At 66.0% G+C, this 57,406-nt stretch carries 49 protein-coding genes (2 of these 49 running past the window's edge); 21 read left to right on the forward strand and 28 right to left on the reverse strand.

The features are described from left to right. Positions 1–615, forward strand: partial view of a DMT family transporter gene (locus AC1DW9_RS03160; protein WP_476775597.1) — the 3' portion only. Its footprint begins 303 nt before the window's first position; only the last 615 of its 918 coding nucleotides appear in the window; the start codon falls outside the window, past its left edge; the stop codon is at positions 613–615. Next, on the forward strand, positions 615–1,757 hold the full coding sequence (locus tag AC1DW9_RS03165; RefSeq protein WP_441504444.1) for a CobW family GTP-binding protein: 1,143 nt from the start codon (positions 615–617) through the stop codon (positions 1,755–1,757). The genes AC1DW9_RS03160 and AC1DW9_RS03165 overlap by 1 nt, the downstream gene beginning before the upstream one ends. Here the strand turns inward: AC1DW9_RS03165 and AC1DW9_RS03170 are convergent. From AC1DW9_RS03170 to AC1DW9_RS03190, 5 genes are all read right to left on the reverse strand, one after another. Continuing rightward, the gene (locus AC1DW9_RS03170; RefSeq protein WP_476775596.1) at positions 1,726–3,342 is read right to left on the reverse strand and encodes an AMP-binding protein; all 1,617 of its coding nucleotides are present in this window, start codon (positions 3,340–3,342) and stop codon (positions 1,726–1,728) included. The genes AC1DW9_RS03165 and AC1DW9_RS03170 overlap by 32 nt on opposite strands. A gap of 96 nt (positions 3,343–3,438) precedes the next feature. Next, positions 3,439–4,209, reverse strand: a complete 771-nt coding sequence (locus AC1DW9_RS03175) for an ABC transporter permease (RefSeq protein WP_441488047.1) — start codon at positions 4,207–4,209, stop codon at positions 3,439–3,441. Continuing rightward, entirely contained in the window at positions 4,206–4,994 is a 789-nt protein-coding gene (locus AC1DW9_RS03180; protein ID WP_441504441.1) for an ABC transporter ATP-binding protein, read from the reverse strand. Before AC1DW9_RS03180 ends, AC1DW9_RS03175 begins: the two co-directional genes overlap by 4 nt. A gap of 25 nt (positions 4,995–5,019) precedes the next feature. After that, the gene (locus tag AC1DW9_RS03185) at positions 5,020–6,078 is read right to left on the reverse strand and encodes an ABC transporter substrate-binding protein (RefSeq protein WP_441504440.1); all 1,059 of its coding nucleotides are present in this window, start codon (positions 6,076–6,078) and stop codon (positions 5,020–5,022) included. A 193-nt stretch (positions 6,079–6,271) separates the two neighbouring features. Next, the gene (locus AC1DW9_RS03190) at positions 6,272–6,727 is read right to left on the reverse strand and encodes an Lrp/AsnC ligand binding domain-containing protein (RefSeq protein WP_441488044.1); all 456 of its coding nucleotides are present in this window, start codon (positions 6,725–6,727) and stop codon (positions 6,272–6,274) included. Positions 6,728–6,855: 128 nt separating this feature from the next. On the opposite strand from AC1DW9_RS03190, the gene putA reads away from it, so the two are divergent. Further along, positions 6,856–9,975: a bifunctional proline dehydrogenase/L-glutamate gamma-semialdehyde dehydrogenase PutA gene (gene putA, locus AC1DW9_RS03195; protein WP_441504439.1), complete on the forward strand. Its 3,120-nt coding sequence runs from the start codon at positions 6,856–6,858 to the stop codon at positions 9,973–9,975. Further along, positions 9,972–10,487 (forward strand): RNA pyrophosphohydrolase, encoded by a 516-nt coding sequence (locus AC1DW9_RS03200; RefSeq protein WP_476852988.1) that lies wholly within the window; start codon positions 9,972–9,974, stop codon positions 10,485–10,487. Before putA ends, AC1DW9_RS03200 begins: the two co-directional genes overlap by 4 nt. Positions 10,488–10,569: 82 nt before the next feature. On the opposite strand, the gene atpC is transcribed toward AC1DW9_RS03200, so the two are convergent. From atpC to AC1DW9_RS03230, 6 genes are all read right to left on the reverse strand, one after another. Continuing rightward, positions 10,570–10,983 (reverse strand): ATP synthase F1 subunit epsilon, encoded by a 414-nt coding sequence (atpC, locus tag AC1DW9_RS03205; RefSeq protein WP_441488041.1) that lies wholly within the window; start codon positions 10,981–10,983, stop codon positions 10,570–10,572. A 141-nt stretch (positions 10,984–11,124) separates the two neighbouring features. Continuing rightward, positions 11,125–12,594 (reverse strand): F0F1 ATP synthase subunit beta, encoded by a 1,470-nt coding sequence (atpD, locus tag AC1DW9_RS03210; protein ID WP_113517308.1) that lies wholly within the window; start codon positions 12,592–12,594, stop codon positions 11,125–11,127. Between the two features lie 73 nt (positions 12,595–12,667). Then, complete coding sequence (locus AC1DW9_RS03215) at positions 12,668–13,537, reverse strand: F0F1 ATP synthase subunit gamma (protein WP_441504437.1); 870 nt, start codon at positions 13,535–13,537, stop codon at positions 12,668–12,670. 43 nt (positions 13,538–13,580) lie between these two features. Next, positions 13,581–15,110: a F0F1 ATP synthase subunit alpha gene (atpA, locus tag AC1DW9_RS03220; RefSeq protein WP_476855024.1), complete on the reverse strand. Its 1,530-nt coding sequence runs from the start codon at positions 15,108–15,110 to the stop codon at positions 13,581–13,583. Then, positions 15,110–15,682 (reverse strand): F0F1 ATP synthase subunit delta, encoded by a 573-nt coding sequence (locus AC1DW9_RS03225; RefSeq protein ID WP_441488038.1) that lies wholly within the window; start codon positions 15,680–15,682, stop codon positions 15,110–15,112. Before AC1DW9_RS03225 ends, atpA begins: the two co-directional genes overlap by 1 nt. Before the next feature lie 211 nt (positions 15,683–15,893). Further along, positions 15,894–18,080: a primosomal protein N' gene (locus AC1DW9_RS03230; RefSeq protein WP_441504436.1), complete on the reverse strand. Its 2,187-nt coding sequence runs from the start codon at positions 18,078–18,080 to the stop codon at positions 15,894–15,896. 76 nt (positions 18,081–18,156) lie between these two features. Between AC1DW9_RS03230 and AC1DW9_RS03235 the strand changes: the two genes are divergently transcribed. Together AC1DW9_RS03235 and AC1DW9_RS03240 are read left to right on the forward strand one after the other, a co-directional pair. Beyond that, complete coding sequence (locus tag AC1DW9_RS03235; RefSeq protein WP_476775595.1) at positions 18,157–19,083, forward strand: tyrosine recombinase XerC; 927 nt, start codon at positions 18,157–18,159, stop codon at positions 19,081–19,083. An 81-nt stretch (positions 19,084–19,164) separates the two neighbouring features. After that, on the forward strand, positions 19,165–19,740 hold the full coding sequence (locus AC1DW9_RS03240) for a DUF4337 domain-containing protein (RefSeq protein WP_441504434.1): 576 nt from the start codon (positions 19,165–19,167) through the stop codon (positions 19,738–19,740). Between the two features lie 4 nt (positions 19,741–19,744). On the opposite strand, the gene AC1DW9_RS03245 is transcribed toward AC1DW9_RS03240, so the two are convergent. The 5 genes from AC1DW9_RS03245 to AC1DW9_RS03265 all read right to left on the reverse strand — a co-directional run bounded on the left by AC1DW9_RS03245 (position 19,745) and on the right by AC1DW9_RS03265 (position 25,296). Continuing rightward, complete coding sequence (locus tag AC1DW9_RS03245) at positions 19,745–21,139, reverse strand: amidase (RefSeq protein WP_441488034.1); 1,395 nt, start codon at positions 21,137–21,139, stop codon at positions 19,745–19,747. Positions 21,140–21,159: 20 nt separating this feature from the next. Continuing rightward, positions 21,160–22,020, reverse strand: coding sequence for an ABC transporter permease (locus AC1DW9_RS03250; RefSeq protein ID WP_441488033.1), 861 nt, complete (start codon positions 22,018–22,020; stop codon positions 21,160–21,162). Then, positions 22,017–22,964, reverse strand: coding sequence for an ABC transporter permease (locus AC1DW9_RS03255; protein ID WP_476775594.1), 948 nt, complete (start codon positions 22,962–22,964; stop codon positions 22,017–22,019). Before AC1DW9_RS03255 ends, AC1DW9_RS03250 begins: the two co-directional genes overlap by 4 nt. Before the next feature lie 3 nt (positions 22,965–22,967). Beyond that, positions 22,968–24,458 (reverse strand): ABC transporter substrate-binding protein, encoded by a 1,491-nt coding sequence (locus AC1DW9_RS03260; RefSeq protein WP_476775593.1) that lies wholly within the window; start codon positions 24,456–24,458, stop codon positions 22,968–22,970. A 97-nt stretch (positions 24,459–24,555) separates the two neighbouring features. Beyond that, positions 24,556–25,296, reverse strand: coding sequence for a GntR family transcriptional regulator (locus tag AC1DW9_RS03265; RefSeq protein ID WP_441488030.1), 741 nt, complete (start codon positions 25,294–25,296; stop codon positions 24,556–24,558). Between the two features lie 167 nt (positions 25,297–25,463). Between AC1DW9_RS03265 and uxaC the strand changes: the two genes are divergently transcribed. From uxaC to AC1DW9_RS03310, 9 genes are all read left to right on the forward strand, one after another. Continuing rightward, a complete protein-coding gene (gene uxaC, locus AC1DW9_RS03270; protein ID WP_476775592.1) occupies positions 25,464–26,867 on the forward strand; it encodes a glucuronate isomerase in 1,404 nt (467 codons plus the stop codon). Continuing rightward, positions 26,864–27,715, forward strand: a complete 852-nt coding sequence (gene kduI / locus AC1DW9_RS03275) for a 5-dehydro-4-deoxy-D-glucuronate isomerase (RefSeq protein WP_476775591.1) — start codon at positions 26,864–26,866, stop codon at positions 27,713–27,715. The genes uxaC and kduI overlap by 4 nt, the downstream gene beginning before the upstream one ends. Further along, complete coding sequence (gene kduD / locus AC1DW9_RS03280) at positions 27,715–28,479, forward strand: 2-dehydro-3-deoxy-D-gluconate 5-dehydrogenase KduD (protein ID WP_476775590.1); 765 nt, start codon at positions 27,715–27,717, stop codon at positions 28,477–28,479. Before kduI ends, kduD begins: the two co-directional genes overlap by 1 nt. Beyond that, positions 28,476–28,817 (forward strand): cupin domain-containing protein, encoded by a 342-nt coding sequence (locus AC1DW9_RS03285; RefSeq protein WP_476775589.1) that lies wholly within the window; start codon positions 28,476–28,478, stop codon positions 28,815–28,817. Before kduD ends, AC1DW9_RS03285 begins: the two co-directional genes overlap by 4 nt. A 94-nt stretch (positions 28,818–28,911) precedes the next feature. Further along, on the forward strand, positions 28,912–29,895 hold the full coding sequence (locus tag AC1DW9_RS03290) for a TRAP transporter substrate-binding protein (RefSeq protein WP_441488025.1): 984 nt from the start codon (positions 28,912–28,914) through the stop codon (positions 29,893–29,895). A gap of 173 nt (positions 29,896–30,068) precedes the next feature. Next, on the forward strand, positions 30,069–30,602 hold the full coding sequence (locus tag AC1DW9_RS03295) for a TRAP transporter small permease (protein ID WP_476775587.1): 534 nt from the start codon (positions 30,069–30,071) through the stop codon (positions 30,600–30,602). Positions 30,603–30,605: 3 nt separating this feature from the next. Continuing rightward, positions 30,606–31,886: a TRAP transporter large permease gene (locus tag AC1DW9_RS03300; protein ID WP_441488023.1), complete on the forward strand. Its 1,281-nt coding sequence runs from the start codon at positions 30,606–30,608 to the stop codon at positions 31,884–31,886. After that, positions 31,883–33,355 carry a mannitol dehydrogenase family protein gene (locus AC1DW9_RS03305; RefSeq protein ID WP_476775586.1) on the forward strand — a complete coding sequence of 491 codons (1,473 nt, stop codon included), beginning with the start codon at positions 31,883–31,885 and terminating at the stop codon, positions 33,353–33,355. Before AC1DW9_RS03300 ends, AC1DW9_RS03305 begins: the two co-directional genes overlap by 4 nt. 115 nt (positions 33,356–33,470) lie before the next feature. Continuing rightward, entirely contained in the window at positions 33,471–34,307 is an 837-nt protein-coding gene (locus AC1DW9_RS03310; protein ID WP_441488021.1) for a transporter substrate-binding domain-containing protein, read from the forward strand. A gap of 169 nt (positions 34,308–34,476) precedes the next feature. Here the strand turns inward: AC1DW9_RS03310 and AC1DW9_RS03315 are convergent, their stop codons facing one another. After that, on the reverse strand, positions 34,477–35,649 hold the full coding sequence (locus AC1DW9_RS03315; protein ID WP_476775585.1) for an amidohydrolase: 1,173 nt from the start codon (positions 35,647–35,649) through the stop codon (positions 34,477–34,479). Positions 35,650–35,857: 208 nt separating this feature from the next. On the opposite strand from AC1DW9_RS03315, the gene AC1DW9_RS03320 reads away from it, so the two are divergent. Next, positions 35,858–37,564 carry a lysine--tRNA ligase gene (locus AC1DW9_RS03320; RefSeq protein ID WP_476775584.1) on the forward strand — a complete coding sequence of 569 codons (1,707 nt, stop codon included), beginning with the start codon at positions 35,858–35,860 and terminating at the stop codon, positions 37,562–37,564. Further along, on the forward strand, positions 37,561–38,256 hold the full coding sequence (locus AC1DW9_RS03325; protein WP_441488018.1) for a nitroreductase: 696 nt from the start codon (positions 37,561–37,563) through the stop codon (positions 38,254–38,256). The genes AC1DW9_RS03320 and AC1DW9_RS03325 overlap by 4 nt, the downstream gene beginning before the upstream one ends. Positions 38,257–38,265: 9 nt before the next feature. Here the strand turns inward: AC1DW9_RS03325 and AC1DW9_RS03330 are convergent, their stop codons facing one another. The 6 genes from AC1DW9_RS03330 to AC1DW9_RS03355 all read right to left on the reverse strand — a co-directional run bounded on the left by AC1DW9_RS03330 (position 38,266) and on the right by AC1DW9_RS03355 (position 46,892). Next, the gene (locus AC1DW9_RS03330; RefSeq protein ID WP_441488017.1) at positions 38,266–39,321 is read right to left on the reverse strand and encodes a DUF808 domain-containing protein; all 1,056 of its coding nucleotides are present in this window, start codon (positions 39,319–39,321) and stop codon (positions 38,266–38,268) included. A gap of 90 nt (positions 39,322–39,411) precedes the next feature. Then, positions 39,412–40,566 (reverse strand): acyl-CoA dehydrogenase family protein, encoded by a 1,155-nt coding sequence (locus AC1DW9_RS03335; protein ID WP_441504420.1) that lies wholly within the window; start codon positions 40,564–40,566, stop codon positions 39,412–39,414. A 148-nt stretch (positions 40,567–40,714) separates the two neighbouring features. Further along, positions 40,715–41,914, reverse strand: coding sequence for an acyl-CoA dehydrogenase family protein (locus AC1DW9_RS03340; protein ID WP_476775583.1), 1,200 nt, complete (start codon positions 41,912–41,914; stop codon positions 40,715–40,717). A gap of 5 nt (positions 41,915–41,919) precedes the next feature. Then, positions 41,920–43,107 (reverse strand): acetyl-CoA C-acyltransferase, encoded by a 1,188-nt coding sequence (locus AC1DW9_RS03345; protein WP_476855025.1) that lies wholly within the window; start codon positions 43,105–43,107, stop codon positions 41,920–41,922. Positions 43,108–43,122: 15 nt separating this feature from the next. Beyond that, positions 43,123–44,808 (reverse strand): AMP-binding protein, encoded by a 1,686-nt coding sequence (locus AC1DW9_RS03350; RefSeq protein ID WP_476855026.1) that lies wholly within the window; start codon positions 44,806–44,808, stop codon positions 43,123–43,125. Beyond that, positions 44,805–46,892, reverse strand: a complete 2,088-nt coding sequence (locus AC1DW9_RS03355; RefSeq protein WP_476775580.1) for a 3-hydroxyacyl-CoA dehydrogenase NAD-binding domain-containing protein — start codon at positions 46,890–46,892, stop codon at positions 44,805–44,807. The genes AC1DW9_RS03350 and AC1DW9_RS03355 overlap by 4 nt, the downstream gene beginning before the upstream one ends. A gap of 297 nt (positions 46,893–47,189) precedes the next feature. On the opposite strand from AC1DW9_RS03355, the gene AC1DW9_RS03360 reads away from it, so the two are divergent. From AC1DW9_RS03360 to AC1DW9_RS03370, 3 genes are read left to right on the forward strand one after another with little or no spacing between them, the layout of a single operon-like run. Next, entirely contained in the window at positions 47,190–47,936 is a 747-nt protein-coding gene (locus tag AC1DW9_RS03360) for an enoyl-CoA hydratase-related protein (protein WP_476775579.1), read from the forward strand. Positions 47,937–47,940: 4 nt separating this feature from the next. After that, complete coding sequence (locus AC1DW9_RS03365; RefSeq protein ID WP_441504414.1) at positions 47,941–48,753, forward strand: IclR family transcriptional regulator; 813 nt, start codon at positions 47,941–47,943, stop codon at positions 48,751–48,753. Beyond that, entirely contained in the window at positions 48,750–49,952 is a 1,203-nt protein-coding gene (locus AC1DW9_RS03370) for a CaiB/BaiF CoA transferase family protein (RefSeq protein WP_441504413.1), read from the forward strand. The genes AC1DW9_RS03365 and AC1DW9_RS03370 overlap by 4 nt, the downstream gene beginning before the upstream one ends. Before the next feature lie 19 nt (positions 49,953–49,971). On the opposite strand, the gene AC1DW9_RS03375 is transcribed toward AC1DW9_RS03370, so the two are convergent. From AC1DW9_RS03375 to AC1DW9_RS03395, 5 genes are all read right to left on the reverse strand, one after another. Further along, positions 49,972–51,474 carry a tripartite tricarboxylate transporter permease gene (locus AC1DW9_RS03375; RefSeq protein ID WP_441488008.1) on the reverse strand — a complete coding sequence of 501 codons (1,503 nt, stop codon included), beginning with the start codon at positions 51,472–51,474 and terminating at the stop codon, positions 49,972–49,974. A 4-nt stretch (positions 51,475–51,478) separates the two neighbouring features. After that, positions 51,479–51,970, reverse strand: a complete 492-nt coding sequence (locus AC1DW9_RS03380) for a tripartite tricarboxylate transporter TctB family protein (RefSeq protein ID WP_476775578.1) — start codon at positions 51,968–51,970, stop codon at positions 51,479–51,481. Positions 51,971–52,115: 145 nt separating this feature from the next. After that, entirely contained in the window at positions 52,116–53,111 is a 996-nt protein-coding gene (locus AC1DW9_RS03385; protein ID WP_441504410.1) for a tripartite tricarboxylate transporter substrate binding protein, read from the reverse strand. A 128-nt stretch (positions 53,112–53,239) separates the two neighbouring features. Beyond that, positions 53,240–54,691 carry a trypsin-like peptidase domain-containing protein gene (locus tag AC1DW9_RS03390; RefSeq protein WP_476775577.1) on the reverse strand — a complete coding sequence of 484 codons (1,452 nt, stop codon included), beginning with the start codon at positions 54,689–54,691 and terminating at the stop codon, positions 53,240–53,242. 37 nt (positions 54,692–54,728) lie between these two features. After that, positions 54,729–55,760 (reverse strand): LLM class flavin-dependent oxidoreductase, encoded by a 1,032-nt coding sequence (locus AC1DW9_RS03395; protein WP_441504408.1) that lies wholly within the window; start codon positions 55,758–55,760, stop codon positions 54,729–54,731. Between the two features lie 301 nt (positions 55,761–56,061). Between AC1DW9_RS03395 and AC1DW9_RS03400 the strand changes: the two genes are divergently transcribed. Next, positions 56,062–57,406: the 5' portion of an alpha-2-macroglobulin family protein gene (locus AC1DW9_RS03400; RefSeq protein WP_476775643.1), read on the forward strand. Its footprint extends 3,902 nt past the window's final position; the window shows 1,345 of its 5,247 coding nt (coding positions 1–1,345); its start codon is at positions 56,062–56,064; its stop codon lies off the right edge, out of view.

The raw sequence follows: 57,406 nt of genomic DNA on the forward strand, positions 1-57,406 counted from the left end.
GTCGCCGCCGTCATTTTCTACACCTACCCGGTTATCATCGTCCTGGCCGAGCCGCTGCTGACGCCTGCGCGCTTCAGCCTCGACCGACTTGCGGTGGCGCTGACCGCCTTTCTCGGTGTCGGCATGGTCGTCGGGCCCGATCTGCATGGGCTCGATCCGCGCGGGCTTGCGCTCGCGCTCGCAGCCAGCCTCGCGGCCGCGGCACAGTTTTTCGCGGGCTCCGCCTGCGCCGCGACGCCGCTCGCGCCAAAACTGTTGTGGTCGCATCTGCTCATCCTGCCGGTGACAGCGGGCATTCTCGCTTTCGTTGGCGGCTTTGCCCTTCCGAGCGCGCTGGCCTTGGCACCGATGGCCGTCGCGATCACCATTGGCGGCTATCTCGTCGGCTTCCTGTTCCAGGTGATGGCATTGGCCCGTGTCGCGCCAGGCCCCGCTGCCCTCACCTTTTGTGCCGAGCCGGTCTTTGCCGTCGGGATAGCCGCCGTGATGCTAGGTGAGCGGGTCGGCGCGCTGCAATATGCGGGCGGCGCCCTTGTCGTCGTCGCGATCATGGCTAATGTAATATTGGAACAAAATCGGGCGCGACGCGTGCCTGCCCTTAGCCTTGATCGATGATGCCCGACATGACCGGTAGCGACCAGAGACCCATCCCGATCCCGTTGACCTTGCTCACGGGCTTCCTTGGAGCCGGCAAGACGACCCTGCTCAACCGGCTGCTCAAGGACCCCGCGCTTGCCGATACCCTCGTGATCGTCAACGAGTTCGGCGAGATCGGGCTCGACCATCTGATGATCGAGGGTGTCGAGGAGAACATGGTTCTGCTCGCCTCCGGCTGCCTCTGCTGCACCATCCGCGATGACCTCATCGTCACGCTGGAAGACCTCTTGCGCCGCCGCGACAACCATCGCATCGCGCCATTCAAACGCGTGGTGATCGAGACCACCGGCCTTGCCGACCCGGCACCGATCCTCAATGTGCTGATCAACCACCCCTATCTCGCCATGCGCTTCAGGCTCGACGGCGTCGTCACGCTGGTCGATGCTGTCAACGGCATGGCGACGCTCGACGCCCATGAGGAGGCGCGCAAGCAGGTGGTCGCGGCCGACAGGATCGTGCTGACCAAGGCGGACCTGGTCGCGGATGGTCAGGCGGTCGAGGTGCTACGCCAGCGACTCCTGGCGCTCAATCCCGGGATCAACCTTCTCGCGCCGGATGCTCCGGCTGCGGACTTGATCAGCGCCGGCCTCTACGACCTTGCCGACAGGCCCCAGGCCCTGCGGAACTGGCTTGCCGTCGAGGCTCTGGCGACCGGCTCGGGCGGCCATCACCATCACAATCACGATCACGATCATCACGCCGATGGACACGGGCACGGGCATGACAATCATCATCATGATGTGAACAGGCATGACGAGAGCATCCGCGCCTTCTCGCTCTCGGCTGATGCTCCGATCAATCTGGCGACCTTCGAGCTGTTCTGGACCTTGCTGCGCTCGACCCACGGGGCGAAGCTCCTGCGGCTGAAGGGGCTCGTCGCCATAGCCGAACACGCCGGCCAGCCGCTGCTGGTCCATGCGGTCCAGCAGATCCTGCATCCCCCGATCCTGCTCGACAGCTGGCCTGATGCAGACCAACGCTCGCGCCTGGTCCTCATCGTCAAGGACCTCGACGAGGCGATGGTGCAGCGCCTCTGGGCCGCCTTCCTTGGTCAGGCTTCGGCGGCGCTCACGCCTCCGCGCGCAACAGCCGCCGGATGATCTTGCCCGTCGTCGTCAGCGGCAGTTCCTCGCGAAAGGCGATCTCGCGCGGATATTCGTGCGCCGAGAGCCGCTCGCGCACGAAGCGTTGAAGTTCACCGGCCAGATCCTGCGAAGGCGCGAAGCCGGCATTCGGCACGACGAAGGCCTTGACGATCTCGGTCCGGAGTTCGTCCGGCTTGCCGACGACCGCCGCCAGCGAAACCGCCGGATGCTTCAGCAGGCAGTCCTCGATCTCCCCCGGCCCGATCCGATACCCCGATGAGGTGATGACATCGTCGTCGCGGCCGACGAAGTGGACATAGCCATCGGCATCCCGCACGGCCTGATCGCCAGTGGTCATCCAGTCGCCGAAGAATTTGTCGACCGTCGCCTCCGGCCGGAGCCAATAGCCGAGGAACATCACCGGGTTCGGCCGCCGGATGGCAATCTGCCCTTCCTCGTCCGGCGCGCATTCCGAGCCATCGGGCCGGATGATCGCGACCTCATGGCCGGGAGTCGGCTTGCCGATGAAGCCGGGCCGGCTGACGCCGATCATCGCGCAGGACGACAGCACGAGATTGCACTCGGTCTGGCCATAAGCCTCGTTGATCGTCAGCCCCAGCGCCTCGCGGCCCCAGCTCAGCGTCTCGGCTCCAAGCGCTTCGCCGGCTGCCGCGACCGTGCGCAGTTTCAGGTCAAAGCGGTCGCGCGGCTTGCCCACACTGCGCAGCATCCGGAGCGCTGTCGGCGGGATGAAGGCATTGCGGATGCCGAGATCGGCCATCAGCCGAAAGGCGTCTTCGGGGTCGAAACGGGTATGGGCGCGCGCCACGACCGGAACGCCGAAATGCAGCGCCGGCAGCAGCATATTGAGCAGACCGCCGGCCCAGGCCCAGTCGGCCGGCGTCCAGGCGAGGTCGCCGGGCATCGGCAGGAACTCGTGCACCATCTGCACACCGGGCAGATGCCCCGGCAGAACCCTGTGGCCATGCAGCGCGCCCTTCGGGTTGCCCGTGGTGCCGGAGGTATAGATCATCAGAGCCGGATCGTCGGGCCCGGTGTCCGCAACTGAGAAATCCTCGCTCGCATCCGCCAGCAACTGCCCCCAGTCCTCAGCACCCGCCCCGGCGCCATCCGTGGACACCATCAGGTCGAGATCGGGCAGCGGCTCGGCAATCTGCCGAACCTTCATCAAGCCCGCTGCATTGGAGATGAGCGCGCTCGCGCCGGAATCGCGCAGGCGATAGGCCAGCGCATCGACCCCGAAGAGCGCGGCCAGCGGCACCGCGATGGCGCCCAACTTATAGGCGGCGAGATGTGCGGTGAGCACGGCCTCTCCCTGCGGCAGCAGGATCGCGACCCGATCTCCGACGCCGACGCCGCGCATCGACAGCGCCGTCGCCAGTCGGTTCGATTGCGCTCGCAACCGGCCGAAGCTGACCGGCGTTACCGTCCAGTCAGGGGCGACGTCGAGAATGGCCGGCCGGTCGGGCTCCAGCGCGGCCCAGCGATCGCAGACATCGACAGCAATGTTGTAGCGCTCTGGAATCCGCCACTGGAAGGTCTCGCGCAGGCGGCCGTAATCGCGCAAATCGGGAAGCATGAAAGATTGAGGGTCCGGCGTTGATGGCGCGGCACGATAGGCAGCCCTCGCCGCGCTGTCACCTTGGCGCTAGGTCAGATCCGCTCTGCACCTTGCTCAGCCATTCGCCATCTGCGAACGCCGGGCCCAGCCCGTCATGCGGCTCTCGACAAGGTCGACGATGGCGACGAGAAGCACGCCGAGGACCGCAAGCACGATCAGCGCCGCAAAGATCAGCGGCACGTTGAAATCAGCCGAAGCGCGGGTGATCAGGTTGCCGATGCCGAGATTGGAGGCATTCTGCTCGCCGATCACCGAGCCGACATAGGCGAGCGTGATCGAAACCTTCAGCGCCCCGAAGAAATAGGGCAGCGCGCGCGGAATCCCGACCTTGGTCATGATGTCGTAGCGGCTGGCACCCAGTGCCTTCAGCACATCCTCGGTCTCGGGCTCGATCGTGGCCAGCCCGGTCGCGACATTGACGACGATCGGGAAGAACGAAATCACGAACGCGGTCAGCACCGGCGGCTGCCAGCCGACCCCGAACCAGATCACCAGGATCGGCACGACAGCGACCTTGGGAATCGAGTTGAAGCCGACAAGCAGCGGGTTCAGGCCCGCATAGATCAACCGGGACGAGCCGACGAGCAGGCCGAGCGCCAGACCGAACACGATCGAGAGCACAAAGCCGGCCGTGGTCATCCAGAGCGTGTGAAAGGCGTTCGTGTAGAGCGGCTTTTGATACTGCACCAACGCAGCCCAGATCGCGGAGGGCGGCGGCAGGATGAAGGAGGAGATCGCGAAGGCGCGGCAGGCGATCTCCCAGATCGCGAAGAAGCCAAGCGTGAACAGATAGGGCGCGAGCCTCAGCCAGAGCGAGCGCTTCATGCCGCCTCCCGCGCCGTACGGATATGGCCGCGCAACTCATGCACGACCGACGCGAATTCAGGCGTATAGGTGATGTCGAGATCACGCGGGCGCGGAAAATCGATCTCGCGCTCGGCGATGATCCGCCCCGGCCGCGCCGACATGCAGAACACCCGGTCGGCCAAGAAAACGGCCTCGCGCAGATCATGGGTCACCAGGATCACGGTGATGCCGCGCTCGGCATGAAGATCGCGGATCACGCACCAGAGTTCTTCGCGCGTAAAGGCATCGAGCGCACCGAAGGGCTCATCCAGCATCAGGAGCTTCGGCTCATGGATCAGCGAGCGGCACAGCGAGGCGCGTTGCTGCATGCCGCCGGACAGCTGCCAGGGGAATTTCTGGCCCATGCCCTCGAGTCCGACCTTGGCGAGCAGAGCCTCGGCCCGCGCGACATAATCCGACTTGTTGGCACGCAAGCGCGAACGATGCGGCTCGACGATCTCCAGCGGCAGCAACAGGTTCCGCAATGTCGTGCGCCAGGGCAGCATCACCGGATTCTGGAAGGCCATGCCGGTGATCTTGATCGGCTGCGTCACCCCCTGCCCGGCGACGATCACCGTGCCGCGCCGGGGCCGCTGCAGGCCGGTCGCGAGCTTCATCATCGTGGACTTGCCGCAGCCGGAGGGGCCGACGATCGCCGCGAACTCGCCCTCCCGGATCTTCAGCGAAAGCCCGTCCACGGCGGGGGTGCTTTCGCCTCCGCCGTAGACATGGGTAACTTCGTGGAGTTCGACGAAGGCGCTCAAGCGCGAGCCCGCAAGGTCGAGCGCATCAGAACTTCCGCTCGGCCACAGGCGGCAGGTAGCTGTCGTCGAAAGCCGCCCCGGCCTTCGCCTTGTCCTTGAACGTGAAGGTCAGCCCAATCTGGTCCAGCGCCCGTTCCCAGCGCGCCTTGTCGATACCGCCAAAGCCATCGGCCTTGACTGCTGGCGTCATGACGTTCTGGGCGATCGTCATCTTGAGGCGCTCGACCTCGACCTCGAGCTTGGCGACATCGTTGCGCTGGATCACGAGCTTGCCGCCGAGTTCCGGGTCGGCCACCGTGTCGCGAACGCCTTTGGTGATCGCCCGAAGCAGGCCACGCACGGCCTCGGGCTTTTCGGCCGCGAATTTCGGCGAGACCATCACGACATTGCCGTAGAGCTCGACGCCGTAATCCGACATCAGCAGAGTGACGATGTCGTCGACGGGAACGCCGCGTGATTTCAGGTTGATATAGGAGGAGTTCGCGAAGCCGAACACCGCGTCGACCTCGCCTGAGGCCAACATCGGCTCACGCACGGGGAAGCCGACATTCTCCATCCGCATCTTGCTGTCGTCGAGCTTGTTGACGGTCTTGAAGATCGGCCATTGCGCAAAGGCCGCGTCAGCCGCCGGCGCGCCGAACTTCTTGCCCTCGAGGCTCTTCACGTCTGCGCTGATGCCCCGGCTCTTGCGGCCGACGATCGAGAAGGGCGGCCGGTCATAGACCATCATCACCGCCTTCAGATCGACGCTGGGATTCTCGTCGCGGAACCGGATCAGCGAATTCACGTCGCCGAAGCCGGCATCGTAGGTGCCGGACGCCACCCGCGGGATCGCCTCGCGCGAGCCGTTGCCCGTGTCGATCGTGACGTCGAGGCCCTCGGCTTTGAAATAACCCTTCTCCTGCGCCATCAGGAACAGCGCAGCCGGGCCCTCGAAGCGCCAGTCGAGCGTGAAGCGAACGGCGGTCTGAGCGAAGGAGGGACCCGCGCCGGTCAGGCAGGCTGCGGCGAGCCCCAGGGCGCCCAGCGCACGGCTCATCCCACGCCGGGAGAGCATCGTGGGGCGGAACGGGTTCGTCGACATCGGCAGCTCCGGATCATCACATGCAGGCGGGTCGGCAGGACCCGTTCGAACGGAACGCGACCAGCAAATCCCATGCCGTGGCGTCCTATGCTCAAACTGGCCGAATACAAAACAAGGTCAAGCGCATAGCGCCGAAAATGCATGCACTGCGCCTAAAATATAACGCGACGTCACCAGGCCCGATCGCGATCGGCTAAAGCGGCAGCGCTCCGTCGGTCTTGACCTCCTCCATCACGGCATAGGTCCGCGTCTCACGCACCGCCGGCAGCGCCAGCAGCACTTCGCCGAGGAAACGACGATAGGCGTTCATATCGGCCACCCGCGTCTTCACGAGATAGTCGAAACCGCCGGCCACCATGTGGCATTCCAGCACTTCGGGCGCCCGTTTCACCGCGGTTGCGAAACGCTCGAAGGCGTCGGGCGTCGTCTTGTCGAGATAGACCTCGACGAAGACCAGCAGATGCAGCCCCAGCTTCAGCGGATCGAGCGTCGCGCGATAGCCCGTGATGTAGCCGTCTCGCGAGAGCCGCTTCAGTCGCTCACCGGTCGCGGTTGGCGACAGGCCAACCTTTTCAGCCAGTTCGACGCCGGCGATGCGCCCGTCGGATTGCAGCATGGCGAGGATACGCCGGTCGGTTCGATCGAGCACGGGATTATTCTCTAAAAGCTCCGGAATATTCGAAGATAGATAAAGGCTATCACGGAAAATGGCCATTGATATCCGGCCACGCAAGCGCGATCCTTGAAATCATCCCGTCATTCATTCGGAATCGCACCATGGCCGCTCCTGCCCCCCGTCCGGTCGCCCCGTCCGCTCGCCACGCCTTCCGCGCGCCCTATGCCGAAGACGATACGACGATTGCGGCACGGCTGCTTGCCGGCGCCAGGCGCGAACCCGCAGCCAAGGCGAGGATCGACCAGCGCGCGACCGGGCTGATCGAGGCCATCCGGACCCGCAAGGTCGGCCTGGGTGGCATCGAGGAACTCCTGCGCGAGTACTCGCTCTCGACCAAGGAGGGACTTGCGCTGATGGTTCTGGCCGAAGCGCTGCTGCGCGTGCCGGATTCCACGACCGCCGACCAGTTGATCGAGGACAAGCTCGGCCAGGGCGATTTCGCCCATCACGAATCCAAATCGGATGCCTTCCTGATCTCGGCTTCGTCCTGGGCGCTTGGCATCACCGCCCGCATCATCCAGCCGGGCGAGACGCCGACCAGCATCATCGGCAATCTGTCGAAGCGCCTTGGCCTGCCGGCCGTCCGCACCGCCACCCGCCAGGCGATGCGTGTCATGGGCAATCATTTCGTGCTCGGCCAGACCATCGAGGAGGCTCTGAAGCGCGCTCGCTCGGGCACCGGCAAGCTCTATCGCTATTCCTTCGACATGCTCGGCGAAGGCGCACGCACCCAGGCCGATGCCGACCGCTATTTCGCCTCTTACGCCGCGGCCATCGACGCAATCGGCCGCTCGGCCGGCAATGACCCTCTGCCGAACAGGCCGGGCATCTCGGTCAAGCTGTCGGCCCTGCATCCGCGCTATGAGGCCACCAGCCACGAGCGCGTGCTGAGCGAACTCGTGCCCAAGGTCATCACGCTGGCCCAGCAGGCCAAGGGCTACGACCTGAACTTCACGATCGACGCCGAGGAAGCCGACAGGCTGGAACTCTCGCTCGACGTCATCGATGCGGTGACGGCAGATCCGACGCTCGCCGGCTGGGACGGCTTCGGCCTCGCGATCCAGGCCTACCAGAAGCGCGCCTCGGCGGTGATCGACCATATCGCGGCCCTGGCCGAGCGCCACAACCGCCGCATGATGGTGCGCCTGGTCAAGGGCGCCTACTGGGATACCGAGCTGAAGCGCGCCCAGGAGCGCGGCCTCTCCGACTACCCCGTGTTCAGCCGCAAGGCGATGACCGACCTCAACTACGAGGCCTGCGCCGCGCAGCTGCTGGCCTTGCGTCCACGCATCATTCCGCAATTCGCCACCCACAACGCATTGACGGTCGCAGCGGTCGCCGAGATGGCGGGCGGCTCCCAGGGCTTCGAGTTCCAGCGCCTGCACGGCATGGGCGAGGCGCTCTATGAGAGGTTGCTCCAGGAGGATTCCGGCTTCGCCTGCCGCACCTACGCCCCGGTTGGCGGCCATCAGGATCTGCTTGCCTATCTCGTGCGCCGTCTGCTCGAGAACGGCGCGAACTCCTCCTTCGTCAGCGTGTCCGGCGACCCTGACGTACCGGTCGCACAGCTGCTCGTACCCCCTGCCGACATCATCGGCACCTCGGCAGCGGCTCGCCATCGCCGAATTCCGCTTCCCGCCGACATGTTTGGCGCCTCGCGCAAGAACTCGGCCGGCGTCGAGCTTGGGCATGAGGCCAGCCTCGTCGCGCTTCAGTCGGAGATCGGCCAGGCAGCAGCCAAGCCGTTCCCCGAGGCGACGGTGATCATCGACGGCAAGCCGGCCGGTGGCGTCTCCCGCCCCGTCCTGTCCCCGATCGATGCCCGGCAGGTCGGGACCGTCCTGGAAGCCGATGATGCCCTGGCCGATCGCGCCATCCAGGCGGCCCAGGCCGGCTTCACCAGCTGGAACCGCACCCCCGCCCGGACGCGCGCTGCCGCCCTGCGCAAGGCTGCGGACCTGATGGAGGACCGACGCGGCCTGCTGCTCGCACTGCTCCAGGCCGAAGCCGGCAAGACGCTTGACGATGCCATTTCGGAGGTGCGCGAGGCCGTCGATTTCTGCCGTTACTATGCGGCCGAAGCCGAAGCGCATTTCGCCACGCCGCAGGTACTTCCCGGCCCGACCGGCGAGGAGAACCGCCTGATCTTGCGTGGGCGCGGGCCGTTCGTCTGCATCGCGCCCTGGAATTTCCCGCTGGCGATCTTCTCGGGCCAGGTCGTTGCCGCGCTCGTCGCCGGCAATAGCGTCGTCGCCAAGCCAGCCCCGCAGACGCCGCTGATCGCCGCCGCTACGGTCCGCCTGCTCCACGATGCCGGCATTCCAGCTTCCGCCCTCCATCTCGTGCCGGGAGACGGCAAGGTCGGCGCCCGGCTCGTCGCTCATCCAGCCGTGGCCGGCGTCGCCTTCACCGGCTCGACCGCAACGGCGCGCGCCATCAACCGGACGCTCGCGGCCAAGGATGGGCCGATCGTTCCGCTGATCGCAGAGACAGGCGGCCTCAACGCCATGATCGTCGATGCGACCGCCCTGCCTGAGCAGGTCGCCGACGACGTCGTGATGTCGGCCTTCCGCTCGGCCGGGCAGCGCTGCTCGGCGCTGCGCCTCCTGGTGGTGCAGGAGGATGTCGCCGACAAGATCCTCGAGATGATCGTCGGTGCCGGGAAGGAGTTGAAGCTCGGCGATCCGCGCGCCATCGACGTTCATGTCGGTCCGGTGATCGATGCCGCCGCCAAGAGCCGGCTCGACAATCATGTCGCGGCGATGCGCGCCGAGGGCCGGGTCGAATGGGCCGGCAGCACGCCGGCGCTCGGCGGCACCTTCGTCGCACCGCATATCGTCAAGCTCGACGACATCTCCGACCTCACCCAGGAGCATTTCGGCCCCATCCTGCATGTCGTGCGCTGGAAGGCCGGGGAACTCGACAAGGTCATCAACCAGATCGAGGCCACCGGGTATGGGCTGACGCTCGGCGTGCATTCGCGCATCGAGACGACGGTCGAGCGGGTTGCCGAGCGGCTCTCCACCGGCAATGTCTACGTCAACCGCAACATCATCGGTGCCGTCGTCGGTGTGCAGCCCTTTGGCGGTCACGGCCTGTCCGGCACTGGCCCCAAGGCTGGCGGACCGCACTATCTCGCCCGTTTCGCGACGGAGCAGACGGTCACGGTCAACACGGCGGCAGCCGGCGGCAATGCCAGCCTGATCGCGATGGGCGAATGAGCAAGGCAGGGCGAGTGAACAAGCCCTATCGGCCCAATGTCGGCATTGCGCTCTTCAATGCCCGGGGGCTCGTCTTTGCCGGACGCTCATGGAGCGACGGCCCGGAGATCGTCCACCCCGGACATGACTGGCAGATGCCGCAGGGCGGCATCGCTCCGGCCGAGGAGATCGTCGCAGCAGCGCGACGCGAGCTGGCCGAGGAAACCGGCATCAGCGAGGCCGCGCTCTTGGGCGTCACCGCGGAGTGGTGGCGCTACGACTTCCCGCCCTATGACGGGCCGCCGCACCGGCTCGATCGTTTCGCGGGGCAGGAACAGCGCTGGGTCGCATTCCGCTTCACGGGCAGCGAGGCGGCGATCGACATCGGCCGCCCGAACGGGGACGCCCCACCGGAGTTCACCGAATGGGCCTGGCTGCCGCTGGCCGAAATGCCGGCCCGTGTGACGCCGTTCAAGCGCGAGACCTATGAGCGCGTGGCCGAGGCCTTCGGGCATTTCGCCAGACCGGCCTGATCTCGGGACGCAACGTGCAACAAAAAAGGGCCGCTCGCGCGGCCCTTATGTCATCTCGATGCTGGAAGGCAGGTACGCGATCTCACGCAGCCTTGCGCTGCTGGAAGACGCCCTTGAACTCATGAAGCTGGATCAGCAGCTCCTGCAGGCGACGCTGTTCGTCTTCGGTCGGCGCAGCCGCCAGGCGGGTTTCGACCCGGAGGATTTCGGCGTCGAGCACGTCATTGTCGACGTCCTCGATGAAGCCGGCCTTCTCGGTCAGGATCGTCAGGGCCGTGGGATTGGCTTCGACGATACCGCCGCCAACCACGAATTCCTTGCCGTTGCCCGGCCCCGTCTGGGCGAGCACGATACCCGGCTTCAGCGCGGCGACGATCGGCACGTGGCCGGCGAGAATGGTCATCTCGCCTTCGACCGACGGCACGATGACGCTGACGACTTCGCCCGAGAACAGGATGCTCTCCGGCGAGACGAGTTCGAACTTGAAGGTGGCCATCAAGGGCTCTCCCGCTGCTTCAGTCATCCCGGCTGGAGCGCAGCGTGGAGCCGGGATCCAGGCCAAGGCCTGTGTCGTCGATGCTGGGGCGCGGCTCCCGGGCTGGCTTGCGCCATCCCGGATAGCCGTTGCCCCAGCGGATTACGCCGCTTCGGCAGCCAGGCGCTGGGCCTTCTCGACTGCTTCGTCGATCGAGCCGACCATGTAGAAGGCCGCCTCCGGGAGGTGGTCGTACTTGCCCTCGACCAGTCCCTTGAAGCCCTTGATGGTGTCCTCGAGCGCAACGAGCTTGCCGGGCGAGCCGGTGAAGACTTCGGCGACGAAGAAGGGCTGCGACAGGAAGCGCTCAATCTTGCGGGCGCGGGCGACCGAGATCTTGTCCTCTTCCGAGAGCTCGTCCATGCCCAGGATCGCGATGATGTCCTGCAGCGCCTTGTAGCGCTGGAGGATCTGCTGGACCTGGCGGGCGATGTTGTAGTGCTCTTCACCGACGATCGCCGCGGACAGCATGCGCGAAGTCGAGTCGAGCGGGTCCACCGCCGGGTAGATGCCCTTTTCCGCGATCGAGCGCGAGAGCACGGTCGTGGCGTCCAAGTGGGCGAAGGAGGTGGCCGGCGCCGGGTCGGTCAGATCGTCCGCCGGCACGTAGATCGCCTGCACCGAGGTGATCGAGCCCTTGTTGGTGGTGGTGATGCGCTCCTGCAGGTTGCCCATGTCGGTCGCCAGCGTCGGCTGATAGCCCACCGCCGACGGAATACGGCCGAGCAGCGCGGACACTTCCGAGCCGGCCTGCGTGAAGCGGAAGATGTTGTCGACGAAGAACAGCACGTCCTGGCCGCGGTCGCGGAAATCCTCGGCGACGGTCAGGCCCGAGAGAGCGACGCGCATGCGGGCGCCCGGGGGCTCGTTCATCTGGCCATAGACGAGGGCGCATTTCGAGCCTTCGCCGCCGCCCTTCTTGTTCACGCCCGACTCGATCATCTCGTGATAGAGGTCGTTACCCTCGCGGGTGCGCTCACCGACGCCGGCGAACACCGAGTAGCCGCCATGGGCCTTGGCGACGTTGTTGATCAGCTCCATGATCAGAACGGTCTTGCCGACGCCGGCGCCGCCGAACAGGCCGATCTTGCCGCCCTTCGCGTAGGGAGCCAGCAGGTCGACGACCTTGATGCCGGTGACCAGGATCTGCGCTTCCGTGGCCTGCTCGGCATAGCTCGGCGCAGGCTGGTGGATGCCGCGAGTGGTGGAGGTCTTGATCGGGCCAGCCTCGTCGACCGGCTCGCCGATGACGTTCATGATGCGGCCGAGGCACTCGTCGCCAACCGGAACCGCGATCGGCGCGCCGGTGTCGCTCACTTCCTGGCCACGGACCAGACCTTCGCTCGAATCCATCGCGATGCAGCGCACGGTGTTCTCGCCGAGGTGCTGCGCAACCTCGAGAACCAGGCGGTTGCCCAGGTTCGTGGTCTCGAGCGCGTTCAGGATCGCCGGCAGCTCGCCATCGAACTGCACGTCGACGACGGCGCCGATGACCTGAGCGACGCGGCCCGTACCGGTATTGGCGGACTTCTCGGTCTTGGTCTTGGTGGTCTTGGTTGCGGCTTTGGCCATGGTCGAACCTCGATGAGCGTTCAGCTTTACGGACAAGCCTGCGGGCTTAAGCGCCGCGCAGGCCCTTCAGGCGTTAGAGCGCTTCCGCTCCGGAGATGATTTCGATGAGTTCCTTGGTGATCATTGCCTGACGCGAGCGGTTGTAGAGCTGCGTCTGCTTCTTGATCATCTCACCGGCGTTACGCGTGGCGGAATCCATCGCCGACATGCGCGCGCCCTGCTCGGAAGCGGCATTCTCGAGAAGCGCCCGCAGCACCTGGACAGTCAGGTTGCGTGGCAGCAGAACGTCGAGAATTTCGCCCTCGTCGGGCTCGTACTCATAGACGGCGTCGGTCGTCTTGGTCCCCGCCGGGATTTCGGCCGGAATGATGCGCTGGGCCGTCGGGATCTGCGAGATCACCGACCTGAACTTCGAGAAGAACAGCGTCGCGACATCGAACTCGCCGGCGTCGAAGCGTGCCAGGACGTTCTGCGCGATTGTCTCGGCATTGACGAAGCCGACTTGCTTGAAGCCGCGCAGGTCGACCAACTCGATGATGTCCTGCTCGAACTGCCGGCGCAGGATGTCATAGCCCTTCTTGCCGACGCAGATGATCTTGACCGTCTTGCCCTCGGCCTTCAGCGCCTGCGCCTTGTCACGCGCCAGACGCGCGATCGAAGAGTTGAAGGCGCCGCACAGGCCGCGCTCGGCCGTGCAGACGACGAGCAGATGGACCTTGTCCGAGCCCGTGCCGCCAATCAGCCTTGGAGCGCCGTCACCGGCGACACCAGCAGCCAGACTGGCAAGCACCGTCTCCATGCGCTCGGCATAGGGACGCGCCGCTTCCGCCGCGCTCTGGGCGCGGCGCAGCTTGGCAGCCGCGACCATCTGCATGGCCTTGGTGATCTTCTGCGTCGCCTTCACTGAGGCGATACGATTTCGCAGATCCTTCAATGAAGGCATCGACGATCCTCATATTGCCGGGGTGATGAAACCCCGGTCGACCTCAAGCGAACGACTTGGCGTAATCAGCGACGATCTCTTTCAGCTTCGCGGCATTCGCGTCCGAAAGATCCTTGGTGTCGCGGATTTCGTTGAGTAGGGCGATATGCTTGCCGCGCACCAGCGCGAGCAGGCCGTCCTCGAAAGCGCGAACCTTGTTGACCGGCAGCGGGTCGAGATAGCCGTTCACGCCGGCATAGATCACGACCGTCTGCTCTTCCATCTTCAGCGGCGAGAACTGCCCCTGCTTCAGGAGCTCGGTCAGGCGGGCGCCGCGGTTGAGCAGGCGCTGCGTGACCGCGTCGAGATCCGAACCGAACTGCGCGAAGGCAGCCATCTCGCGATACTGCGCGAGCTCGCCCTTGATCTTGCCGGCAACCTTCTTGGTCGCCTTGGTCTGCGCGGCCGAACCGACGCGCGACACCGAGAGGCCGACGTTCACGGCCGGGCGGATGCCCTGGTAGAACAGGTCGGTCTCGAGGAAGATCTGGCCGTCGGTGATCGAGATSACGTTGGTCGGGATGWASGCCGASACGTCGTTGGCCTGGGTTTCGATGACCGGCAGSGCSGTCAGCGAGCCCTTGCCGGCCTCGTCGCCCATCTTGGCGGCGCGCTCGAGCAGGCGGGAGTGGAGATAGAACACGTCGCCCGGATAGGCTTCGCGGCCCGGCGGRCGGCGCAGCAGSAGCGACATCTGGCGGTAGGCGACGGCCTGCTTCGACAGGTCGTCATAGATGATGACGGCGTGCATGCCGTTGTCGCGGAAATACTCGCCCATGGCGCAGCCGGCGAACGGAGCCAGGAACTGCATCGGGGCCGGATCGGAGGCCGTGGCCGCCACGACGATCGAGTATTCGAGCGCACCGCGCTCCTCGAGCACCTTCACGAACTGCGCGACGGTGGAACGCTTCTGACCGATGGCGACATAGACGCAGTAGAGCTTCTGGCTCTCGTCCGTGCCTTCGTTCAGGGCCTTCTGGTTGAGGATCGTGTCGAGCGCCACGGCGGTCTTGCCGGTCTGGCGGTCGCCGATGATCAGCTCGCGCTGGCCACGGCCGATCGGGATCAGGGCGTCGATCGCCTTGAGGCCAGTCGCCATCGGCTCATGCACGGACTTGCGCGGAATGATGCCGGGCGCCTTCACGTCGACGCGCGAACGGATCTTTGCCTTGATCGGGCCCTTGCCGTCGATCGGGTTGCCGAGCGCGTCGACGACGCGGCCGAGCAGCTCCTTGCCGACCGGCACGTCAACGATCGCGCCGGTGCGCTTGACGGTCTGGCCTTCCTTGATCTCTCGGTCGGAGCCGAAGATGACGACGCCGACATTGTCGCTCTCGAGGTTGAGCGCCATGCCGCGCACGCCACTCTCGAACTCGACCATCTCACCGGCCTGGACCTTGTCGAGGCCGTAGACGCGGGCGATGCCGTCGCCGACGGAGAGAACCTGACCGACTTCGGTGACGGAGGCTTCCGACCCGAAATTGCTGATCTGAGCCTTCAGGATCGCGGAGATTTCAGCGGGGCGGATTTCCATCAGCCGACCTCTTTCATGGCAAGACGAATTGAATTGAGTTTGGTTTTCAGCGAGGCGTCGACCATCCGCGAACCCATCTTGACGACGAGACCGCCAATGATGGCCGGATCGACCTTGATAGCGACGGCAACATCCTTGCCCGCCACATCCTTGAGCGTCGCGCGGATCTCGTCGAGGCGCTTGGCCGACGGCTCCTCGGCGACCGTGACTTCGGCACTGACGATGCCCTTGGCTTCGGCGACGAGCGCACGATAACCGCGGATCATGCCCGACAGCGCGAACAGGCGGCGCTTGCTGGCGACGAAACCGATGAAATTGCCGGCGATACCGCCGATGCCCGCCTTGGCCAGCAGGGCGGTGATTGCAGAGACCTGCTCCTCGGCCGTGAAGACCGGGCTGCTGATCAGCCGCTTCAGATCGTCGCTCTCGGCGATCATCGCGCTGAATGCGTCGAGATCGGCCGAAACGGCGTCGATCGCACTGGCCTCCGAAGCCAGTTCGAATAGCGCCGTGGCATAGCGCCCGGCTACGCCCGACACCAATGTCTGATCCTGCGATCCGCCTTCAGCCACGCTCACATCTCTCGTTCAATGGACTGCACCGGCGACCTTCTTGATGAAGGTGGAGTGCATCGTCCTGGCGCTGCGATGTTTCAGACAGACGAAAGCCGCGCGAGTGCGCACCTTGCGTCCGAAATGTGGCGGTGCACTAACATGAGGCTTTGGGGGGCGCAATCCGTAGATCGCGATCAACAGGGCCGTTTTCCGCAGCCGGGCCCTGCACTCACAGGAAGCTTTGCGGGTCGACATCGACCTGAACCCGGACGGAACCCTTCGCTCGCGGAGCGCTCTTCAGCCAGGCACGCAGGTAATCCTGCAGATTGACCTCACGTGCCGTTTTCACGATCAAACGCATGCGATGCCGCCCCCGTAGCACGGCAAGAGGGGCTTCTGCGGGCCCCAGAACGACGACTCCGTCCGGCGGTGCCGCGCAGCGCGCCAGTGCACGGGCATGATTTTCGGCCTCCGCCTGGCTGTTGGCGGAGACGATCAGTCCGGCCAGACGCCCAAAGGGCGGCAGGCCGGCAGCCTCACGAGACGCCGCCTCTGCGGCATAAAACCGCTCCGGGTCGCCCGAGACCAGCGCCTTGAGCACGGGATGGCTGGGATCATGGGTCTGGAGCAGAGCTCGGCCCGGCTTCTCGCCCCGGCCTGCCCTCCCCGTCACCTGACGCAGGACCTGGAAGGTTCGCTCGGCCGCGCGGGGATCGCCCGAGGTCAGGCCGAGATCGGCATCGACGACGCCGACCAGTGTCATCCCCGGAAAATTATGCCCCTTGGCGACGAGCTGGGTACCGATGACGATATCGAACTCCCCCTCCGCCACTGCCATCAGTTCCTGCTTCAGCCGTTCGGTACCACCGGGGAAATCGCTGGAGAGCACGATCGAACGCGCATCGGGGAACAGCGTCGCGACCTCTTCCGCAAGCCGTTCGACACCGGGTCCACAGGCCGCGAGGCTTTCCGGCGCATGACAGGCCGGGCACTCGTGCGGCCGGCGTTCGACATGGCCGCAATGATGGCAGACCAGCGCCCGCCGAAAGCGATGATCGACCAGCCAGGTCGAGCAGTTCGGGCACTGGAACCGGTGACCGCAATCACGGCAGAGCGTCAGCGGTGCGTAGCCGCGGCGGTTGAGGAACAGCAGCGACTGCTCCTTCGCCTCCAGATTGGTCGTGATGGCCTTAACGAGCGCGCCCGAAATCCAGCGCCCGCGTTCAGGCTTGTCGCGCTTGAGATCCACGAGATCGAGCGTCGGCAGTTCCCGCCCGCCAAAACGTTCCGGCAGTTTCAGATAGGCATAGCGCCCGCGCTCGGCATTGACGCGCGTTTCCAGCGATGGCGTCGCAGAGGTGAGGATGACCGGCGCCTTCTCGATCATGCCGCGCACCACCGCCATGTCGCGGGCGTGATAGCTGACGCCGTCCTCCTGCTTGTAGGCGGCCTCGTGCTCTTCATCGACCACGATCAGCCCGAGATCACGGTAGGGCAAGAACAGGGCCGAGCGCGCGCCCGCCACCACTCTCGCCTCGCCGCTTGCGATCGCCGCCTGCAGCCGCTCCCGCCGCCGCCCCGAGACTGCCGAGTGCCAAAGCCCGGGCCGCACGCCAAACCGGGCCTCGAAGCGGTCGATAAACTGCGCCGTCAGCGCGATTTCCGGCATCAGGATCAGGCTCTGGCGACCGAGCCGGATCGCCTCCGCCACAGCTTCGAAATAGACCTCCGTCTTGCCCGACCCCGTGACGCCCTCGAGCAGGGTCACGCCGGAGGCCGCCGCCTTGACGGACGCAACCAGTGCCGTCGCCGCCGCGGCCTGTCCCGCCGACAGGGCCGGTCGCGCGTGATCCGGGTCGGGAATGTCGACGACCTCACCGCGCGGCAGCGCCTCGATGGCAAAGGTCCCCGCATCGACGAGCGAATCGATCACCGCCCCACTCACCGAGGCCGTCTCGGCCAGCGCCGATTTCGCGATCAGCAGGCCGCCCTCCGCCGCCGCGATGGCTCGCGCCCGGGCCGGCGTCATGCGCTGGGGCGGCGGCCCGACGAGTCGGACGCCCATCTTCGGTCGTTCCGGCGTATCATCGGGCGGGCGCCGCAGCGCAAGCGCCAGCACCGAACCCTTGGCCGCAAGCGTGTACCAAGCGACCCAGTCGACCAGCTTCATCAGGGCCGGATCGAGCGGCGGCATGTCCATTTTGGCGCTGACGCGCTTCAGGTTGCCACCACGCCCCGAGCCCAGGCTCCAGACGACGCCCACAGTCTCGCGCGGGCCCAGCGGCACCTGCACGATATCGCCGGGTTTGAGCGCGAGCCCGTCTGGAACCGCATAACTATACGCCTGATCGAGCGCGAGCGGGATCAGCACGTCGACCGTGCCGCCTGTTTCGATGCCTGTCTCAACCTCGCTCATGCGCCCGTGTCTAGCATCGATTCGGTCCCTGTTAAGGCAGGGGCGTCATGCTCGGCTCAGACCACAGGGGACGCCGATGACCGATTTCGAGACCCTGCGCCAAAACTGGCTCGTCCATCTCGCCAGCGAGCGCCGTCTTTCACCCAAGACGCTCGAGGCCTATGGCCGCGACCTTGCGCAGTTCTCCACCTTTCTCGACGGCCATTTCGGCGGCAAGCCGACCCTCGAGGATCTGGCAGCGCTGAAGCCGCTCGACTTGCGCGCCTTTCTCGGCCAGCGTCGGCGTGACGGCGTCGGCAACCGCACACTGATGCGCCAGCTTGCCTCGCTGCGCTCCTTTGCCCGCTTCGGAGAACGCACCGGCAAGCTCACGGCCTCGGCCTTTGCCGCGACGCGCGGGCCGCGCATTGGAAAATCGCTGCCGCGCCCGCTTGATGCCAAGGCCGCAAAGGCCGTGATGCAGGCCGATATCCGCGCCGGCGAGGACCGCGAAACCTGGATCCTGGCACGAGACGCAGCCGTGCTCGCCCTGCTCTATGGCTGCGGCCTGCGCATCTCCGAGGCGCTTGGGTTGTCGCGCGCGCAGGCACCAAGGAGCGCATCGGATACGCTGACCGTGATCGGCAAGGGCCAGAAGACCCGCATGGTGCCTGTTCTGCCGGTCGTGGTCACCGCGATCGAGGAGTATCTCTCGCTCTGCCCCTGGCGATTGCCGCCGGAGGGCCCGCTCTTCCTCGGCGCCAAGGGTGGACCGCTCTCGCCCCGCATCATCCAGCTCGCGGTCGAGGGCCTGCGCGGCGCGCTCGGCCTGCCCTCGTCTGCGACCCCGCATAGCCTGCGCCATTCCTTCGCGACCCATCTGCTCGGGCGTGGCGGCGATTTAAGGGCCATCCAGGAGCTACTCGGGCACGCGTCCCTCTCGACGACGCAAATCTATACCCGCATCGATTCGGCCCGTTTGATGGCGGCTTATGATGCGGCCCATCCCCGCGCCCAACGATAAGAGCCCAAGGCGAGCGAGCCCCCTTGATTCCGCCGCGGAACCCGGCCATTGCCCGCCGTCTCCGGGGGGAACCAGAATCGCATGTCTTCGCCAGCAGCCGACGTCACCGAAACCGCCACCAGCGGCAGCAACAAGCGCATCGCCCTGCTCATCGCGATGCTCGCCCTGATGCTGGCCTTCTCAGAAATCGGCGGCAAGAACGCCGAGCAGGAATCGATCGCCAAGAACATCGAGGCTTCGAATCTCTGGTCATTCTTCCAGGCCAAGACGATCCGCGGCACCACACTGCGCACGGCCGCGGAGGCGATGGAGATCGATCTCGCAGCCGCGACGGACCCCGCCACCCGCGAGCGCATGCAGAAGCGCATCGACGGCTGGAAGCAGACGATTGCGCGCTATGATTCGGAGCCCGAGACCAATGAAGGCCGCAAGGAACTGGTCGCGCGCGCCAAGACGGCCGAGGCCGTGCGTGACATCGCAGCGGCCCGCGACGACAAATACGACATCGTCTCAGGCCTGCTTCAGATCGCGATCGTGATTTCCTCGGCCGCGATCATCACCGGCGTGACGATGCTGGCCCTCACCGGCGCCGGCCTTGGCGTGATCAGTTTCGCCCTGATGCTGGTGGCGCAGTTCGCGCCGACCGCGCTGTTCTGAACCCTCACACGGTCTGTGGCGGCGCAGGCCATGGCACCTCGCTGCCGCGTAGAATTTCCCAGGCCCGCGCCATTCTCAACACGCCGAGATCGTCGAACCGCCGCCCGGTGATCTGCAAGCCGATCGGCAACCCCTCGGGAGTAAGCCCGGCATGGACCGAGACCGCCGGCTGATCCGACATGTTCGCTGAGACCGTGAACGCGATGTGCTCGAAGGGCCGCTCAGGGTCGTGGATGGGCGAGGCCAGCTCAGCCGCATAGGCCGGCACAGGGGAAACCGGCGACAGCACGAAATCGAACGGTGCACAGGCTTTCAGCGCCGCATCGCGCATCGCCAGCATCTGGCTCATCCCGCGATAGACTCTTTCGCCACTCAGATTCCGGCCGCCCTCGGCCCAGGCGTAGATATAGGGCAGAACCCGTCCCTGCCTGGCATCCGACAGGCCGCCAATGTCGACCCAGGCGCGCTGCCGCCAGAAATCATCAAGCCCGTCCAGCATTTCGCGGGTCAGGAAGGGCGCAACCGGCTCGACAATCGCGCCAGCCGCCACAAAGGCCCTGGCCGCCGCCTCGATCGCAGCCCGGGTATGCGGCTCGACGGCAAGCCCGACTCCGGCATCGACCTGGAGCCCCAGCCGCAAGCCCTTGACGTCAAACTCCAGCGCCAGCCAGTCGATCTCCTGTGGCGGCAGGCTCATGCCATCGCGCCTGTCCGGCCGGGACAGTTCCCGCATCATCAGCGCCGCATCCGCGACCGAGCGGGTCATCGGCCCGGCGACGCGGCCGTAATAGGTCGGGTCGATCGGCACGCGGCCAAAGCTCGGCTTGAGGCCGACCAAGCCGCACCAGCCGGCCGGCAGGCGGATCGAGCCACCGATATCGGTGCCGACATGAAGCGGCCCATAGCCCGCAGCTCCCGCCGCACCCGCCCCAGCCGAGGAGCCGCCAGGATTCTTGGTCAGGTCCCAGGGGTTGCAGGCGAGTTCGTGAAAGCTCGACAAACCCGAGGAGAGCATGCCGTAATCCGGCATCGTCGTCTTGGCGAGGATGACGCAGCCGGCCTCCCTCAACCGCGCCGCCGGCGGTGCGTCCGCCGATGCCGGCTCGAGATCGCGCGCGGCCGTGCCGAGCGGCACCGGCACGCCCTTGGTCGCGATGTTCTCCTTGATCGTGCCGGGCACCCCGTCGAGAGCCAGCGCCTCCCCCTTCAGCCAGCGCATCTCGGAGGCCTTCGCCATCGCCCGCGCCGCGGCGGGATCATAGGCATAGAGCGCCTTGAGCTGCGGCTCCCATGCGGTAATCCGTGCGATCACCGCCTCGGTCGCCTCGACCGGCGAGAATGTCCGTGCGGCATAGCCGGCGAGAAGCTCCGTCGCGCTCAGATCGGCAAGATCGGTCATCGTCTCATCCTCATCGTCACTCAGCGGCTTCGGCGCAGGCGCGGGTCGATGGCATCGCGCAGGCCGTCGCCGAGCAGATTGAAGCCGAGCACCGCGATGGCAATCGCGGCGCCGGGAAAGATAGCGAGCCATGGCTGCACCGCCATGAAGGTCTGCGCCTCGTTCAGCATGCGTCCCCAGGACGGATTCGGCGGCTGCGTGCCGAGCCCGAGATAGGACAGCCCCGCCTCCGCCAGGATCGCCAGTGCGAACTGGATTGTCGCCTGTACGACGATGACGCCAGCAACATTCGGCAGGACATGGCGGACGCTGATCTGCACATTGTCGAGCCCGGCCGCCCGCGCCGCCTGGATATAATCCCGCGTCCAGACCTGAATCGCCACCCCGCGCGCCAGGCGCGCGAAATAAGGCAGGTTCAGGATGCCGATCGCGACGATGGCGTTGAGCATGCCCGGCCCGGCGATCGCCGTGATCATGATCGCCGTCAGCACCGCCGGGAAGGCATGGGTGAAGTCGGCCGTGCGCATGATCAGGTTGTCGAGGAAGCCGTCGCGCCGGATCGCGGCCAGCAGACCGAGCGTTGTGCCGAGCACCAGACCGAACCCGACCGCGCCGAGCCCGACCGCCAGCGAGTTGCGGGCGCCCACCATGATCATCGAGAAGACGTCGCGACCGAATTGGTCGGTCCCGAACCAGTTCGTCGCCGAAGGGGGCTTCAGGCGATTCAGGATCATCATCTGCGTCGGCGGATAGGGCGTCCAGACATAGGACAGCAGCGCCCCCGCAACGATGATCCCGGTCAGCGCGAAACCGATCAGGAAGGAGGGGCCCGTCCACCAGCGTTTCGCCGAGACCGGGGCCGACGCACCGGCCGGTGTCACGACGCCTCCCTCAGGCGCGGGTCGATGAGCCCATAGACGAGCTCGACCGCAAAATTCACCAGGATGGCGAGGCCGGCAAACAGCATCACCAGATCCTTCACGACGATCAGGTCATGCTGGGTGATCGACTGGAAGACGAGGCGCCCGAGCCCCGGCAGCGCAAAGACATTCTCGATGATGATCGCGCCGGCGATCAGCACCGAGAATTGCAGCCCCATGATGGTAACGACCGGAATCAAGGCGTTGCGCAGTGCATGCCTGACCACCGTGACCGGTTCTGCCAGTCCCTTGGCGCGAGCGGTACGGACGAAATCCTCCTGCAGCGTGTCGAGCATCGAGGAGCGCGTCACCCTGGCCAGGATCGCCGCCTGCGGCAGGGCGAGCGCGAAGGCCGGTAGCAGCAGCGCCTTCACGGCAGCAGCCGGCCCGGCCTGCCAGCCCGGGAAACCGCCGGCCGGAAACCAGCCGAGCCCGATCGCGAAAAGCAGCACGAGCAAGAGGCCGAACCAGAAATTCGGAACAGCCAGCCCGAGCTGCGCGAAGACCATCGCGGCCGCATCGGTCGGCCGATTATGATTGGCTGCGGCGAGCAAGCCAAGTGGAACGCCGATCGATGTAGCTAGCATGATCGCCGCCAGCGCCAATGGCAGGGTGACAGCCATCCGCTCGCCGATCAGCTGGGCCACCGGCACACGATAGGTGTAGCTCAGGCCGAGATCGCCGGTCAGAAGACCCGAGATCCAGGCGAGAAAACGGACCGGCGCCGGCTTGTCGAGCCCCATCTCCAGGCGCAGGGCCGCCAGCGCCTCGGGAGCCGCATTGAGCCCAAGCGTCACGGCAGCCGGATCGCCCGGCAGCACCTCGAGCGCGATGAAGATCACCAGCGCCGCACCAAGCAGAGTGGCGACAAGCGCCACGCACCGGCGCGCCAGGAACGACAGCACGACCTAGCGCCAGCGCACCTCGGCGAGCGGCGTGATCGGGAGCGGCCAATCCGTCCACATCCCGTCCAGCCCGGCCGCCGTCACCGTGATCTTCGGCAGGATGAAGAGGAAGCCGTTGACCGCATCGTGCGCCAGGATGCGCTGGGCTTGCCTGTACATCTCATTGCGCTGGCCCTCGTCGAGGGTGACGTCGATCTTCGCCATCAGTGCCTTGAACTCGGGGTTCTTGTACTGGAAGTAGTAGTCGTCGCGGGCATAGATATTGATGTCGAGCGGTTCGGTATGGGCGATCACGCTCAGGTCGAAATCCTTGCCGCGGAAGACGCGCTCCAGCCATTGCGGGAATTCGAGCGGCTCGATCGAGGCGTTGATGCCGATCTGCGCCAGCAATGCCGCGATGATCTCGCCCGAACGCCGGGCATAGGTCGGCGGCGGCAGTTTCAGCGTGCAGGAGAAACCGTTCGGGAAGCCGGCCGCGGCCAGCAGCGCCTTGGCCTTGGGGATATCGACCGGATAGGTGCCGGTCAGGTCGATATAGGCCGGATGCAATGGTGAGAAATGACTGCCGATCAGGTCGACATCGAAACCGTAGACCCCGAGCGCGATCGTCTTGCGGTCGAGCACATGAGCGATCGCCTGACGCACGCGCAGATCGTTGAACGGCGCTTTGGCATTGTTGATGGCGAGGATGACCTCGCCCTCCGTCTTGCCGAAGCTGACCTTGAGCTTGGGATCAGCCTTGAGCTGCGGCACGGCTTCAGGGGCCGCCAGATTGGTCTGCGCGTGGACATCCCCGGCGCGCAACGCGGCGACCTGCGCCTGCGGGTCGGCGATGAAGCGGAAGGTCGCCTTGGCGAGTGTCGGCTTCTCCCCCCAATAGCCGTCGAAGCGTTCGAGCTCGAGCCTGTCGCCACGATTCCAGCGCACGAACTTGAACGGGCCGGTGCCAACCGGATTGGTCTTGTTGTTGGAGGCGCTCGCTGGCGCCACGATCACCGCATCGCCCCAGGCGAGACCGTAGAGGAAATTCGCCGTCGGCTGTTTCAGCCTGATGACCACGGACGCCGGATCAGGCGTCGCGATCTCGGCGATCGGCGTGAACAGCTGGCGCTGGGCGTTGGTCGATTCCGGAGCGACGGCCCGCTCGAACGAGAACCTGACCTGTTCGGAGCTGAACGGAGTGCCGTCATGGAACGTCGCGCCCCGCCGCAGCTTGAAGCTGTACGTGATATTGTCGGGTGCGATCTCCCAGCTTTCGGCGAGGCAGGGCACGATCTTGCCGGTCCGGTCCATCTTGACCAGGCCTTCGAAGATGTTCTGCAAGGTGACTTCGCGGATCGCCTGCGCCGCGCCCGAGGTCGGGTCGAGCGTCGGCGGTTCCAGCGTCATCGCAATGATGACGCTGTCCTTGGCCTGCGCCAGAGCAACGAGAGGCAACTGGGCCGCCAGCGCGGCTGCGCCTGCTCCGGCAAGAAGGTCACGCCGCGTCGTCATCAGCCACTCCCATGCATGTCGCGGCGCAAGATGGCGCGGGAGATGGGCCCGGCGCAAGACGGCTCTTCCGTTTCGTCCACGCGACAGATCGATCGCGTCAGACGAAGTAATCCGGATGCTTTGCCTGAAGATGCACGAGATCGGGAAGGAGCGTGCCGAGATGGGTGCGCATCGCCGCAACCGCCTCGGTGGCGCGGCCCTTGCGGATGGCATCGACGATCGACAGGTGCTCGCGGATCACCATCGCCATGCGCCCGGGCACCGGCAGGGTCATGCGTCGGCAGCGGTCGATCTGGCTTTTCGCCGCCTGTGCGATTTTCCAGATACCGGGATACCCGGCGGCATCGGCCAGCGTCTCGTGAAAGGCTTCGTCCGCGAGATGGAAATTCTCCTGATCGCCGATATCGAAGGCTTCGTGCAGGCGCGCGATCGTGGCATCAAGTCGGGCGATGGCCTCCGGCGTCGCGATGCGGGCAAGCAGTTCCACGGTCGCGCATTCCAGCGCCTGCCGAATGAAGACCGCTTCGGGAATAGCCCCGGTCGGGATGCGCGCAACGAAAGTCCCCGCCTGCGGAAAGATCTCGACCAACCCCTCTTCCTTGAGACGGATCAGCGCTTCGCGGACCGGGGTACGGCTGACGCCGAAGCGCGCCGTCAGCTCCTTCTCGGAGAGCGGCACGCCGGGCCTCAGCTCCATGGCGAGGATGGCGCGTCGGAGATCGTCCTGAACCAGTGAAGCGGCCGTCGAGCGCCCGGCGGGAGCCACGGCCCGCCCCAGGGGGCGCCGCTCGCGTCGATTATCCGCCGCATGGCCGCGGCCGCCTGCGAGCTCGTTCATCGTCCCGTCCCAGCCACCCATGTCTCCCGAACGCTCCGGCCTGAGCCCTGTGAGCGCCACCCTCCTTAGGCGCTACCACAATCACCTTTGACATACTAGTATATTAGTATATTGATCCGATACGCTTCTCGCCCGTACAGTCGCGGGCCTATCGGGACAGATTGCTGATGTTGCTGCACGATGATCGCCTGTTTCCTGCCGATCCGGTGACGCGAGGCATCGCGCGCCGTCTCTATGCCGGGATTCGCGATCTCCCGATCATCTCGCCACACGGCCATACCGACCCGCGCTGGTTCGCCGAGGACAAGCCGTTCCCGGATCCGGCGACGCTGCTGGTCAAGCCCGACCACTACATCTTCCGGATGCTCTACTCGCAGGGCGTAAAGCTCGAGCAGCTCGGCATCGCCCGCAAGGATGGCGGCCCGGTCGAGACCGATCCCCGTGCGATCTGGCGGCTCTTCGCCAGCCATTGGCGGCTGTTCCGCGGCACGCCGACCCGGCTCTGGTTCGAGCATGCCCTGTCCGGGGTCTTCGGCATCAACGAGCGCCTGAGCCCGGAGAATGCGGACCGCATCTACGACCGCATCGCCGAAAAGCTCGAGCAGCCGGAGTTTCGTCCCCGCGCCCTGTTCGAGCGCTTCAACATCGAGGCGATCGCGACCACCGAGGGCGCGCTCGACGACCTGAAATGGCACGACATGATCCGGGAATCCGGCTGGGGCGGCAAGGTCGTCACGGCCTATCGGCCGGATAGCGTCGTCGACCCCGAATTCGAGGGCTTCAAGGACAATCTCGCACAGTTCGGCGAACTGACCGGCGAAGATGTCACGAACTGGACCGGCTATCTCGCGGCCCACCGCGCTCGCCGGGCCTATTTCAAACAGCGCGGGGCGACCTCCTCGGACCATGGCCACGCCACCGCGCGCACGGCAAATCTCTCGCAGGCCGAAAGCGAGAAGCTCTTCGCCAAGATCCTGAAGGGCAAGTTCTCGGCCGAGGATGCCGACCTGTTCCGCGGTCAGATGCTCACCGAGATGGCGAAGATGAGCCTCGATGACGGCTTCGTCCTGCAGATCCACCCCGGCTCCGTCCGCAACCATAACCCGATGCTGTTCGAAACCTTCGGCCGCGATATGGGCTGCGATATCCCGCGCGGCGTGGATTACGTTTCGGCACTGAAGCCGCTGCTCGATGCGGTGGGCAACGAACCCAACCTGACGGTCATCGCCTTCACCCTCGACGAGACCGTCTACTCCCGCGAACTCGCGCCGCTCGCCGGACACTATCCCGCTTTGAAGCTCGGACCCGGCTGGTGGTTCCTTGATGCACCGGAAGCCATGCTGCGCTTCCGCGAGCTCACGACGGAGACCGCAGGCTTCTACAATACCGTCGGCTTCAACGACGACACGCGCGCCTATCTCTCGATTCCAGCCCGTCACGACGTCGCTCGCCGCTGCGACTGCACCTATCTCGCCAAGCTCGTCGCCGAGCATCGCCTCGGCGAGGACGAGGCGGCGGAGGTGGCCTACGACCTCGCCTATCGCCTGGCCAAGGAGGCCTACCGCCTGTGACCAGCGCAGCGAGCTCGATCGACGAACGCCAGGCCGCGCATCCACGCGATGTGAAGCGCTACGACACCGAGGCACTGCGTCAGGACTTCCTGGTCGAGCGCATCTTCGTGCCGGGTGAGCTGACGCGGACCTACAGCCATTACGACCGCATGATCGTCGGCGGCGCGACCCCGGTGAGCAAGCCGCTGACGCTCGACCCCTTCGCCCCGACCGGCACGCCCTTCTTCCTGGCGCGCCGCGAACTCGGGGTGATCAATATCGGAGGCGCCGGCACGGTCACCGTCGACGGTAAGCAGTTCGAACTGCCGAACCTCGACGCGCTCTATGTCGGACTGGGCGCGAAGGAGGTCAGCTTCTCCAGCGCCGATCCGGCCAACCCCGCCAAGTTCTACCTGACCAGCGCCCCCGCCCATCGCGAGGCGCCGCATCAGCTCATCCGCCAGTCGGATGCCAATACGCTGCATCTCGGCTCGGCCGAGACCTCGAACAAGCGCACCATCCGGCAATACATCATGCCGAACACGACGGGCACCAACCAGCTCGTCATGGGCATGACGGCACTCGAGCCCGGCTCGGTCTGGAACTCCATGCCCTGCCACACCCATACGCGGCGGATGGAAGCCTATCTCTATTTCAACCTCGACCCGGCCCATCGCGTCTTCCATTTCATGGGCGAACCGACCGAAACCCGGCATCTGCTCGTCGCCAACGAGCAGGCCGTGATTTCGCCGAACTGGTCGATCCATTGCGGCTGCGGCACCTCGAACTACGCCTTCGTCTGGGCCATGGCCGGCGACAATGTCGAGTTCACCGACATGGACGCCGCGCCCGTCGAGATGCTGCGCTGATGGTTGCGCGTGCGCCCTTCGATCTCGTCGGGCGCACGGCGCTCGTCACAGGTGCCAATACCGGCATCGGCCAGGGCATTGCGCTGTCGCTGGCTGAGGCCGGAGCCACGGTCGTCGCCGCCGGCCGCTCGTCCATGACCGAGACGGTGGCAAAGATCACCAATGCCGGCGGACGCTGCCTGCCGCTCGCCGTCGATCTGCAGCAACCCGGGATCGCAGCCGAGGCCGTCACCAGAGCCGCCGAAGCCGCCGGCCCGCTCGATATCCTCGTCAACAATGCCGGCATCATCCGCCGCGCCGACGCTCTCGATTTCAGCGAGAGCGACTGGGACGAGGTCATGAACGTGAACCTCAAGGCGAGTTTCTTCCTGTCCCAGGCCTTTGCGAAGGCAGCGCTCGCGGCCGGCCGCAGCGGGCGCATCGTCAACATCGCCTCGCTGCTCTCCTTCCAGGGCGGTATCCGCGTCGCCTCCTATACCGCGAGCAAGAGCGGGCTTGCCGGCCTGACCCGGCTGTTGGCCTGCGAATGGGCGGGCAAGGGCATCAATGTGAACGCGATCGCCCCCGGCTATGTCGAGAGCAACAACACGCAGGCCCTGCGCGAGGATGCCGACCGCAACGCCGCCATCCTTTCCCGCATCCCGGCAGGTCGCTGGGGCAAGCCTTCGGATATCGGCGGGGCCGCCGTCTTCCTCGCGAGTGACGCGGCGGCGTACGTGCATGGTGCGATCATCCCCGTCGATGGAGGCTGGCTGGCACGATGAGCGAGCGTCTCAACTCCTTCTTCCAGCATGAGCGCGACTTCGCCTGGGAGGCGACCGAGCCCGGCGTGAAGCGCAAGATCATGGCCTATGGGCCCGACCTGATGATCGTCCGCGTCGTCTTCGAGGCCGGAGCCATCGGCAAGGCGCACCAGCACCCGCATCGTCAGGCGTCCTATGTCGAGAGCGGCGTGTTCGACGTCACGATTGACGGCAGGACCAGCAGGCTAGCGGCCGGCGACAGCTTCTTCGTGCCCGAAAACCTCGTCCATGGCGTCGTCGCCATCGAGGCCGGGCAGTTGATCGATTCCTTCACGCCGATGCGGAGGGAATTTCTCTAAGGCCGAAGCCGGCATGGGGCGGCACGGCTCCCGAACACGGGGCAAGAACGACCGGGAAAATCCGGCGATCTATTCAAACGGGAGGAACAGGAACATGCTTACAAGACGGACAGTCTCCGCGCTCGTCGGCGCGGCTTTCATCGCAGCGACCGTCGGCGCGGCTCAGGCGCAGAACGTCACCCTGCGCTCCACCGACATCCACCCTGACGGCTATCCGACCATCGAAGCGGTCAAATACATGGGCCAGCTGCTGGATCAGCGGACCAATGGACGCATCAAGATCAACGTCTTCCACTCCGCCCAGCTCGGCCAGGAGAAGGATACGATCGATCAGACGCGCTTTGGCGTCATCGACATGAACCGCATCAACATGGCGCCGTTCAACAACCTGATCCCGGCGACCAACATACCCTCGCTGCCCTTCATCTTCCGCTCGGTCGATCACATGCGGAAGGTCATGGACGGCCCGATCGGCGACAACCTGCTCAAGGATTTTGAGAAGCACGACCTGATCGGCCTCGCCTTCTACGATTCCGGCTCGCGCTCCTTCTATAACGGCAAGCGCCCGATCGGCTCACCAGCCGACATGAAGGGCATGAAGATTCGCGTCCAGCAGTCCGACATGTTCGTGGCCCTGGTCTCGGCGCTCGGCGCCAATGCCACCCCGATGCCGTTCGGCGAAGTCTATTCGGCGCTGCAGACCGGCGTCATCGACGGCGCCGAGAACAACTGGCCGTCCTACGAGTCGACCCGCCATTTCGAGGTCTCGAAGTTCTATTCAACCACCGAGCACTCGCTCTCGCCGGAGGTGCTGGTGATGTCGAAGCGCAGCTTCGACAAGTTCAACGCGGCGGACCAGGCGCTGATCAAGACCGCAGCCAAGGAATCCGTCGCCAAGATGCGCGAGCTCTGGGATGCGCGCGAGAAGGAGTCGGAAGCCAAGGTCAAGGCTGGCGGCGCCCAGATCAACACGGTCGAGAAGCAGCCCTTCATCGACGCGATGAAGCCCGTTTACGACAAGTTCGTCACCGACCCGAAGCTCAAGGAGATGGTTGCTGCCATCCAGGCGGTGAAGTGAAGGCCGGCGCGGCCCTTCCGGCCGCGCCCAGTCACTTGCGTCTCCTTTTCGGCCTTCCCCGGGTGGAGCGGTTCTGACGATCCGGCTTCGCAGGCGGTCTTCACCGCCGGCGAAACTGGAACAAGCCAGCACCACCCGGGAAAATGCGCCTCACGCGGCGCCGGAGCGTCTTGATGCTTCTCCTTGCACAGATCCTGACCCGGCTGGGCGCCAAGCTCTGCCTCATCGCACTGGTTATCGCCGGGGCAGGTCTTGTCGCCATGACCGTGATCGTCGCATGGGGCGTCTTCGGGCGTTATGTGCTGAACGACACTCCGATCTGGGTCGAGGCCAGCGCCCTCTTCCTGATGTCCTGGTTCATCCTGCTCGGCGCCGCGGTCGGCGTGCGCGAGAGCGATCATCTCGGCTTCGAGGTCGGCCTCGCCATGTCGCCACCGCCGCTGCGCAACGGGCTGATCATCCTGACCGAGCTTCTGGTGATGGCCTTCGGCCTCGCCATGCTGGTCTATGGCGCACAGCTTGCCATCGGGACCTGGAGCGACCGCCTGCCGATCATCGGCATCTCGCGCGGCTGGGACTATGTCCCCATCGCGGTCGGCGGCGCCTTGATCGCCCTCTTCTCCCTCGAAAAGCTCATGCTCTTTCTCACCAAGGCAAAATCCGCCCCGCTCGGCTTTACGCATTTCGGCAGCGCACAGGAAGTCTGAGCGATGGAACTCTGGATCCTCTTTGGCACCTTCGCGCTGCTTCTCCTGATCGGCGTGCCCGTGGCTTTCTGCCTGGGCATGTCGTCGATCGCCACCGTCGTCTATATGGGCCTGCCGCCGGTCGTCGTCTTCCAGCAGATGAATTCCGGCATGAACGCCTTCGCCATGATGGCGATTCCGTTCTTCATCTATGCCGGCGACCTGATGATCCGCGGCGGCATCGCCGAGCGCCTGATCCAGATGGCCTCGAGTCTCGTCGGCCATCTGCGCGGCGGCCTGGGACAGGTCAATGTCGTCACCTGCACGCTGTTCGGCGGCATTTCCGGCTCGGCCGTCGCGGATGCATCCGCCGTCGGCGGCCTGATGATCCCGCAAATGGTCAAACGCGGCTACGACGCGGACTATGCGGTCAATGTCACGGCCAATGCGGCGATCATCGCGCTGCTGATCCCGCCCTCGCACAACATGATCATCTATTCGCTCTCGGCGGGCGGAAACATCTCGATCGCCGATCTGTTTACCGCCGGCATCATCCCCGGGCTGATGCTTTGTGCTGCGCTGATGGTTGCGGCCTGGGCCGTCGCGGTCCGGCGCGGCTATCCGCGCGAGGCGTTTCCGGGATTTGCTGCGGTGGGCCGCTACATGGTGCTGGCGCTGCCCGGCATCCTGCTGATCTTCATCATCTTCGGCGGGGTCCGGTCCGGCGTTTTCACCGCAACGGAATCCTCCTGCGTGGCTGTCGTCTACGCCGTCCTCGTCACCATCTTCGTCTATCGCCAGCTCACCTGGACGGCCTTTGTCGAAGCGACCCTTGGCGCGGTTCGCACCACGGCTATGGTGCTTCTGGTGATCGGGACGGCCGGCGCCTTCGGCTGGCTGATGGCCTTCCTGCAGGTGCCGCAGGCGACGATCGGCGCGATGAAGGCGGTCTCGGACAACCCGCTCGTCATCCTGCTGATGATCAATCTCATCCTGCTCGTGCTCGGCACGTTCATGGACATGGCGCCGATGATCATCATCTGCACGCCGATCTTTCTGCCGGTTGTGAAGGCCTTTGGCGTCGACCCCGTGCATTTCGGCGTGATCCTGATCCTGAACGCCGGCATCGGCCTGAACACGCCGCCGGTCGGATCGGTACAGTTCGTCGCCTGTGCCATCGGGCGCGTCTCGATCGGGGAATCGATGCGGACGATCTGGCCCTTCTACGGCGCCAGCGTTGCCGTACTCCTGCTGGTGACCTATGTCCCTGCAATCTCCCTCTGGCTGCCAAGAGTGTTCCATTGACCAGACTGTCGCCGCAAACCCTTGGCAGCCTGCCCAAGACTGTCCGCCGTCCATCCTATGAGCGCGCAGGGCTGAAGCCCGGCATCGTGCATCTCGGGCTCGGCGCCTTCGCCCGCGCCCATCTCTGCGAATATACGGATGATGCGCTCGAGCACGCTTTCGGCGCCTGGGGTATCATCGGCGCCAGCCTGCAGCGCCCCGACCAGCGCGACAGGCTGAAGCCGCAAGGCGGTCTCTACAGCTTCCTGAAGCGGGCTCCAGACGGCCCGCAGATGCGCATCATCGGTTCCGTGCTCGATGTGCTCGTCGCGCCCGAGAATCCCGCCGCTCTCGTCACACGTCTCGCCGCCGCCGAAACGCGCATCGTCTCGCTGACCGTGACCGAGAAGGGCTATTGCCACGACCCGGCCACCGGCCGACTGCGGCAGGATCATCCCGACATTGTTCACGATCTGGAACATCCCGATGCCCCGCGCTCGGCCATTGGCCTGATCGTCGCCGCCCTGAAGCTGCGAAAGGCCGAAGGCCTCGCTCCCTTTACCGCGCTGAGCTGCGACAACCTTCCGCATAACGGCAAGGTCCTGCGCGGCCTGGTGCGCGACTTCGCAGCTCTGCAGGACGATACGCTTGCAGCCTGGATCGAAGCGAATGGAGCCTTCCCGGCGACAATGGTCGACCGCATCGTGCCCGCCACCACCGACGCCGACATCGCGGAGGCCGCCGGCCTGCTCGGTGTCGAAGACGCCGCACCGGTGATCGGAGAACCCTTCCGGCAATGGGCGGTCGAGGATCGTTTTGCCAGTGGCAGGCCCGCATGGGACGAAGTCGGCGCCCAGATGGTCTCCGAGGTCGCGCCCTTCGAGTTCATGAAGCTGCGCATGCTCAACGGTGCCCATTCCAGCCTCGCCTATCTCGGCTATCTCTCCGGCCACGAGACCGTGGCCGAGGCGAGCGGCGATCCCGTGCTCGCCCGCTTCCTGCAGGGGCTCTGGGCCGAGATCATCCCGACCGTGCCCGCTCCGCAAGGCGTCGATCTCACCGACTATGCCGGCGCGCTGCTCACCCGCTTCCGCAACCCCGCCATTCGCCACCGTACCTGGCAGATCGCCATGGACGGCTCGCAGAAGCTGCCGCAGCGTCTGCTCGGCACGATCCGCGAACGCCTCAAGGCCGGTGCGCCGATCGATCACCTTGCGCTCGGCGTCGCAGCCTGGATGCGTTACGTCACCGGCACGGACGAGACGGGCACCGTCATCGATGTCCGCGACCCGCTGGCGGGCGAATTCGCCCGCATCGCGACGCAGGCGGGCCGGAATGCGCAGGCGCTGAGCAGCGGCCTTCTCGGCATCGAAGCGATCTTCGGTAGCGATCTGCCGCGCGAGACGGCCTTCACCAAGGCTGTCGCCCGGCAGCTCGATAGCCTGTTCTCGCAGGGCGCGAAGGCAACGGCGGCGGCGCTGGCGGCCTGAGGCCGAAGCCCGGAAAGCAACAGCGCATGCGGAACCCTCTCCTGCAGGGACAGGGTTCCACATGCGAATAGCGAAACCTCTTGATCAGGCTCGCCCCCTGTCGCCAGATGCGGCCATGAAGCGGCTCGCCCTCCTTGCCTCCACATTCTGCCTTGGCCTCCTGATAGCCGGCACAGCTGCGGCGCAATCTCCCGCGACCGTCCCCAATTTCTGGGATGGCAAGATCAGGCTCGATCGGCCGGAGCCCGGGCCCCCACGCGTGGTTCGTTTCCTGACCGACGACGACTATCCGCCGCTACATTTTGCTGCGCCGGACGGCGCGCTGACCGGTTTCTCGGTCGAGCTCGCCCGTGCGGTCTGCGAGAGGATGCTGTGGACCTGCACGGTTCAGGCCCGCCGCTTCGACACGCTGCTCGATTCCCTGGCCGAAGGGCGCGGCGACGTCCTGGCGGCAGCGATGGCGGTGACGCCGCAGATCCGCGCCCGTTTCAGCGCCAGCCATCTCTATTTCCGCTCCCCTGCCCGTTTCGTCACGACCCGCGGCAGTGCTCAGCCGGAACTCGACAGCCGCGAGTTGCAGGGCAAGCGGATCGCCGTCATCAGCGGCTCGGCGCATCAGGCCTTCCTCGAACGTCTGATGCCCTTCGCCCAGCGCCGTGAAGCCCCCAGCCTGACGGCAGCGATTGCCGCATTGCGCAGCGGCGAGGTTGAATATGTCTTCGGGGACGGCGTCGCGCTTGCACTCACGCTCGCCGGCCGCAACGGCGGCGAGCTCGCCTTCAGCGGCGGCCCCTTCCTGGAAAGCCGCTATTTCGGCGAGGGGGTCAGCTTCCTCACGCGCAAGGATGACCCGACCCTGATACGCGCAATCGACTATGCGCTCCAATCGCTCTGGGACGACGGCACCTATGCCAGGCTCTATCTGCGGTTCTTTCCGGTGAGCCCGTTCTGAAGGGAAGCCAACCCAGGCTCCTCGCCGATCTCGTGTCCGGAGCGCTCGCAATCGGCGCCCGGCCTACCCGGTTCCCCGAAGGCTCGCTGCCGCCCCAATCTCGTCAGGTTCGGTTGCCCCACGCAGAATCAGGAGGGAGGTGAGCCCGTGGACCCGCCTCCCTCCCGTTTCATCGCGCGGGGCGCGTATTGGAGAGCTCGCCCTCGAGCGCCAGGCGGGCCGCGCTTGCCATCCAGCCAGCCGTGGCGGGCAGGATATCGTCATTGAAGTTGTAGCGCTCGTTGTGGAGCTCGCCACCGTCGGTCACCGGGCCATTGCCGATCCAGACATAGGCGCCCGGCCTGTCCGCCATGAAATGGCAGAAATCCTCGCTCGCGGTGCTCGGCGGCACGTCGCGCCGAACCGTCAGACCAGCCTGCTTCGCTGCCGCGACCGAGATCTCTTCTTCCAGTTCGGTATTCGCCGTGGCGCGACCGCCAGTGATGATCTCGATCTCGGCCCGCATCTCGAAGGCCTCGGCCGTGCTGTTGGCAATGCGCTTGAGGCTCCCGATCACGCGATCGCGCACCGCCGGCCGATAGGTCCGGAAAGTGCCGTCGATGGTGACGCTGGACGGGATCTGGTTCGGCGCCTGGCCGCCATGCACCATGCCGACCGAGACGACCGCGCTGTCGAGCGGATCGACATTGCGGGCGACGATCGTCTGCAGAGCCACGATCAGATGGCTCATCGCAACGATCGGATCGCGCGTCAGGTCGGGCTTGGCGGCATGGCCGGCCGTGCCGTGCAGGGTGATCCGGAATCGGCCGGGCTCGGCCATAACCGGTCCGTGATGAACCGCCACCGTGCCGGCTTCCAGGCCGGGCCAGTTATGGAATCCGAAGACGCGCTCCATCGGGAAGCGTTCGAACAGACCGTCGGCGATCATCGCCCGGGCGCCGGCACCATTCTCCTCCGAAGGCTGGAACAGCAGATGGACCGTCCCGCTCCAGCTTTCGTCGCGCGCCAGCAGGGCGGCGGCTCCGAGCAGGGAGGTCGTGTGGCCATCATGGCCGCAAGCGTGCATCACGCCCTTGTTCGTGGAGACATAGGGCAGGTCATTCGCCTCGAGAATCGGCAAGGCGTCCATATCGGCCCGCAATCCGACGCTGCGGTCCGAGTTGCCGCGCTTCAGCGTCGCGACGACGCCGTGGCCACCAATGCCGGCGGTAAAGGGAATGCCGAGTTCGGTCAGCTTCTCCTGAACGAAGGCGGCCGTCGCGCTCTCCTTCAGCGAGAGTTCGGGATGCGCGTGGAGATGTCGTCGCCACGTCTTGAGCGTTTCGAGGAGAGCGTGATCCATGAGGTATCCGATACAGAGCCAATCGCGGAGCGGAGCCTATACGCATGCGCCGCAAGAGCAATTCGACCGAACGCGACCCGGGCAGGCAATGAATGCGGTGCAGGGCAGGCAACGCCCCAGGACAGCCGGCACCGATTGACGCCGCCCGTTCTCATCTGTCAAAGCCGGAGCTTCCGAAAACCTTGAGACAGACGAGGACCCGCCGCAAATGTCCGCTTTCGATCCCACGCTCGTGGATGCCGCCCAGCGTTCGGCCGCCTGGCCGTTCGAGGAAGCACGCAAGCTCGTGGCCCGGATCGAGAAATCGGGCAAGAAAGAGGTGCTCTTCGAGACCGGATACGGCCCCTCGGGCCTGCCGCATATCGGCACCTTTGGCGAGGTCGCGCGCACCTCGATGGTGCGCCACGCCTTCCGCGTGCTCACCGACGACACGGTGCCGACGCGGCTGATCGCCTTCTCCGACGATCTCGACGGCCTGCGCAAGGTGCCGGACAACGTCCCGAACAAGGAATTGCTGGCGAAGCATCTCGGACGGCCGCTGACCGAGGTCCCCGATCCTTTCGGCACGCATGACTCGTTCGGCCGGCATAACAACGCCCGCCTGCGTGCCTTCCTCGACCAGCTCGGCTTCGATTACGAGTTCAAGTCCTCGACCGACAGCTATCGGGCGGGCGAGTTCGACGCGACCCTGCTGAAGCTGCTGGCGCGCTACGACGCGGTGATGAAGATCATGCTGCCAACGCTCCGCGAGGAGCGCGCCGCGACCTATTCGCCCTTCCTGCCGATCCATCCCAGGACCCGCATCGTCATGCAGGTGCCGATCGAGGCGCGCGATGTCGAGAAGGGGACCATCACCTGGACCGACCCGGAGAGCGGCGAGCGTTTCGAGACCCCTGTCACCGGCGGCCATGCCAAGCTGCAATGGAAGCCGGATTGGGCGATGCGCTGGGTCGCGCTCGGCATCGACTACGAGATGGCCGGCAAGGACCTGATCGATTCCGTCAAGGTCTCGTCGGCCATCGCGCGCGCCCTCGATGCGACGCCGCCGGACGGCTTCAACTACGAGCTCTTCCTCGATGAGCAGGGCCAGAAGATCTCGAAGTCGAAGGGCAACGGCCTGACCATCGAGCAATGGCTCTCCTATGGCTCGCAGGAGAGCCTGGCGCTCTTCATGTACTCGCGTCCGCGCGAGGCCAAGAAGCTGCATTTCGACGTCATTCCGCGTGCGGCTGACGAATATCTGCAGTTCCTCGGCGGCTACGAGCGGCAGGATTGGAAGAACCGGCTCGGCAATCCCGTCTGGCATATCCATAACGGCAACCCGCCGGCGCCGGAGGTGATCGCCTCGGGCGAAGGCGATAACGCCGCCAAGACGCAGGTCACCTTCGGGCTGCTGATGAACCTCGTCGCCGTGGCCAATGCCGAGGACAAGGATGTACTCTGGGGCTTCCTGCGCCGCTATGCGCCGGGTGCCTCGCCTGCGACACATCCGCGTCTCGACGCGCTGGTCGGCTACGCGATCCGCTATTTCCAGGATTTCGTGAAGCCAGCCAAGCAATACCGTCCGGCGACGCTGGAGGAGCGGCAGGCCCTGGAGGATCTCTCAGCCAGGCTCGGCGAACTCTCGGCTGCAGGCGTCACCGATGCCGGCACGATCCAGGACGCGGTCTACGATATCGGCCGACGCGATCCCTACAAGACCGTGCAGAAGGACGGCTCGGCCGGCGTCTCGCTCGCCTGGTTCAACACGCTCTACGAGATCCTGCTCGGTGAGCCCAAAGGCCCACGCTTCGGCTCCTTCGCTGCGATCTACGGCATCGAGAACACCCGCGCGCTGATCGCCAAGGCGCTCGCCGGCGACCTGCTCGCCGAGCACCACGCCTTCCTGAAGGCGCGTGAGGCCGCACGGGGATGAACAAACGCACCGCGCTTGCACCGGATATGGTCGAACAGGCCATCCGCAGTCGCCGCGCGGTGCGTGCCTTTCTGCCGGATCCGGTCGATCCTGCGCTGGTGCGGCTCCTGCTCGAACTCGCCGCCCAAGCGCCGAGCGGGACCAATATGCAGCCCTGGAAGGCGCGTGTGCTCGGCCCCAAGAGCCGGGCACGGCTGGAAGCCGGGTTGCTCGCTGCGCTGGACGATCCCGACTTCAAACCGGCGGAGGAGTACCGCTACTACCCGCAGACCTTCACCGAGCCCTATCAGTCGCGCCGCCGCAAGGTCGGCTGGGACCTCTATGGCCTGCTCGGCGTCACCAGGGGTGACCATGAGGGCATGAAGCGGCAGACGGCCTATAACCTGCGCTTTTTCGGCGCGCCGGTCGCGCTGATGGTGACGATCGACCGCGACCTCGAAATCGGCTCCTGGCTCGATCTCGGCATGTTCATCCAGAATCTGCTGATCGCTGCCCAGGCGCATGGCCTCGATACCTGCCCGCAGGCGATTTTTGCCCGCTTTCATCCGGTCGTGCGCGATGCGTTGGCGATCCCCGAGAGCGAGGTCGTCGTCTGCGGCATCGCGATCGGCCATGCCGACCCTGACGCAGCTGCGAACCGGCTCGTGCCGGAGCGCGAGCCGGTCGAGACCTTCACCACCTGGCTCGACTGAAGGCAGGAGCTACACCAGCTTCGGCCTGCTCTTGCCGAACAGCTTCAGCACTGGCGCAACGGCGAAGTGAATGCCGATCATCGTTGCCACGCCCGCGGCCAGCCCGACGACCGCCGACAGCGCCGCCGTCACCAGCCATTCGACAACCGCACCCAGGCCGGGGACGGGGCGGGCCGATGCCACGGCGGCATCGTGAATGAGGTGCCCCACCGCACTGAAGCCATAGCCCTCGAAACCGTGGATCAGGATGCCGCCGCCGACCCAGAGCATGGCAACGGTTCCGACAGCGCTGAGGATCGAGAGCAGCACGGGCATGCTCACCACGAGCCCCCGCCCGAATCCCTTGGACAGGGGCCGCAGCAGGCGGTCGACGATGCTGGGCTCGGCTTCGGCGGGGCGTTTGCCACGCCCAAGGTGAAGCAGGTTTGAGATGGGGTGATCGTTCTGCGCCAGAGCAACGCCGGCATCATCGGCCTTCACGATCAGCGCGACGAGACCGTAGACGAAGGCGGTCATCCCGATGCCGACGATGGCCAGGACCAGCGCCTGCGTCCAGAACGAGGACTGAGACACGCTTGCGAGCGTGATCGCCATGATCTCCGCCGAGAGGATGAAGTCGGTCCTCACTGCACCGCTGATCCTCTGGTTCTCGAACTGGGTGGCGTCGATCCCCGCCGAGGCGCCCTCGCCTTCGACATCAGCGCCATGAGGCCGGACCAGTTCCAGGACCTTCTCGGCTCCCTCGAAGCAGAGATAGAGGCTGCCCAGCATCAGCAGCGGCGTGATTGCCCAGGGTGCGAACAGCGCCAGCAGGAGCGCCGCCGGCAGCAGGAATACCAGCTTGTTCCGCAATGAGCCCAGCGCGATCCGCCCGATGATCGGAAGTTCCCGATCCGCGCTGAACCCGACGGCATAGCGCGGCGTCACGGCCGTATCGTCGATGACGATGCCGGCAGCCTTGGCACTCGCCTTCGCCGCCTGGCTCGCGGCATCGTCGAGGGACGCCGCAGCGACCTTCGCAAGCGCCGCGATATCGTCGAGCAGGGCGACAAGGCCGGAACTCACGATCGCACCTCCGGGGACACGCACTGGGCCAAACCAGTCAACGACGCGGCCCCGAAGATGACAAGGGGCGCCTCCGTCCGGCAAGTCGCCTCAGGAGGCAGCGACCAGCCCGCCAGCCTGCCCGACCCGCCGCAGATGATGGGGGGTATCGCCGAACAGGCTCTCGATCATGGTCAGGCGCTTGAAATAATGCGCGCCGAGATATTCCATCGTCATGCCGATGCCGCCATGGAGCTGCACCGCCTCCTGCCCCACCAGCCGGCAGGAGCGATTGATCTGGACCTTCACAGCCGACAACGCGGCGGTCCGCTCGCCCGCATCGGGATGGCCGACCATCATCGCGGCATAGAGCGCCATCGAGCGGGCTTGTTCGAGCGCCATCAGCATGTCGACGGCGCGATGCTGCAGCACCTGGAACTGGCCGATCGCGACGCCGAACTGCTGGCGCGTCTTGAGATAGTCGACGGTCAGGCCGTGCAGCGCATCCATGATGCCGACAGCTTCGGCGGCGAGCGCAGCAATGGCGTGGTCAGCGACACGCTCGAGGATCGGCAGCCCTGCGCCGAGCGATCCCAGCAGAGCCTCCTGGCCGAGCACGACGCCGGAGAAGGCGATCTCCGCAGCGCGTCCGCCATCCTGTGTCGGGTAGCCTCGGGTTCTCACGCCGGGCGCCGCCGCATCGACGAGGAAGAGGCTGATACCGGTCCGGTCGCGCCGGCCGCCATCTGTCCTGGCGCTCACCACGATCCGGTGCGCGCTGTCGCCATTGATCACGACGCTCTTGGCGCCATCGAGCACGAACCCTGTCTCCGTGCGCTGCGCGCTCGTCGCCACGTCGAAGAGATCGTAGCGTGACTGCTTCTCGGTGAAGCCCAGCGCCAGGCGTAGGGTGCCGTCAACGATGCCCGGAATGATCCGCGCCTTCTGTTCAGCCGAACCGCCGAACCGGACGGCGCCGCCACCCAGCACAATGCTCGCAAGATAGGGCTCAAGCGCCAGTCCCTTGCCCAGCGCCTCCATCACCACCATGGTCTCGACAGGACCGCCGCCGAAACCGCCCTCCTCCTCAGAAAACGGGATGCCGGTGAGGCCCAGCTCCGCAAGCTGCGCCCAACCCTTCTCGGAGAAGCCGAGCGGCTCCTTCGCCAAGGCCTGCCGCGCGTCGAGCGTGCCATAGGCCGCGCCGATCAGCCGCTCGACACTGTCCTTGAGCTGGGCCTGTTCGGAGGAGAGGTCGAAATCCATCGGGTTTCATCCAGCCTGGCGGGGCGCTAGCCACCGCGTCATGCTCGCCCTTGTGGCGAGCTCTTGCGTCCTGCGACGCGCGTGAAGGGAAGACGGGGGTGGCCGGGACAAGCCCGGCCAGGACGCGGCAGGGCGCCAAGCCTCATCGTCAAAGCCCCAGCACCGCCTTGGCGATGATGTTCTTCTGGATTTCGTTCGAGCCGCCATAGATCGAGACCTTGCGGTTGTTGAAATAGCTCGCTGCAGCCGCATCGGCCCAGTCAGGCTCGAAGGGCCAGTCATTGGTGAGGTCGCCCGTCCGCAGCGGCGCGGCAAGCGCGAATGGCCCGGCCACCTCCAGCAGCAGTTCCGTCGTCGCCTGCTGCAATTGGGAGCCCTTGATCTTGAGGATCGAGGAGGCAGGATCGGGTTTGTTGGGATCGCGCCTGCCCTGTGCTGCGACCACCCGCATCTGGGTGATTTCCAGCGCCTTCAGTTCGATCTCGACCAGCGCAAACCGTTCGCGGAAATCGGCGTCATCCCACAGCACACCGTCGCCGGCCGGCATCTCCTTCGCCAGCCGTTTGATCCGGGCAAGACGTTCCTTGGAGAGGCCGATCCGGGCGATGCCGACACGCTCGTTGGCAAGGAGGAACTTGGCATAGTCCCAGCCTCTGTTCTCCTCGCCGACGAGGTTTTCGACGGGCACGCGGACATCGTCGAAGAAAACCTCGTTGACCTCGTGCCGGCCCTCGAGCGTGATGATCGGGCGCAGGGTGATGCCGGGCGTCTTCATGTCGATCAGGATGAAAGAGATCCCGGCCTGCTTCTTCGCCGCGGGGTCGGTGCGCACGAGGCAGAAGATCCAGTCTGCGTGCTGCCCGAGCGTGGTCCAGGTCTTCTGGCCGTTGACGACGTAATGATCGCCATCGCGGACGGCCCGCGTCTTCAGCGAGGCGAGGTCCGAACCCGCGCCGGGCTCGGAAAAGCCCTGGCACCACCATTCGTCGAGATTGGCGATACGCGCGAGGTGCTTCTCCTTCTGGCTCTGGGAGCCGAAGGCCGCGATCACCGGCCCGACCATGTAGCAATTGAACTGCTGCGGCAGCGGCACGGCGGCGAGCAGCATCTCCTCAGTGAAGATATAGCGCTGGATCGGGCTCCAATCCTGCCCGCCCCATTCGCTCGGCCAATGCGGTACGGCCCAGCCGCGCGCGTTCATGACCCGCTGCGAGGTGACATAATCCTCCCGCGCCAGCCCGAGGCCTTCGGAGACCTTCCTGCGGATAGAAGCCGGGATCTCCGTGCGGAAGAACTGCCTCACCTCATCGCGGAAGGCGATTTCCTCGGGCGTGAAGCGCAGGTCCATGATGGCTAGCCCTGATTGATCTCGAACAGCCCCGCGCAGCCCATGCCGCCGGCGACGCACATGGTGACGACGGCATAGCGCGCCTTGCGGCGGCGCCCCTCCAGCAATGCATGGCCAACCAGCCGCGCCCCGCTCATCCCGAAGGGATGGCCGACCGAGATCGCGCCGCCATTGACGTTGACCTTCTCGGGATCGATGCCGAGCGTGTCGCGGCAATAGATCGACTGGGAGGCGAAGGCCTCGTTGAGTTCCCAGAGATCGATATCCGAAACCTTCAGGCCATTGCGCTCGAGCAGGCGCGGCACGGCGAAGACCGGGCCGATGCCCATCTCGTCCGGCTCGCAGCCGGCCGAGGCGAAGCCACGGAAGATGCCGAGCGGCGACAGGCCCCGCCGCGCAGCCTCCTTCGCCGACATCACGACGCTCGCAGCCGCACCGTCCGAGAGCTGGCTGGCATTGCCGGCGGTGATGAACTTGTCCTCGCCGCGCACCGGCTTCAGCTTCGCAAGTCCCTCCAGCGTAGTGTCCGGCCGGTTGCCCTCGTCCTTGGCGAGCGTGACCTGCTCGTTCCGCGTTTCGCCGCTCGCCTTGTCGGTGACGGACATCACTGCGCTCATCGGCACGATCTCGTCGTCGAACAGCAGGCGCTGCTGGGCCGCGGCGGTGCGGCGCTGGCTTTCCAGCGAGAACAGATCCTGCGCCTCGCGCGAGATGCCGTAGCGCTCGGCGACGTTGTCGGCGGTCTCGATCATCGTCGTGTAGATCTCGGGCTTGTGCTTCATCAGCCAGTCGTTCTGGGTGAGTTCGCGCCGCACCACCGGCTGCACCAGGCTGATCGACTCGACGCCTCCGCCGATCGCGACCGGCACGCCGTCCATGACAATGCGCCGCGCCGCATGCGCGATCGCCTCGAGGCCCGAAGCGCAGAAGCGGCTGACGGTGACACCGGCAGACGCGACCGGGATGCCGGCGACCAGCGCGGCATGACGGGCGACATTGCCGCCGGTCGCAGCCTCCGGATAGCCGCAGCCGAGCACGATCTCCTCGATCGCCGCCGGCTCGATCCCGGCCTTCTCATAGGCTGCCTTGATCGCGTGCGCCGCAAGATCGGCACCGCGGGTCTGGTTGAAGGCACCGCGATAGGCCTTGYCGATCGGCGTGCGGGCGGTGGAGACGATGACGGCTTCGGTCATGGATTTTCTCAGGTCCTATGCAGCGGATTCGGGCGAAGCGGGCTTGGCCCGCTTCTCTTGTTCTTCGGCGATCAACACCTTCGCCAGCAGCTTCCCGGCAGCGCTGCGCGGCAGGCTCTCGCGAAATTCCAGCGCGCGCGGCGTCTCGTGCCGGCCGAGGCGATCCTTGAGGAAGTGCAGCAATTCGTCGAGCGTAAAGGCAGGCATGCCGGCCTTGAGCACGACGAAGGCCTTCGCCGCCTGGCCGCGATAATCGTCGTCGATGCCGATCACCAGCACTTCCTGCACCGCCGGATGCTCGTAGATCGCATTCTCGATCGCCACCGGATAGACGTTGAAGCCGCTCGAGATGATCATGTTCTTGCGCCGGTCGACGATCTGGAACAGCCCGTCGGCGTCCATCCGGCCGAGATCCCCGGTCAGGAACCAGCCCTCGTGGAAGGCATCGCGCGTCGCCTCCGCCTCGTTCCAATAACCCTTGAAGACATTGGGGCCGCGAATGGCGATCTCACCGATTTCGTCGGGCGGGCAATCGGCACGCCCGACGTCGAGCGAGACGATCTTCATCTCGAGGCCTGGCAGCGGTACGCCGATCACGCCCGGCCGAGGTTTCGCCTGCTTCGGCAGGCGCGAGCCGGCGGGCGCGGTCTCGGTCATGCCCCAGCCATTGTTCAGCCTGACGCCCAATATGCCTTCGAGTCGGGTCTGGACCTCGAAGGGCAGGGGCGCGCCGCCCGAGACGCAGGAGCGCAACGACGAAAAATCGACCGTCTCGACGCCCTTGCGGTTGAGCAGGGCAAACCACATCGTCGGCACACCGGAGAACATCGTCGCGCGACGGATCCCGATATCCTCGATCAGGGTTTCGACATCGAAGCGCTGGCGCAGCAGGATGCGGTTGCCGTCCCGCAAATGGCGCAGCAGGATCGTGGTCAGCGCGTAGATATGGAACAGCGGCAGCACCGCGATCGCGGTCTGCGCTCCGGCTTCCAACGGTTCGCCATCAGTCCAGAGACGGTAGATGTTCACCGCCGAGACAAGATTGCCATGCGTCAGCATCGCTGCCTTCGGCGCCCCTGTCGTGCCGCCGGTGAACTGCAGCAGCATCACATCGTCGGGTGAAAGCACCGGCCAGTTCGCCGGGTCAGGCGCCGTCATCAGGTCGTCGAGCCAGGCGAAGCCGCCACCAGGCGGCAGATCCTGCGGCTCGGCCTCCCCCGGTCCCCAGCGCGCATCCTCGCCGACCAATACGCGATCGACGAAGCCCGCCGCACGCAACGCCTGCACCTGCGGCAGGAAGCCTGGAAGGTTCGTGGTGATCAGGCGGACCGGCTGCGTCGCCACGAGCTTGTGCTCAAGCTCCCGCAAGGCATCGAGCGCGCTGAGATGCACGACGGTCGCGCCGCAGCGCGCGACCGCGAAGAACGCGACGGGATGCCAGGGCGTATTGGGAAGGAACAGCGCCACCCGGTCGCCCTGCCTGACGCCATCGGCGATCAACCCCGCCGCGAGTCGGGTGGCCAGCCTGTCGAGTTCGCCATAGCTCAGCTCGCTCTCGCGGAACGCGATGGCCACCGCGTCCGGCCGCGCCGCGACGGCCGGCACGAGCAGGTCCGGCACCGTACCGGTTTCCACTGCCGCGTCCCAGTCGCAGGCCTGCGGAAAGCGCTCCTGCCAGATCGGGCGCGCTGCCTGGATCACGCCGCCCTGGCCTTCAGGTCCGCGAAGCCCTTGCCCTCGGCCGCGAGCTTGCGCAGCAGCGGCGCCGGTTCGAGCGCGGCATCACCGCTTTCCGCTGCGAGCCTTTCCAGACGCTTGACGATCACGTCGAGCCCGACAGAGTCAGCCCAGTGCATCGGCCCACCGCGCCAGGCCGGCCAGTTATAGCCGTTGATCCAGATCGTATCGATATCGCCCGGCCGCGCAGCAATCCCCTCCGCGAGGATCTTCGCACCCTCATTGACCATCGGATCGAGCAGGCGCGCCAGGATTTCGTCCGGCTTCATCGCCCGGCGCTCAACGCCCTGCTCCTTGGAAACCTGCGCAATCAGCGCCTCGACCTCCGGGTCGCGTTGCCCGGCGCGCGCGCCCTCTGGATAGAGATAGTAGCCACGCCCGGTCTTCTGACCAAACCAGCCGCGCTCGCAGATCGCGTCCGCGACCGCTGCGGTTTTGCCGCGCGACTTGCGCGTGCGCCAGCCGATATCGTTGCCCGCGAGATCCGACATCGCGAATGGCCCCATCTTGAAGCCGAAACCGGTCAGCGCCGCGTCGACCTCATGCGGCAGCGCACCGGCGATCAGCAGCCGCTCGGCGGCCCGCGTGCGCTGTTCCAGCATGCGGTTGCCAACGAAGCCGAAGCAGTTCCCGACCACGACCGGCACCTTGCCGAGCCTGCGTCCGAGCGAAATCGCAGTGGCCACCGCATCATCCGCAACGCAGGCCGGCCGCACGATTTCAAGCAGCTTCATGACATTGGCCGGGCTGAAGAAATGCATCCCGATCACATCCTGCGGCCGCTTCGTTGCCATGGCGATCGTCGCGAGGTCGAGATAGGAGGTGTTCGAGGCCAGGATTGCGCCTTGCTTCGCAATCCCATCGAGCGCGCCGAAGATCTCCTGCTTGACGCCCATCTCCTCGAAGGCGGCTTCGATCACGATATCCGCCTCCGCTGCCGCCTCGAGCCCGAGCTTCGGCGTGATCAGCGCCATACGCTGGTCACGCGCGGCCTCCGTCAGCGAACCGCGCTTGACCGAGAAGCCGTAGGTGTCGCGGATGCGGGCGTAGCCCTTGTCGAGTTGCTCCCGCGTCGTCTCGATCACGGTCACTGGGATGCCGGCATTGGCGAAACACATCGCGATCCCGCCACCCATCGTGCCGGCGCCAATGACGGCCGCCTGCCGGATCTGACGCGTCCCCTTGCCCTCGTCGATGCCCGGGACCTTGGCCGCCTCGCGCTCGGCAAAGAAGGCGTAGCGCAGGGCCTTGGAACGGTCATCGACGACCAGCTTGAGGAACAGCGCGCGCTCGGCGGCAAGCCCCTCGCCAAATGGCAGGGTGAAGACGCCGCGCACCGCCTCGATCAGCGCCAGCGCATTCGGCATGTCGCCCGACCTGGCTGCCGCATCCTTGGCCAAAGCCTCGAACGCCTCGCGGTCGGATGATGTCAGCATGTCCGCGCGCTCGCCGGTCTTCACGGGGGCCCCCTTGGCCGCCAGCTCCTGCGCCAGCGCAATGGCCGCAGCGACGATGTCGCCCTCGACGACCCGGTCGACGAGGCCGAGTGCGGCCGCCTTCTCCGCAGAGATGGCCTCTCCGCTCAGCATCAGGGGAAAGGCCTTCGCCGCACCGATCACGCGCGGCAGGCGTTGGGTTCCGCCGGCACCCGGAATGATGCCGAGCTTGATCTCGGGCAGGCCGAGCTTTGCCGCTGGTGCCGCCACACGGCCATGGCAGGCGAGCGCGAGTTCCAGCCCCCCGCCCAGCGCGACGCCCTGAATGGCAGCCACCACCGGCTTCGCGGAGCCTTCGATAATCGCGAGCACACCAGGCAAGGTCGGTTCGACCGGCGGCCTGCCGAACTCGCTGATATCGGCACCGGCGATGAAGGCCCGCCCGGCGGCCGCGATCACGATAGACTCGACCGCCGGATCGGCAGCCGCACGCGAAAGCGCATCGACGAGAGCGGCCCGCAGGCTCGCACTCAGGGCATTCACCGGAGGATTATCGATGGTCGCGATCGCCACCGGGCCGCGCTGCGAGAGCCGGACGGTCTCCATGGGCATGTTCCTCACGCTTTCAGTCTGCACTGCAGAATTGAATGCTGCATTTCTCGGACTAGAGAGGCGACTGGCCACGGCTTGTCAAGAATGGGCAGGACGGCGCCGGCGGCGCCACAAGCGGGAACTGCATTGCAGAATGAACGCCCACAACTTGACCGCTCCGGAAGCTGCATGTCATGCCTTGCACGGATCGACGCTAGGACGGATCGTTCCTGCGAATCCAGCATCACGGCGCATCCTTCCGACAGGCAGAACAGCGCTGCTGGGATTGCGTGAAGATCGACAGGGGATAGGCAAGGGATGACCGCGACCGTTCTGACTCAAAGCCCCTTTCCCGGCGTCCTCCAGATCACCATCAATCGCCCCGACCGGCGCAACGCGCTCGACCGCGCAACCTATGGCGGATTGATCGCGGCCATCACCGCAGGCGAAGCTGATGAGGCTGTCCGCGCGCTGGTGCTCACCGGCGCGGCCGGGTGCTTCACCAGCGGTAACGACATCAAGGATTTCGCCGCGGCCTCGGGCGACGGTGCGCGCATCGCCATCGATTTCCTGACGACGATCTCGACGGCGAAGAAGCCGATCGTCGCCGCGGTCGAAGGCTTTGCCGTCGGCATCGGCACCACCATGCTGTTGCATTGCGACCTTGCCTTCGCCGGGGGTAGCGCCAGCTTCCGCCTGCCCTTCGTTACGCTCGGGCTCTGCCCCGAAGGCGGATCGAGCCATCTGCTGCCGATGATTGCCGGCAGCAAGCGCGCCGCGGAACTGCTGCTGCTGGGCGAGGCCTTCCCTCCCGAGACGGCAGCCGAAGCGGGCCTCGTCAATGCCGTGGTGGCGGAAGGCGAAGCGCTCTCGATCGCGCTCGACAAGGCGCGGGCGCTCGCTGCCCTGCCGCCGCAATCGGTCGCCCTGACGAAGACGCTGCTGAAGCGCGGCAATGCCGCCGCCGTGGCCGAAACGATCGCGCTCGAAGCCAGGCATTTCGGCGAGCGCCTGGTCTCGGCCGAGGCGCAGGCCGCCTTCGCCGCGTTCCTGATGAAACGCTGAGGCCATGGCGGCGCAGCTGTCGGACGCCCCCGAACGCGGCGAACGAGCCGGGCCGAAGGAAGACCGGCATTTCGTCACCGCCCTGGCGCGTGGGCTCGATGTGCTCGCCTGTTTCAAGCGCAACGAGGATGCGCTCGCCAACTCGGAAATCGCAGCACGCTGCGGACTTGCCCGCTCCACCGTTTCGCGGCTGACCTATACGCTGACCAAGCTGGGCTATCTCCATCATGTCCCGCATAGCGGAGCATACCGGCTTGGCACCGCGCTGATCGCACTCGGCGCCACCGCGCTTGCCGGGCTCGATGTGCGCCAGATCGCACGGCCCGGCATGCAGGAACTCGCCGACTTCGCCAAGGCCTCGGTGGGCCTCGGCGTCCGCGACCGGCTGAGCATGCGCTATATCGAGTGCTGCCGGGGCGAGGTCGCGATCGCCCTCAACATCGATACCGGCTCGCGCATCTCGATGGCACGCAGCGCCATGGGCCGGGCCTATCTCGCCGCCTGCGACCCGGCCGAGCGCCAGGCCATCATGGACGATTTCCGCTCCGTCGACGACGCTGCCTGGCCGAGTCTGCGCGAGGGCATTGAACAGGCGCTCGAGGAGTATCGCATGACAGGTTGCGTCCGCTCCTTCGGCGACTGGCAGCCGACGGTGAGCGCGATCGCAGTGGCCTTCCACCCCGGTGGAGGCCTGCCGCCGATGACGATCAATTGCGGCGCGCCGACCGTCATCCTCGATCCCGGTTTCCTGCTCGAGGACGTCCGGCCGCGCCTGATCGCGCTGGCAGCCAGTCTTGAAGGAGTGATGGGTTCGTGATCGCATCCGACCTTCCCCTCGCCGGCATTCGCGTTCTCGATCTCTCGCGCATCCTCGCCGGCCCCTGGTGCGGCCAGGTCCTGGCCGATCTCGGCGCCGATGTCATCAAGGTCGAGCATCCCCAGCGCGGCGACGATACGCGCGACTGGGGCATGCGGCTCGGAGAGCGCAACACCTGCTATTTCAACAGCGTCAACCGCAACAAGCGCTCGATCGGCATCGATCTCGGCCAGCCCGAGGGCCTCGCCATCATCCTTGAGCTCGCGCGCAAGAGCGACGTGCTGATCCAGAATTTCAAAACCGGCGGCGCCGACAAGCTCGGCCTTGGCTATGCCGCGCTCAGCGCCGGGAACCCCGGCCTGATCTACTGCTCCATTGCCGGCTACGGCTCCGATGGACCGGAGGCCGCACGACCCGGCTACGATCTCGTCATCCAGGGCGAATCCGGCCTCATGGCCATGAACGGCAATGACGACCAGCCCCCGCTGAAATTCGGTGTCGCGATCGCCGATCTCTTCACCGGCCAATATGCGGCGCAGGCCGTGCTCGCGGCTCTCGTCCAGCGCGGACGCACCGGCAAGGGCAGGCATGTCGAGATGGCGCTGTTCGATTGCGGCCTCTCGGTCACCTCCTATTACGGGCTGGAGGCCCTGGCGCTCGGCGGGGACCCGCCGCGCTACGGCAACGCCCATCCCTCGATCGTGCCCTATGGCGTGTTCGATGCGGCGGACGGCGCGCTCGTCCTCACGGTCGGGAACAACGCTCAATATGATCGTTTCTGCCGTTCGGTGATCGACCGGGTCGACCTTGCCGAGAACCCGCGCTACGCCACAAATCTCCAGCGCACCACCCACCGCTCCGAACTGTTGCCGCTCATCGAGGCGGAGCTGCGCGCCCGCCCGCGCGCCGAACTGCTCACGAAACTGGCGGCGAACGGCATTCCCAGCGGCGAGGTGCTCGGCCTCAACCGCGCCTTGCGCTCGGAGCGGGCTGGGCGGGCCGGCATGCTGGTGGAGGACGGGGACAATGCCGGCGCACCCGCCGTACTCGCTCCGCCCTACCGCCTCGATGGCGAACGGCTGCCGGTGCGCCATATGCCGCCGGCGCTGGGCCATGACACCTGGGCAGTCCTCGCGGACGAACTCGGTCTGCCTGCCGAGCGTCTGGACGCATTGAAGGCGCGCGACGTAATAGCCTGACGCCGCGCGCCCGCCGCAACTACGCGGCGACCGCCCGTCTCGACCGCAGTTTCTCCAGGGACCACATGAAGACCGGCCAGAGCAGTGCCGCGATCGTCATCGAAGACAGCACCATCGAGACCGGGCGGCTGAAGAAGGGCAGGATGGAACCGTCCGACTTGATCAACGAGGTGACGAAGCTCTGCTCCACCATCGTGCCCATGACGATGCCGAGCACCATGGCAGCAACGGGATAGCCGTTCTTCTCCATCACAAAGCCGAGCAGGCCGAAGATCGCGACGCACCAGACCGCAAACAGGTTGTTGCCCGCCGTTGAGAAGGCCCCGACCGCACAAAAGATCATGATCACCGGCATGACCGCCGAGCGCGGAGCCCCGACGACACGGCTCGCCAGCCTGATCATGATGATGCCGAACGGGATCATGATGATGTTGCCGAGCAGGAAGATGATGTAGAGAGCATACATGCTCGACGCCTGCTCGGTGAACAGCGTCGGGCCCGGATTGAGCCCCTTCATGTAAAGCACGCCGATGGCGATCGCCGTGATCGTGTCGCCGGGAATGCCGAAGAGCAGCGCCGGAACCCAACCCGACGCGAGCGAGGCGTTATTGCTTGCGCCAGCCTCGATCAAACCTTCGGGATGGCCGGTCCCGAATTTCTCCGGGGTCTTTGAGAAGCGCTTGGACATCGCATAGCTGACCCAGGCAGCCATGTCGGCACCGGCACCGGGCAGGACGCCGATGATGATGCCGACGATGTTCCCGCGCGTCTGCTGCTTCGGATATTTCTTGGTCAGCTCGATCTGCCCCTTGAGGATGCTGCCGAGCCGGCGGTGCTCCAGCTTCGGCGGCTCGCGCTCGGTCAGGGCGCGCATCACCTCGGCAAGCGCAAAGACGCCGACCAGCGCCGGTATCGGCTCGATGCCGCCAAGAAGATCGGTCGAGCCGAAGGTGAAGCGCGGGACGCCGCCGGGATTGTCGATACCGATGCAGGTGATGAGCAGGCCAAGCAGCATCGCGGCGATAGCCTTGATCGGCGAGGAGCGGGCCACCAGCGTCGAGCACATCAGCCCCAGCATGGCGAGCCAGAAATTCTCGTAGGTCGAGAAGGACAGCGCAAACTCGGCCAGCAACGGTGCGATCAGCATCAGCGACAGCGTGCCGGCGATGCCGCCGAGCGCCGAGAACCACAGGCAGATGCCGAGTGCCGTCTCGGCTTGGCCCTTGCGGGTCATTGCATAGGCTTCGTCCGTGTAGGCCGCGGAAGCCGGCGTCCCGGGAATGCGCAGCAGGCAGCCCGGAATATCGCCCGAGAAGATCGCCATCGCCGATGCGGTGATGATGGTGGCAATGGCCGCGATCGGTGACAGATAGAAGGTGATCGGCACCAGCAGCGCCGTCGCCATCGTCGCCGAGAGCCCCGGCAATGCACCGACGGTCAGGCCATAGAAGGCCGAAGCGACGATCGCGATCATCACATCGGTCTGGAAGACCAATCCGAAGGCCTGGATGACGGTATTCATCGGCTCACCACGGGAAAGGCAGAAGGCCGCCGGGCAAGGGCACGCGCAGCAGCTTCAGGAAAATCAGGTTGATGACGAAAGGCGCGATCAGCGCCAACGGCACCGCGAGCTTCGGCCGCGCCCCGAAGGCGAGGCTCGCGATCACAACCATGATCCCTGCCGTCGGCAGAAAGCCCAATGCCTCGGACGCAAGCGCATAGAAGGCGAGCAGGGCCGGCGGCAGCAATGCAAGCCAGTTCCGCCAGGCCGGCAAGGGCTCGAGCAGTTCCGGCGCACTATGGCTCGCGACATCCGCCTCGGCCACTTCTTCGAAATGCCGCCCGATACCGAAGGCGATCAGCGTGCCGCAGAGGACGAGGGCAGCCCCGACGGCCATTGGAAAGGCGGAGGGGCCGACCTGCTGGCCAGGGACCGGCGGAAGTGTGGATCCATAGATGAAGGCAGTGGCGCCGAGCGCCACCATCACGCCCCCGGTTATCTTGTCGGATAGAAGCATCGCGAAACGTCCGCTGATCCGTGCCGGGGCGGCGCCATGAGCGCGAGCGACCGCATCTCCCGCACTCATTTCAGGCACAGTCTGAAAGATCGAGAAGCGGCGGAAGGATGAAGCTGCCTCACCCTTCCGCCAACCGTTTGCCGCCTCAGGCCTTGGCCAGGCCCGCCGCCTTCATCGCGGACGCCATGGCCTTGTCACCTTCGGCCATGAATGAAGCAAAGCCTGCCGGGTCGGCGAACTTCATGCCGAAGCCCCGGGCGTTCATGAAGTCCTTGTATTCCTTGGAGTCGAAGGCCTTTTTCAGCGCGGCGGCGAGCTTGCCCTGGATATCGGCCGGCAGCCCCTTGGGCGCGCCGATGCCACGCCAGGCGCCGACCGAGTAGTTGACGCCGAGTGTCTCGTTCAGCGTCGGAACGTCTTTGAACTGCGGATTGCGCTCGGTCGCCATGATGGCGAGCGACTTCGCCTTGCCGGCATCGATCATGGCCCGGGCTTCGGGCACCGAGCAGGTGACGATGTCGATGCCGCCGGCTGCGAGGTCCTGCATGCCGGGTGCTGCGCCATTCGACGGCACCCAGGCGACATGATCGGGCTTCAGCCCCATCGCCACCAGCCAGCCGACCAGCGCGAGGTGCCAGATACCGCCCTGGCCTGTTCCCGAGGCCTTGAGCTTGCCGGGAGGCGCAGCCTTGATGGCTTCGGCAAGAGCCTTGATGTCCTTGTGCGGGCTCGAGGCGCTGACCTGCACGCCTGGCGGATCCTCGTTCATCAGCGCCAGCGCGGTATAGCTTGCCGGCGTGAGATCGGTGAGACCCTGATGATGCATCATCGAGATCTCGACCGTCAGCATGCCGATATTGTAGCCGTCGGGAGCCGCCGTCGCGATCGCCGAATGGCCGACGACGCCCGAGCCGCCGGTGCGGTTGACGACGTTGCAGGGCTGGCCGAGATCTTTCTCCAGGAGCGAAGCGACGATGCGCGCCGTCGCGTCCGTGCCGCCACCTGCGCCCCAGGGGCAGATCATCGTCAGGGGGCGGCTCGGCCATTGTGCCTGCGCGATTGCCGGCTTGACGATCAGACTTGCCGCGCCTGCCGCTGCCGCACCCTTCAAAAGCTTACGTCTGTTGATGCCGTCCGTCATTCCCGTGTTCCCTCCGCTTAATCGATTTAGGTCCGGGATGCTTCTCCGCGGATGCGGGGCTCCCTTGTCAGTCCGACGCTATCTGAGTCGATTGTCGTAACGGAAACAACTGCTCTTTGAAGACGGGTTCACAGTCCGCATGCGACGGGCAATGCAGCCTTTCCGACCTTCTCGACCACCGCCCCGGTGCTGATCTCCGGCCCCGACGTCGCGGCTTGAAGCGTTACGCCTGCCTTGCCCAGCAACGCCTGCATGGCAGCCCCGGCGGCAATCGCGTAGGCGCGCTGCGGCGCGACCCCTGCAATCAGCACCCTGTCCGAGGGGTTGGACGTCACCAACCCGGCAAGACGACCCCGGCGATCGAAGACCGGGCTGCCCGCCTGGCCGGGTTGCAGCGGCGCGAACACCGCCTCGCCGGCGCCGAGGCGCACGGATTGTCCCGGCAGGGCCATCGCCGTGCGCTGCCCGCCGGAATCGCCGAAAGCCATCAGCACGACGCTCTCCTGCGCCACCAGCGCCCCACTCCGAAGGCCTGGGGGAGCTCCGGCCGCAGTGCCGTCGACATCCAGCAAGGCAAGGCCGCTCGCATCGTCCTTGATGCGCAGCCGCGCCGGCCGACCGGAAACCTTGAGCGATTTGCAGGGGTCGATCGCCGCCGTCGCCGTCAGGACGAGCTTGTCCGAGACAGCGAGGCCGACACCGAAGCGCTCCGTCGGCCTTGCCGCGACCACGACCGGAGGCGCCGCGCCTGGTGTCGGCACGCTCGCGACCGCAGGACCCGCCGTCGCAGGCGCAGGCCCGGTCGGAAAGGGTTCGAAGCTGCTGGCAATAGCGATGACGAGCTTGTCGATGCTCGGCGCGAGAGCCTTGTCGTAGCCGATCGAGAAGCCGCGCAAGCCGCCCGGCCCCGACGACAGGCGCCGGTAGAACCGCCCCGACGGCGTCTCGCCAGTGACTACGAAGAAATCCGGCCGGAGCAGCTTGTATGTGATTTTCCGCCCTGGAACGGCCGCGCTCGTGGCCTTCTCGAACAGCGCCTCGACAGTATCCCCTGCCGGTGCCGTGCTCGTGTCGAGCGTCACCCTGCCATCCTCGCTCTGCCAGCGGCCGCCGCCGGTCGCGGTCGCCTCGCGGCGCGGCAGCAGCTTGGTCGGAATGCCGATGCGGATACCGGTGCGTTCGTCGGTGATGACGCGGAAGCCCGCCGCCTCGCGCGCCGCCCCCGCCGCCTGCGCCAATGCCCGGCGCTCGACGGGCGTCAGGATGCCGTCCGGCATGCCGCGCGAGCCGGCCTTCAGCGCGTTGATGCCACGAAAGGTCAGCGGCCCGTAGGAGCCGCTGACCGCGCCGTTGAAATGTCCCGCCCAGATCAGGTCGTTCTGGATCGCCTTGCGTTCGAGCTCGGGCAAGGCGTCGAAGGCAGCCTGCGCCGCGGCAAGTTGCGGATTCGCCGCAGGTTGCGGCTGGGCTTGCGCGAGCGCCGGCAAGAACAGCAGCCCGGCAGCGACGAGCAGCCCCCTTGTCCCAAGCGAAGACCTCAACCCCGTCGCCATCACGCGCTCCCCTGCAATCGGCAGCATTGAAGCGTCATTGCCGGCGCATCCGCAACTGGTCTCGTCAGGCAAGCATTTCGTGGACCAGAGGCACGACCCTGCGTCCATAGAGCTCGATGCAGCCCATGAGCCTGTCATGGCTAAGAGGCCCGGCGCTGTATTTCATCTGGAAGCGCGCCGCATCGAGCGCCTTGACCGTCGCGGCGATCTTGCGCGCGACCGTCTCCGGCGACCCGACATAAAGCGAGCCGAAATCGATCTCCTGATCGAACTCGGCGCGATTCATCGGCGGCCAGCCGCGCTCACCGCCGATCCGGTCGCGCATCCGCTTGTAGTCCGTGAAGAACTCCTCGCGCGCCCGCTCGTCCGTTTCCGCCACATAGCCCGGCGAATGCACCCCGACCGGCGGCACCGGTTTCCCCAGTTGCGCAAAGGCGCGGTGATAGAGATCGACATAGGGCCGGAAGCGCGCCGGATCGCCGCCAATGATCGCGAGCATCAGCGGCAGGCCGTAGCGGGCGGCACGAACGACGGATTCGGGACTCCCGCCAACCCCGATCCAGGTCTTCAGCACCCCGGTTTCCAACGAGGGAAAGACGCGCTGGTTCTTGAGCGGCGGCCGCGTCGTGCCCGACCACGTCACCGCATCCTGGCTGATCAGTGCCGCGAAGATTTCGAGCTTCTCCTCGAACAGGGTTTCGTAATCGCGCAGCTCATAACCGAAGAGCGGGAAGGACTCGGTGAAGGAGCCACGGCCGAGAATGACCTCTGCCCGTCCGCCCGACGCCGCGTTGAGCGTCGAGAAACGCTGGAACACCCGGATCGGATCGTCGGAGCTCAGCACCGTAACGGCTGAGCCGAGGCGGATCCGCTCTGTGCGCCCGGCTATCGCCGCAAGCACGACCTCCGGCGAGGAAATGGCGAAATCCGCGCGATGATGCTCGCCGACACCGAAGAAATCGACCCCGACCTGATCGGCCAGCACGGCCTCGTCGATCAGGTTGCGGATGACCTCTGCGTGCGGCAACGGCTGGCCGTCCGCCCCGGAGGTGACATCGCCAAACGTGTCCAGGCCCAGTTCGAGAGGCTGTGTCATGCACATGTCCGTTCAGGCTTGCTACGGTCGAGGGAGATTGTGCCGAGATGAGCCCGGCGGAACGCATCCGCACCAATTGAGGCGCAGGACGCGTGCTTTCAAGGAGGCCCGCCATGCGTGCCGGTTCAGAGCCTCAGGCAGCGGATGCGCGGCTGGCTCCGCCTATGCTGCAGACACTCCGTCATCAGCTTTCACGTTGCACCGGCGAGCACGGATGCTAGCCTTTGGTGATACCGTGCCGCCCTTGCGACTGCGCAGCACTATCGATGACGACAGGCCGGACCGGCCGAAGGGACTGATCATGACCTTGCTCTCCCGGCTCGCGCTGATTCTCGGTCTTGCCCTCGCCGCCACCCCGGCACTCGCCCAGAAGGCCTATATCCGCAACGATCTCCAGGCTGATGGGCAAAGGCTCGAGGAACGCCTGAAGCGCGACGTCTCGGCCAGCACACGCCCCGCGGCGGTCGCGCTGCGTGACGGCGAAGCTGCGCTCTCCCGAGGCGATGCCCGTGCCGCCCTGCCCCAGGCCAATGCCGCCGTCGTCGCCGATCCCCAGAATTCCGCCGGCTGGCGCCTGATGGCACGCGCCGCCAATGCGATCGAGCCGCGTGACTATCGTGAGCGCTGGGAACTGCGCGAACGCGCGATCAGTGCAGCCTACCTCGCCTATCAGCGCGCAACCTCCCGCCCGGACGAAGCAGCCTCGCTCGCGGTGCTCGCCCGCACCTTCGAGCGCAACGAACTCTGGCGCCCGGCCCTGACCGCCTATCGTCTCAGCCTCGATCTCCAGGACAATGCGCAACTGCGCACCGCCTATGAAGGCCTGCGCGAGAAGCGCGGCTTCCGCTTGCTCTCCAACAAGGTCGATGCCGATGCGGCGAGCCCGCGCGCCTGCTTCGAATTCTCCGAGCCGCTCGCCCGCGGGCGCATCGATTTCGCGCCCTATGTCGCGATTTCCGGCGGCAAGGGCGATTTCGCCGTCAGCGCCGAGGAGCGCCAGATCTGCGTCGACGGCCTGCGCCACGGCGAACGCTACGCGTTCGTCATTCGCCAGGGTGTGCCTTCCGCACTCCCCGACGAGAAGCTGCTGAAATCCGCCGATTATGAGGTCTATGTCCGCGATCGCACACCGTCAGTGCGCTTCACCGGCAAGAACTATGTGCTGCCGCGCACCGGTCAGCAGGGCATCCCGGTCGTCTCCGTGAATGCCGACAAGCTCGACCTCGAAGTCATGCGCATCGGCGACCGCAACCTGATCAACTCCGTCCATTCCGACGATTTCCTCAGCCAGCTCGGCAGCTACAACGCGGGCCAGATCGCGTCCGACAAGGGCCAGCGCGTCTGGGCCGGCGCGATGGACGTCAAGTCCGAGCTCAACAAGGATGTGATCACCGCCTTCCCGGTGCTGGAAGCGGTCGGGCAGCTCAAGCCCGGKGTCTACGTGATGTTTGCCAAGCCGACGGGCGGACAGGCCGCGCAGCCCTCGGGCGACGGCGACTATGACGACGGCTCGACCCGCGCGACACAATGGTTTGTCGTCTCCGATCTCGGCCTGACCTCCTTCTCCGGTCCCGATGGCGTGCATGTGCTGGCGCGCTCGCTCGCCAACGCAGCGCCGATCCCGAATGCGGTGCTGCGCCTCATCG

The sequence above is a fragment of the Allobosea sp. P4_E12 genome, assembly GCF_056401655.1.

What these genes read in the sequence shown, in the direction of transcription:
- AC1DW9_RS03310 (WP_441488021.1), top strand. Translation starts at nt 33,471, where the DNA reads ATGAAGCGGCTCGCCCTCCTTGCCTCCACATTCTGCCTTGGCCTCCTG.
- AC1DW9_RS03320 (WP_476775584.1), top strand. Translation starts at nt 35,858, where the DNA reads ATGTCCGCTTTCGATCCCACGCTCGTGGATGCCGCCCAGCGTTCGGCC.
- AC1DW9_RS03235 (WP_476775595.1), top strand. Translation starts at nt 18,157, where the DNA reads ATGACCGATTTCGAGACCCTGCGCCAAAACTGGCTCGTCCATCTCGCC.
- AC1DW9_RS03290 (WP_441488025.1), top strand. Translation starts at nt 28,912, where the DNA reads ATGCTTACAAGACGGACAGTCTCCGCGCTCGTCGGCGCGGCTTTCATC.
- AC1DW9_RS03240 (WP_441504434.1), top strand. Translation starts at nt 19,165, where the DNA reads ATGTCTTCGCCAGCAGCCGACGTCACCGAAACCGCCACCAGCGGCAGC.
- AC1DW9_RS03365 (WP_441504414.1), top strand. Translation starts at nt 47,941, where the DNA reads ATGGCGGCGCAGCTGTCGGACGCCCCCGAACGCGGCGAACGAGCCGGG.
- AC1DW9_RS03285 (WP_476775589.1), top strand. Translation starts at nt 28,476, where the DNA reads ATGAGCGAGCGTCTCAACTCCTTCTTCCAGCATGAGCGCGACTTCGCC.
- AC1DW9_RS03230 (WP_441504436.1), bottom strand. Translation starts at nt 18,080, where the DNA reads ATGAGCGAGGTTGAGACAGGCATCGAAACAGGCGGCACGGTCGACGTG.
- AC1DW9_RS03325 (WP_441488018.1), top strand. Translation starts at nt 37,561, where the DNA reads ATGAACAAACGCACCGCGCTTGCACCGGATATGGTCGAACAGGCCATC.
- AC1DW9_RS03170 (WP_476775596.1), bottom strand. Translation starts at nt 3,342, where the DNA reads ATGCTTCCCGATTTGCGCGATTACGGCCGCCTGCGCGAGACCTTCCAG.
- AC1DW9_RS03355 (WP_476775580.1), bottom strand. Translation starts at nt 46,892, where the DNA reads ATGCCCATGGAGACCGTCCGGCTCTCGCAGCGCGGCCCGGTGGCGATC.
- AC1DW9_RS03335 (WP_441504420.1), bottom strand. Translation starts at nt 40,566, where the DNA reads ATGGATTTCGACCTCTCCTCCGAACAGGCCCAGCTCAAGGACAGTGTC.
- AC1DW9_RS03260 (WP_476775593.1), bottom strand. Translation starts at nt 24,458, where the DNA reads ATGACGACGCGGCGTGACCTTCTTGCCGGAGCAGGCGCAGCCGCGCTG.
- AC1DW9_RS03300 (WP_441488023.1), top strand. Translation starts at nt 30,606, where the DNA reads ATGGAACTCTGGATCCTCTTTGGCACCTTCGCGCTGCTTCTCCTGATC.
- uxaC (WP_476775592.1), top strand. Translation starts at nt 25,464, where the DNA reads ATGTTGCTGCACGATGATCGCCTGTTTCCTGCCGATCCGGTGACGCGA.
- AC1DW9_RS03185 (WP_441504440.1), bottom strand. Translation starts at nt 6,078, where the DNA reads ATGTCGACGAACCCGTTCCGCCCCACGATGCTCTCCCGGCGTGGGATG.
- AC1DW9_RS03340 (WP_476775583.1), bottom strand. Translation starts at nt 41,914, where the DNA reads ATGGACCTGCGCTTCACGCCCGAGGAAATCGCCTTCCGCGATGAGGTG.
- AC1DW9_RS03380 (WP_476775578.1), bottom strand. Translation starts at nt 51,970, where the DNA reads ATGCTTCTATCCGACAAGATAACCGGGGGCGTGATGGTGGCGCTCGGC.
- atpD (WP_113517308.1), bottom strand. Translation starts at nt 12,594, where the DNA reads ATGGCCAAAGCCGCAACCAAGACCACCAAGACCAAGACCGAGAAGTCC.
- kduD (WP_476775590.1), top strand. Translation starts at nt 27,715, where the DNA reads ATGGTTGCGCGTGCGCCCTTCGATCTCGTCGGGCGCACGGCGCTCGTC.
- AC1DW9_RS03390 (WP_476775577.1), bottom strand. Translation starts at nt 54,691, where the DNA reads ATGCTGCCGATTGCAGGGGAGCGCGTGATGGCGACGGGGTTGAGGTCT.
- AC1DW9_RS03265 (WP_441488030.1), bottom strand. Translation starts at nt 25,296, where the DNA reads ATGAACGAGCTCGCAGGCGGCCGCGGCCATGCGGCGGATAATCGACGC.
- AC1DW9_RS03385 (WP_441504410.1), bottom strand. Translation starts at nt 53,111, where the DNA reads ATGACGGACGGCATCAACAGACGTAAGCTTTTGAAGGGTGCGGCAGCG.
- AC1DW9_RS03200 (WP_476852988.1), top strand. Translation starts at nt 9,972, where the DNA reads ATGAGCAAGGCAGGGCGAGTGAACAAGCCCTATCGGCCCAATGTCGGC.
- AC1DW9_RS03175 (WP_441488047.1), bottom strand. Translation starts at nt 4,209, where the DNA reads ATGAAGCGCTCGCTCTGGCTGAGGCTCGCGCCCTATCTGTTCACGCTT.
- AC1DW9_RS03315 (WP_476775585.1), bottom strand. Translation starts at nt 35,649, where the DNA reads ATGGATCACGCTCTCCTCGAAACGCTCAAGACGTGGCGACGACATCTC.
- AC1DW9_RS03215 (WP_441504437.1), bottom strand. Translation starts at nt 13,537, where the DNA reads ATGCCTTCATTGAAGGATCTGCGAAATCGTATCGCCTCAGTGAAGGCG.
- AC1DW9_RS03165 (WP_441504444.1), top strand. Translation starts at nt 615, where the DNA reads ATGCCCGACATGACCGGTAGCGACCAGAGACCCATCCCGATCCCGTTG.
- atpC (WP_441488041.1), bottom strand. Translation starts at nt 10,983, where the DNA reads ATGGCCACCTTCAAGTTCGAACTCGTCTCGCCGGAGAGCATCCTGTTC.
- AC1DW9_RS03375 (WP_441488008.1), bottom strand. Translation starts at nt 51,474, where the DNA reads ATGAATACCGTCATCCAGGCCTTCGGATTGGTCTTCCAGACCGATGTG.
- AC1DW9_RS03395 (WP_441504408.1), bottom strand. Translation starts at nt 55,760, where the DNA reads ATGACACAGCCTCTCGAACTGGGCCTGGACACGTTTGGCGATGTCACC.
- AC1DW9_RS03245 (WP_441488034.1), bottom strand. Translation starts at nt 21,139, where the DNA reads ATGACCGATCTTGCCGATCTGAGCGCGACGGAGCTTCTCGCCGGCTAT.
- putA (WP_441504439.1), top strand. Translation starts at nt 6,856, where the DNA reads ATGGCCGCTCCTGCCCCCCGTCCGGTCGCCCCGTCCGCTCGCCACGCC.
- AC1DW9_RS03360 (WP_476775579.1), top strand. Translation starts at nt 47,190, where the DNA reads ATGACCGCGACCGTTCTGACTCAAAGCCCCTTTCCCGGCGTCCTCCAG.
- AC1DW9_RS03295 (WP_476775587.1), top strand. Translation starts at nt 30,069, where the DNA reads ATGCTTCTCCTTGCACAGATCCTGACCCGGCTGGGCGCCAAGCTCTGC.